Below are 43,180 nucleotides of genomic sequence, written 5' to 3' on the forward strand. Positions count from 1 at the left end.
CGAGCACCCTGCAAATCGTCGACGCTTCAAACGAATTGCGTTCGATGCCAGAACCGAATTACGCCAGGGTGAATATATCTGGCAGGTGAAGCTGATCGATCTGTCACTCAAGGGACTGTTGATCGAGAAGCCTGAGCCATGGCTGGGCATTGCCGAGAACACTTTCCATGTCGACATCCATCTGAGTGAAGACGTCCATATCGAAATGGATGCGCAGCTTAAACACGATGATCACGGACAGCTCGGCTTCGTCTGCCAGCACATTTCTCTTGATTCGATCCAACGCTTGCGGCGGTTGATTGAACTCAATCTGGCTGACGAAGCCGAGCTGGAACGCGAACTTGGCGCCCTGATCGAAATCTAGTGCCAACACAAATCAATGCCCTGAGGCGGGCTCTGTGGCGAGGGGATTTATCCCCGATGGTCGCGTAGCGGCCCCAAAAAATGGGCTGCTGCGCAGCCATCGGGGATAAATCCCCTCGCCACAGAATTCACCAGAAGACAGTTTTTTATTCGAAGAGCGCGTCGAGGGCTTGTTCGAGGCGGGTGACAGCGATGATCTGCAAGCCCGCAGGTGCTTCTTTTGGCGCATTGCCCTTGGGTACGATCGCCCGTTTGAAGCCATGCTTGGCTGCTTCTTTCAAACGCTCCTGACCGCTCGGCACCGGGCGCACCTCGCCGGACAAGCCGACTTCGCCAAACACCAGCAGATCATGGGGCAATGGCCGATTGCGCAGGCTCGACATCACGGCCGCCATCAACGCCAGGTCGGATGCGGTTTCCAGCACCTTCACCCCGCCGACCACATTGAGGAACACGTCCTGATCGTGGGTCGGAATGCCACCATGACGGTGTAAAACCGCGAGCAACATTGCCAGACGATTCTGATCCAGCCCCAGCGTCACCCGACGCGGGTTGGCCAAGTGGCTGTCATCGACCAGTGCCTGCACCTCCACCAGCATCGGTCGCGTGCCCTCCCACGTTGCCATCACCACGCTGCCCGGGACTTCTTCCTGAGCACGGGTAAGGAAAATTGCCGAAGGATTGGAGACCTCCTTCAGGCCTTTGTCCGTCATGCCGAACACACCCAGCTCGTTGACCGCACCGAAACGGTTTTTCACCGCCCGCAGCAAACGCAAACGTCCGTCGGATTCGCCTTCGAAATACAGCACGGTATCGACCATGTGTTCCAGCACGCGCGGGCCCGCCAGCGCGCCTTCCTTGGTGACGTGACCAACAAGGAAAATCGCTGTGCCGCTTTGCTTGGCATAACGCACCAGCAACGCCGCACTTTCGCGCACTTGGGAAACGCCGCCCGGCGCCGATTGCAGTTGTTCAGTGAAGATTGTCTGGATCGAGTCGATCACCATCACCTTGGGCTTTTCCTGACGGGCGGTGGCGATGATGGTTTCGATACAGGTCTCGGTCATCACCCGCAACTGGTCCTGCGGCAAGCCGAGGCGACGGGCGCGCATGGCCACCTGCTGTTGGGATTCCTCGCCGGTGACGTACAGCGCTGGCATGCTCTTGGCGAGATTGCACAGGGTCTGCAACAGGATCGTCGACTTGCCGATCCCCGGATCACCGCCGATCAGCACCACCGAACCATCCACCAGACCACCGCCGAGCACGCGATCGAGTTCACCGGACGCGGTGGAAAAACGTGGAATCTCCTCGATGCTGACTTCGGCCAGGGTCTTGATCTGCGCCTGTTGCCCGGCCCAACCGGTGCGGCCGGTGGCGCCGCCGCTCTCGATCATGGTTTCAGTGAGGGTGTTCCAGGCACCGCACTCGCCACACTGGCCGGCCCACTTGGGAAAGGTTGCGCCGCACTCGGTGCAGCCGTACATGCGCTTGGCCTTGGCCATCAGAACCCCCGACAAAAACCGCGATGATAACGCACGTGCCGCCAATCAGCGCGGCGCAGCAGTACGGATTTCCCCGTTGGCCAGACGCGCGGCGCTGTTGCCCAGCGGATCTTGCGCATCCAGGTCGGCACCTTTGGCCTTGAGGGCGTCGAGCAACTCCAGTCGCTTGAACAGACCGGCATACATAGCGGCCGTCTGACCGGCAGCGTTACGTTGGTCGGGGCTGCAATCGGTGGCCATCAAGCGTCGGGCAATCTGTAACTCACCCTTGAAAATCGCGCCCATCAACGCCGTGTTACCGCGTTGATCCTGAGCACAAGCGTCGGCCCCGGCGGCGAGCAATCGTTCCACCGCTGGTGCCTGCCCGTGATACGCCGCCAGAATCAGCGCGGTGTAACCCTTGTCATCGCGAGTGTCGAGGGAGTAACCCGATTCGATAAAGGTCTCGAGCATCGGCACATCACCACGCCGGGCAGCGTCGAAATAGTAGTTTTGCAACTGAAGTCTGATAGCGTCGGGGCTCTGCGCATCAGGTGCCGCCCACGCGTTGAATGACAAACAACCGGCCAACATTAAAAGACAGATACGCATCAGCGATCTCCTTGAGCGAAACGGGGCCTGAGTCAGGCCCCGCATCGCATGAGCCTCGAATCAGTCGACCAGTTTGGCCGCCAGTGCCTTGACTCGGCTGAGGTCACCCCTGGCCACCTCGGTCACGCCGGTGCCATATTCCGGATCGGCCTTATAAAGGAAGGACAGGATGATGTGCTTGCTCTCGTTATCGGTGCTGGCCAGCGAGCCACCGAAGCTGTCGATCAGATCGCGGCGTTCCTTTTTGCTGAACGAGCGATACAGATCACCGGCCTGCTTGAAGTTCTGTTCACGCTGGATCTTCGCTTGCTGAGTGCTGCCCGACAGCGCCGACTGGCTGTAACGAGCGGTTTGCGTTTCTTCACGCGGTTGTACACGGCTCGGCTGATAGTTCACCCCGGAGCTGCTCGCGCCCACGTTCATCGCACCATCCTGATTGCCATTGTTCACCGCAACTTTCGGCGCATTGATCGGCAATTGCAGGGCGTTGGCGCCCAGGCGATACATTTGCGTATCGGCGTAAGAGAACACCCGACCTTGCAACAGACGGTCTTCCGAAGGCTCGATGCCTGGCACAACATTGGAAGGTGCCATCGCAACTTGCTCCGTCTCCTGAAAGACGTTTGCCGGATTACGTTTCAACACCATTTGTCCAACTTTTCGCTCTGGAATACCCGGCCAGATCTTTGTCGCATCCAGTGGATCGAAATCAAACTTCGACAAATCTTGTGGCTTCAGCACTTGAACGTACAAGTCCCATTTCGGGAAGTTACCCTTATTGATATTAGTGACCAAATCCGTCGTCATGTGACTGTAATCTTGCCCTTGAACCTTGACGACTTGTTTTGGCGTTAAGTTGTTAATTCCCTGCAAACTCTTCCAGTGAAACTTCACATAGTGAATTTCGCCTTTGGCATTCACCAACTTGTAAGCATGTACACCATTGCCATCCATCTCTCGATAACTGGCTGGAGTTCCCGAATTGGAATACAACTCGGTCAGCGTACGCGTGGCTTCCGGTACGTGAGAGAAGAAGTCGAAGCGGCGCGAGTCGTCATCCAGGTTAGTGCGCGGGTCGGGTTTGAACGCATGCACCATGTCCGGGAACTTGATTGCATCACGAATAAAGAAGGTCGGAAAATTGTTGCCGACCAGGTCCCAGTTGCCATCGGCGGTGTAGAACTTGGTGGCGAAACCACGCGGGTCCCGCAGGGTTTCCGGAGAGTGGTTGCCATGCACCACGGCGGAAAACCGCACGAATACAGGCGTGCTCTGGCCGGCGGCAAAGACCTTGGCCTTGCTCAGGTCGCCAAGGTCATTGGTCGCGGTGAAAGTGCCATGGGCGCCGGTGCCACGGGCGTGAACCACGCGCTCCGGGATGCGCTCGCGGTCGAAACGCTGCAGTTTCTGGATCAGTTGCACATCCTGCAGCAGCACCGGGCCATTGGCACCTGCGGTTTGCGAGTTCTGGTTGTCGCCAACTGCTGCACCGTTATCGCGGGTCAGGGGAGCGGCCTGCACGGAGAAGGTCAGCAGGCTGGCGGTGAGTAAGCCAATCGTACGGCGATGGGGAAAAGCCCCCAGTCCAAGAGCGGAATTCATATCAGGATCCTCTGGTTTTTTTGGGCGCATCCAGGTGCGCCACACCAAGGCTAGAGGCCTGTGCCGTCGAACATAAATAGAAAGAACGTAACCCCATGATTGAAAAATTTGGCTTTCCGATCAGCAGGTTACGGCGTATTTCGCGCGCGATTAGTGGCACTTTGCAAACTAATCGTCGATTAGTGTGTCGATAAAAACGGGCATTGTAAGAAGGTGTTTCGCGCAGGACGCGTTTTGCTGATTTACACTGCGTACACCAAAACTCATCTGTAACAAGGAAATAACCTATGGGCGTGCTTAGCGAGTTCAAGGCCTTCGCGGTCAAAGGCAATGTGGTCGACATGGCCGTCGGTATCATCATCGGTGCCGCGTTCGGCAAAATCGTTTCGTCCTTTGTCGGTGATGTGATCATGCCGCCAATCGGTCTGCTGATCGGCGGCGTCGACTTCAGCGATCTGGCCATTACGCTGAAAGCCGCCGAAGGCAATGCCCCTGCGGTGATGCTGGCTTACGGCAAGTTCATCCAGAGCATCCTTGATTTTGTGATCGTCGCTTTCGCGATCTTCATGGGCGTCAAAGCCATCAACCGCCTGAAACGCGAAGAAGCCGTGGCGCCTACCCTGCCACCGGTGCCAACCAAAGAAGAAGAATTGCTGGGCGAGATCCGCGATCTGCTCAAGGCCCAGAACACCCGGCCCTGAACCCATCGCACGATAAAAAACGGCGCCTGTGGGCGCCGTTTGTTTACCAGTAGTTTTCTACCGCGACCTGGCCAGGCCTGCGGGTCAGGCTGAGGCTCATGTGGCGCTTTTTCAACAGCGCGCGAGTGTCGTCGATCATTTGCGGGTTACCGCACAACATGACCCGCGAGTGTTCGGCAGTCAGCTCAACGCCAGCAGCACGCTCCAATTCACCGTTCTCGATCAGCGTGGTGATTCGGCCATGCAGCGCATCCGGGTGTTGCTCGCGGGTGACAGTGGCAATGAACTGCAGTTTGTGAATGTGCTCGGCGAGGTAATCACGCTGCGCCAGTTCGGCGATCAGTGTCTGGTAGGCAAGTTCGCGCGCCTCTCTGACGCTGTACACAAGGATGATGCGCTGGAATTTCTCCCACACCTCGAAGTCCTGCAGGATCGACAGGAAAGGCGCCACCCCTGTGCCTGTGGACAATAGCCATAAATCGCGACCGTCGACGAAACGATCAAGGGTCAGATAGCCGAACGCCTGGCGATCGACCAGCAGCGAGTCGCCAACCTCAAGCCGACTCAGCTCACTGGTGAACTCGCCCCCGGGCACCACAATGGAAAAGAACTCAAGAAATTCATCGAAGGGAGATGACACCATGGAGTAGGCACGCCACACGGTGCTGCCATCGGCCCTGGTCACGCCGAGTCGAGCGAACTGACCCGCCCGAAAACGAAATCCCGCGTCGCGGGTTGTACGCAAGGTGAACAGGCTGGGGGTCAAGGGTTGTATGGCCACGAGGGTCTGCCGGGTGAATTTCTCTGTACTGGCTGTCATAGGGCACTCCATTCAACGGTTGCCACCAGTTTCCCGCAAAGCCACGCGCTTAAATACCACCGATTTGTAATGGCATTCAGCACGTATTTCGTGCTTGTAAATCCTGTACAAAACTATGACATTCATGACTAATAAGTAAAACTTTGTAAAAGATGTCACACCCCATATAAAAACAATATGTACTTAAGAACTAGTTATTCAGTTTTTACTCCATTCAAGTGCAAAAAAATCAAAACAATACGTAGGAAAGGTCCTACACTCGTTGGCGTGCGGATCCGGTTGGATCCAAAAAAGCACCCCAGTTATCGCATGGAGCTTTGGTAATGGAAACGTGGAAGGAGTCGCAGTTAAAGCAACTGACTTTCGCCAAAGGTATAGATTCGGCATATCCGATATTGCTCAGATTTGCCGAAAATCTGGGTTTTAACTTTTGTGCGATATCGGTTACTTCGCCCGGGCAGGTCACGCAATTAAACGCCTTGCAAATCAACAACTACCCTCAAGACTGGAATCAAAAATATGAAAAAGACAACTTCAATCAAATTGATCCCGTAATAGCACACTGCAATCATTCAATGATCCCCATCGTCTGGAATGAAAAGGCATTCTCAAATGCCCCACAACTATGGCAAGGCTTGAAGCAACAGGGTCTGCAACATGGCTGGTCGCAATCTTTCCATCACGAGGAAAGCGGCTTGTGCTGCATTCTCAGCCTCGCACGCAGGCATTGCCCGATCAGCCCCCTGGAGTTGTATGAGCATTTTGGCTACATCTTTTACGCCGCCAGCCACCTCAGCGAACTGTTCGCCCGGACCTTACCCAAGCAACCTGCCAAACCCCGGCAGCCAAAACTTTCGTCACGAGAACTGGAAATCATGCAATTGTCCGCCGGCGGAAAGACGGCCTATGAGATCTCCAAGATCCTCAGCCTGAGCGAACGCACCGTGAACTACCACGTGCAAAACGTGATCGAGAAGCTCAACGTCTGCAACAAGATTTCCGCCGTCATCGCGGCTGCCAGAGCCGGAATTATCTGACCGATGTCTTGGTTGACGCCTGAAAACCTGCGGGTATTTCGCTGAAAAAAAACGTACCATTTGTGGCCTTCCTGAGTGATGGCGTGATTTCCCCACGCCGCAGTCCACTCGGTCGGTTCCGCCGCACGACACCAAGGCTGCGGGACACCCGTCGATTACCCTGAGTCCCCGCCCCATGCCTTTGCTCGATACGCCCTTTGCCCAACTCGACCTGATCCGCCAGCCCGAACAGCAGAACGAACCGCTGCAAGCTTTCGATGCCGCCGACGAATACCTGCTCAATCATCTGGCTGCGCAGCAACCGACGACCGACACGCGGGTATTGGTGCTCAACGACAGCTTCGGTGCGCTGGCCGCCAGTTTGCTGGGCAAGGTTGACGTCACCAGCAGCGGCGATTCGTTTCTGGGCTTTCAGGGGCTGGAAAAAAACCTGCTGCGCAATGGCCAGGCATTCGACGCCATTCGCGGGATCCCGGCCAGCGAGCCGTTGCTCGGGCCGTTCGACCGCGTACTGATCCGCGTTCCGAAAACCCTCGCTTTGCTGGAAGAACAACTGATTCGGCTGCAAGGGCAGTTGGCGCCCGGCGCTGAAGTGATTGCGGCGGCGATGATCAAGCATTTACCGCGCGCCGCTGGCGATTTGCTGGAGCGCTATATCGGTCCGGTTCAGGCCTCACTGGCGGTGAAAAAAGCCCGCTTGCTGATTGCCACCCCAGAGGCGAAAGCCGCGGCGGTGTCGCCCTACCCGACCCGCTATCGCCTCGACACGCCAGCCATCGAACTGCTCAACCACGCCAATGTGTTCTGCCGCGAGGGACTGGACATCGGCACCCGCGCCTTTCTCCCGCATTTACCGAAGAATCTTGGCGGCGCACGAGTCGCCGACCTGGGCTGCGGCAATGGTGTACTGGCGATTGCCAGCGCCCTGCAAAATCCGGATGCGCAGTACACGCTGGTCGACGAATCATTCATGGCCGTGCAATCGGCTGCTGAAAACTGGCGTGCCGCGCTCGGTGATCGCGAAGTGATTGTGCGTGCCGGGGATGGTCTGGCCGGTCAGGAGCCACAATCGCTGGACGTGGTGCTGTGCAATCCGCCGTTCCATCAACAGCAAGTGGTCGGCGATTTCCTGGCCTGGCGCATGTTCCAGCAGGCGCGCGAAGCGCTGGTGGTAGGCGGTGCGTTGTATATCGTCGGCAACCGTCATCTGGGTTATCACAGCAAACTGGCTCGGCTGTTCCGAGGCGTCGAGCAAGTGGCGGCCACCCCGAAATTCGTGGTCCTCAAAGCGCGCAAGTAACCTGCGGGCAAAAAAAACCCTCCATGCGGAGGGTTTCAAATCCGTACCCGAAGGCGCCGGGGACGGGGTGATTCAATGAGTGGTCAAGCCTGCCGCATTCATGAACATGCGCATCAGGCTGGCGGCGATAAACAGCACGCCGACACTGCCTGCCCAGATCAACGCCAACCAGCCGAGCCGCTGCCACAGCGGTTTTTTTTCGGCTTCTTCAATGTCGTGCAGGGAATGTTTGCCGGTCATTGTTTCGATCCTCATTCAGAGCGGGCGTCGCAGCCGACGCCATCGTCGGAACGCCGCCCGGAGCAAGCCCGCTGCCACAGGTTCAGTGATAACCGTCTTCATGGGTGACCTTGCCGCGGAACACGTAGTAGCTCCAGAAGGTGTAACCCAGGATGAACGGAATGATGAATAACGTGCCCACCAGCATGAAGCCCTGGCTTTGCGGCGGCGCGGCAGCGTCCCAGATCGAGATCGACGGCGGCACGATGTTCGGCCACAGACTGATGCCCAGACCGCTGTAGCCGAGGAAAATCAGCACCAGGGTCAACAGGAACGGCATGTAGTTGGCATTGCGCGCGACGGCGCGAATCAGACCATACATCGTCACCAATACCAGAATCGGCACCGGCATGAACCAGAACAGATTCGGCATGCTGAACCAGCGTGTGGCGATTTCCGGGTGCGCCAGCGGGGTCCACAGGCTGACCACACCGATCACCGCCAGCAGCACAAAGGCCAAGGGCCGCGCCAGATTGTGCATCTGCTCTTGCAGCTTGCCTTCGGTCTTCATGATCAGCCAGGTACAGCCGAGCAAGGCATACGCCACCACTAGCGCAGCGCCGCAGAACAGGGTGAACGGAGTCAGCCAGTCCAGCGAGCCACCGGCGTATTGCCGATTGACCACCGGCAAACCGTCGATGAACGCACCGAGGGCCACGCCCTGGAAGAACGTTGCGGCCACCGAACCGCCGATAAACGCCTTGTCCCACAGGTGACGCTTGTCGTCCTTGGCCTTGAAGCGGAACTCGAACGCCACGCCACGGAAAATCAAACCGATCAGCATGAAGATCAGCGGCAGGTACAACGCCGACAGCACCACCGAATACGCCAGTGGGAACGCACCGAACAAGGCCGCGCCGCCGAGTACCAGCCAGGTTTCATTGCCGTCCCAGACCGGGGCGACGGTGTTCATCATTACGTCACGGTCAACCTTGCCCGGGATGAACGGGAAGAGAATCCCGATCCCCAGGTCGAAGCCGTCCATGACCACGTACATCATGATGCCGAAGATGATGATCACGGCCCAGATCAGCGGAAGATCAATACCCATGAGTCAAATCTCCTTGGTCAGGGTGACGTCGTCGCCGTGGTCGGCATCGGCCGAATCGTCGGCAGCGGACAACGGACGGGCCGGCGTGCGTTTTTTGCCCGGGCCACCTTCCGGCGTTTCTGCGCCTTCGCTGATCTTCGGCCCTTTGCGCACCAGACGCATCATGTAACCGAGGCCCGCACCGAACAGGGCGAAATACACCACCACAAACATGATCAGGGTGATGCTCATCTGCATGAAGCTATGGTTGGAGGAGGCATCCGCTGTACGCATCAACCCGTAGACCACCCACGGCTGACGACCGATTTCCGTGGTGAACCAGCCGGCAAGAATCGCGATCAGGCCGGACGGCCCCATCCACAGCGCCAGGTACAGGAACGGACGCGAGGTGTAGAGGGTGTCGCGTTTACGCAGCCACAAACTCCAAAGACCGGTGAAGATCATCAGGAAACCGAGGCCGACCATGATCCGGAACGACCAGAACACGATGGTCGAATTCGGCCGGTCTTCTGGCGGAAACTCCTTGAGCGCCGGTACCTGCTTGTCCAGTGAGTGGGTCAGGATCAGGCTGCCGAGATACGGAATTTCCACGGCGAATTTGGTTCTTTCCTCTTTCATGTCCGGCCAGCCGAACAGGATCAGCGGCGTCGCCTCATCGCCCTTGTTTTCCCAGTGGCCTTCGATCGCGGCGATTTTCGCCGGTTGATGCTCGAGGGTATTGAGGCCGTGGAAGTCACCGATGACGGCTTGAATCGGCGCGACAATCAACGCCATCCACATCGCCATCGACAGCATGGTGCGGATCGCCGGGTTGTCCTTGCCACGCAGCAGGTGCCAGGCCGCTGACGACCCGACAAAGAACGCCGTGGCGACAAACGCTGCAGTCGCCATGTGCATCAGGCGATAAGGGAACGACGGGTTGAAGATGATCGCCAGCCAGTCGGTCGGAATCACTTGGCCGTTGATGATCTCGAAGCCCTGCGGGGTTTGCATCCAGCTGTTGGAGGCGAGAATCCAGAAGGTCGAAATCAGCGTGCCGATGGCCACCATCACCGTGGAGAAAAAGTGCAGGCCGCGCCCGACCTTGTTCCAGCCAAACAGCATGACCCCAAGGAAACCGGCCTCGAGGAAGAACGCCGTGAGCACTTCATAAGTCAGCAAAGGCCCGGTGACAGAACCGGCGAAGTCCGAGAATCGGCTCCAGTTGGTGCCGAACTGATAGGCCATGACCAACCCGGACACCACGCCCATGCCGAAGTTGACGGCGAAGATCTTCGACCAGAAGTGGTAGAGGTCACGGTAGGTGTCGTTACGGGTTTTCAGCCACAGGCCTTCGAGTACCGCAAGGTAACTCGCCAGACCGATGGTGATGGCCGGGAACAGGATGTGGAACGAGATGGTGAACGCGAACTGAATTCGGGCGAGATCGAGTGCCTCTAAACCGAACATATGGCTTCCTCTGTCAGGTAATACCGGTTGCGGGCCCGGAGGCCTGCACCCACTGCCCCCACGGATATGGAGTGCGGCGAATTCTGATTCGTTCTTTTTAAACAACCATCGCAACGCAGGGAGTCTGGCCAACGGGCCACCGGATCAATTCCTTCTGGGGTCTTGATCTGGATCAAGCAACGTTGAAAGAGTAGTCCCATTTGCGACGAAGAACCGCGTGGTCGTTTGCCGCGTGACAAGTTGCCTCATTGCAGCTGCAAGGCTCTGAAATACATTTGTCAGATGAATGAAGTCCCCTGTGGCAAGGGAATTCATCCCCGATCGGCTGCGCAGCAGTCGCAAATCCGACCCCGTTATTCATCTGAAAGAGCTGAGTTGAATGCTATCGGGGCCGCTTCGCGGCCCATCGGGGATAAATCCCCTCACCACAAGGGAAATCTCACAGGCAGGAAAAATCGATGTCTGGCTAACTAAATTTTTTGTCATAGCAACTTCCTGTTACAGACTGGTGATAACCTCGCGATTCTCCCCCGAGCCAGACCTGCCTTCAGATGCCCAGCCAAGAGCCTTTGCTGTTACGTCACCATCGCCCCTTCCTTGCGTTCTGGTTCGCCCGGATCTTCACCGCCAGCGGTTTTCAGATGCTCACCGTGGCGATTGGCTGGAACCTCTACCAACTGACCGGCAACGTGCTCGACCTGGGTCTGGTCGGCTTGGTGGAATTCGCCCCGCGTGTGCTGTTCATGCTGCACACCGGGCATGTCGCCGACCGCTACGACCGACGCAAAGTCGCAGCAATCTGTCAGTCATTGCAGGCATTGATCGCCCTGGCACTGGCCATTGGCAGTGCCACCGATCACGTCACCCGGGAAATGATCTTCATCCTCGCCTTCCTGCTCGGCGCGGCGCGGTCGTTTGAAATGCCCACCACTCAAGCGCTGCTGCCAAGCATTGTGCCCACTGCGCTATTCCCGCGAGCCGTCGCGGCAGCGCAATCGGCACAACAATCGGCGACCATCGTGGCGCCAGCCCTGGGCGGGTTGCTCTACGCATTCGGCAGCGTCTGGGTCTATGGCCCGACGGTGCTTCTCTATGTGATTGCCTGCTCGCTGATGCTCAACCTGCCGGCGCGGCAGACACCTTTGAACAAAGGCAAAGCCACGCTGGATTCGCTGCTGGCAGGGATCCGCTTCATTCGCAGCCGCCCGGACATCCTCGGGGCGATTTCGCTGGACCTGTTCGCGGTGCTGCTCGGTGGCGCCACCGCGCTGTTGCCGGTATTCGCCAAAGACATTCTGCTGACGGGCCCCTGGGGCCTGGGCCTGCTGCGCTCGGCACCGGCAGTCGGTGCATTGGGAATGTCACTGTTTCTGGCGCGGTTTGCTGTAGAGCGCAACGTCGGCCGGGTAATGTTCACTGCGGTCGGCATCTTTGGCGTCGCAACCATTGCATTCGGCCTGTCGACCTCGTTCTGGTTCTCGTTGGCGGTGCTGGTGGTGCTCGGCGCGGCGGACATGATCAGCATGGTGATCCGCGCCTCCTTCGTACAACTGGAAACCCCGGACGAAATGCGCGGCCGGGTCAGCGCGGTCAACGGCTTGTTCATCGGCGCCTCGAACCAGTTGGGCGAATTCGAATCCGGCCTCACCGCTCACTGGTTCGGCACCGTACCGGCGGTGGTAATGGGCGGCATCGGTACGCTGGTGGTGACGGGAACGTGGATCAAGTTGTTCCCGACGCTGGCAAGACGAGACCGAATGACAGAGTTGGTCGAAGAGGCGAAGGCTTAGTTTTCGTTTACCGATACAGCACACCAACACAAATTAATCGAAAAGGTGCGGTACATAGATACCGCATCGAGTGTAATGTATCGCCTTACACTCGCTGGCATGATCAAATCCTTTCAGCACAAAGGCCTTCGTGGCTTCTATGAAACAGGTTCGACTCGCGGAATTCGCGCCGATCACGCAAAACGGTTAGCGCGCATGCTGCAATTCATGGATCGCGCAGCGCTCCCCGCAGATCTTGATCTTCCAGGCTGGCGTTTGCATCCACTGAAGGGAGAGCTGTCGACATACTGGTCGCTCAGTGTTTCAGGCAACTGGCGGGTTATCTTTCGTTTTGTCGGTTCGGACATCGAACTGGTCGATTATCTGGACTACCACTGACAGGAGGCAGGCTCATGCCCATGCACAACCCGCCACACCCCGGTGAAACACTGCTGCTGGATGTCTTGCCCGAGCTTGGCATCAGCGTGACCGAACTGGCACGGCACCTCGGCTTCGCTCGCCCGCATCTTTCCCGTGTATTGCATGGGCATGCGCCGATCAGCCCGGATCTGGCCGTGCGGCTGGAGCGAGCAGGCATAGGCAAGGCACGCGTTTGGTTAGGTGTTCAAACCGACTACGATCTGTGGCAAGCGGAACATCGGGAGCAACCGGCGATTGAACCTATCGCCGCGCACGCCTGAACCCTTCAAACCAGCAACTCCCCCGCCACTTTCGCCCGCAAGGCCTTGCCGCCAAGTTGCTCCACCAGCGCCAGCGCAAACGCCAGTGCGGCGCCTGAGCCTTGGGCGGTGATGCAGTTGCCGTCGACCACCACCGGTTGATCAACAAACGTACAACCGGAGAGTTGATGGCTGGCACTCGGCAGGCAGGTCATGCGCCGCTGGCGCAATACGCCGAAGGCTTGCAGGGCGAGCGCGGGGGCTTCGGCGATGGCGGCGAACAGGCGTCCGGCGCTGGCCTGGTCCTTGAGCAGTTGCTGCAGAGGTTGATGCGCCGCCAGGTGTTGTGAACCGACAGCCCCGCCGGGCAGGACGATCAGGTCGAAGGTTTGCGCCAGCACATCGACCAGCATGCCGTCGGCGGTCAAGCGAGTACCGCGTGCGCAGGTCAGCATGCGGCGTCCTTCAATACTCGCCGCCACCACTTCGATGCCGGCGCGGCGCAACACATCGATCAGGGTCACGCTTTGCAGATCATCGATGCCCTCGGCGAGGGTAATCAGGGCTCTAAAGGTCATGGGCGATTTCCGCTGGTTGATCTTTAAAGCGTAGTCAGCTTTGCCCGCGACCGTTCGGGTGCAGCCGTTACTTGATGTAAAGCTGCGTCGACAGGGTGTTGCGCGGGGCGTTGATCGAGGTGTTGCTGAAGCTGAAAGTCCCTTCCTGCTTGCCTGCCATATCGAAGGTATAGAGGGAGCCAACGGTTTTGCTGCCGGGTGTGCATTCGGTCAGGTTGCCGTTATCGAAGGCGCACACCGGGGAGCGCGTGCCATTCACTTCGAAGCCGTCCAGCGTGGCGTGCGGCTGGCTCTGGCCATAGCCGACTTCCAGCACGTAGACCTTGATGCTCGGTCCGCTGTGATTGCACTGGGTTTGCGCCTGGTTATCAGCAATGTCTTCCAGGCCACAGGCCGACGATTGCACCTTGATCACCTTCACCTCGGTCAATGGTGGCGCCGATGCCGCGAACGCAGCAGAGGCTCCCGTCATCAGCCCTGCGATCAATCCGAAAGCCGTCATCCAGCGCTTGCTCATGCGTTGCCCATCCTGAAAAAAACTGCGCGCAGTATGGCGCAGTTGGCCGCAGTGCAAAACTTCGACGACGATCGACACCAACAACCGCCATATTCCTCACGCTGCTGGTATGATGCGCGGCTTTTTCCGGCCCACCACAATTTTCCAGGCGCTTGCGACGGTCTGTGCTTTGCTGTTGAGGTCGATACATTCACGGCGCCACGCGCGCCACGGGGAGCAGACATGCTGGAAAGGCTGTTTCAACTCAAGGCACATAACACCAACGTGCGCACCGAGATTCTCGCGGGCATCACGACTTTCCTGGCCATGGCCTACATTCTGTTCGTCAACCCGAGCATTCTCGGCGAGACCGGCATGGACAAGGGCGCGGTGTTCGTCGCCACCTGTCTGGCAGCCGCCATCGGCTCCACGGTCATGGGCCTGATCGCCAACTACCCGATCGCCCTCGCTCCGGGCATGGGCCTGAACGCCTTCTTCACTTACACCGTCGTGCTGCACATGGGCCACACCTGGCAAGTGGCGCTGGGCGCGGTGTTCATCTCGGCCGTATGCTTCTTCCTGCTGTCGATCTTCCGCATCCGCGAATGGATCATCAACAGCATCCCGTTGCCGCTGCGCTCGGCGATTGCCGCCGGTATCGGCCTGTTCCTGGCGCTGATCGCCCTGCACAACGCCGACATCGTGGTGAGCAACCCGGCGACCATGGTCGGCCTCGGTGACCTGAAAGCGCCGGCACCGATCCTCGCCACCCTCGGTTTCGCCCTGATCGTCGCCCTCGAAGCGCTGAAAGTGCGCGGTGCAGTGCTGATCGGCATTCTGGCGGTGACCATCACGTCCATCGCCTTCGGCTTTACGCCGTTCAATGGCGTGACCTCGATGCCACCTTCGCTGGCCCCGACATTCCTGCAACTGGACATCAAAGGCGCGCTGGACATCGGTCTGGTCAGCGTGATCTTCGCTTTCCTGTTCGTCGACCTGTTCGACAACTCCGGCACCCTGATCGGCGTTGCCAAGCGCGCCGGCCTGATGGGCAAAGATGGCCACATGCCGAAAATGGGGCGCGCCCTGATCGCCGACAGCACGGCCGCCATGGCCGGTTCGCTGCTGGGCACCTCGACCACCACCAGCTACATCGAATCCGCTGCCGGCGTGAGTGCTGGCGGCCGTACCGGGCTGACCGCTGTTGTCGTGGCGATTCTGTTCCTGCTGGCGTTGTTCTTCTCGCCACTGGCGGCCAGCGTTCCGGCTTTCGCCACCGCACCGGCGTTGCTGTTCGTCGCTGTATTGATGATGTCGGGCCTGGCAGAAATAGAATGGGACGACATCACCGTCGCCGCACCGGTCGTTGTCACCGCGCTGGCCATGCCGTTCACGTATTCGATCGCCAACGGCATCGCGTTCGGTTTCATCTCCTGGACCGTGATCAAGCTGCTGTCGGGCCGCGCCCGTGAGCTGAACCCGGCGCTGGTGATCCTGTCGATTCTGTTTGTGATCAAGTTGGGTTGGTTCAACGCATGACTTTCGATTCCCAGGCCTACGCCGCACAGCTAGAAGACAAGGTCACGCGTTTGCGTGACCTGCTGGCCCCGTTCGATGCGCCAGAGCCGACCGTGTTCGACTCGCCGCTGCAGAACTTCCGCCTGCGTGCCGAATTCCGCCTGTGGCGCGAGGCCGGCGAGCGGCATTACGCGATGTTCTCGCAGGACGACAAACGCACGCCGATCCTCATCGAAGAATTTCCGATTGCCAGCCTGCGCATCAATCAACTGATGCCGCAGCTCAAGGCAGCGTGGCAAGCCAGTTCGGCGTTGAGCCACAAGCTGTTTCAGGTCGAGTTTCTGACCACGCTGGCCGGCGATGCGATGATCACCCTGTGCTATCACCGCCCGCTGGACGAGCACTGGCATGCAGCGGCGACGAAGCTTGCGGCGGATCTCGGCGTCAGCATCATCGGACGCTCGAAGGGCAAACGCGAAGTGCTCGGCCTTGATTACGTGGTCGAGAAACTCGAAGTCGGCGGTCGCACCTTCAGCTACCGCCAGCCGGAAGGCGCGTTCACCCAGCCCAACGGCACCGTGAACCAGAAGATGTTGAACTGGGCTTACGAAGCACTGGGCGATCGCCCTGACGATCTGCTGGAGCTGTACTGCGGCAACGGCAACTTCACCCTGCCGCTCGCCACCCGCGTGCGCAAAGTGCTGGCCACCGAGATCAGCAAGACCTCGGTTAATGCCGCATTGAGCAACCTCAGCGAAAACGCTGTGGATAACGTCACGCTGGTGCGTTTGTCCGCCGAAGAGCTGACCGAAGCGCTCAACGAAGTGCGTCCGTTCCGTCGCCTGCACGGCATCGACCTGAAGAGCTACGAGTTCGGCAGCGTCTTCGTCGACCCGCCGCGCGCCGGCATGGACCCGGACACCTGCGAACTGACCCGGCGTTTCGACAACATCCTGTACATCTCCTGCAACCCGGAAACCCTGGCGGCCAACATCGCCCAATTGCACGATACGCACCGCATCACCCGCTGCGCATTGTTCGATCAGTTCCCGTGGACGCATCACATGGAATCGGGTGTGTTGCTGACCCGACGCTGAGTGCAGAGGCCAGATACGAAAAAGCCGTCGTGATTGACGGCTTTTTTGTGCGCGGTCATTTAAGGCTGTGCGATCACCGAACAGAAAACTCCCGGCTGAATCCGCTTCAATTGACCAATGTAACCATCTAGTACATTTTACCTCCACAGGCTGAAACCCTCGGCCCAAGCCAAAAACAATAAGTGGAGTTACCCCTCATGCCCCCTATCGTTCTGGTGCTCAACGGCCCGAACCTGAATTTGCTCGGCACCCGTGAACCGGCGACTTACGGTCACGAAACCCTGGCTGACATCTCGGCTTTGTGCGGCCGCGCTGCCGAAGAATTCGGTCTGGCCGTGGAGTTTCGCCAAACCAATCACGAAGGCGAATTGCTCGACTGGATTCACGCCGCACGCGGGCGTTGTGCAGGGATCGTGATCAACCCGGCGGCGTGGACGCACACCTCGGTGGCGATCCGCGACGCGTTGGTTGCCAGTGAGTTGCCGGTGATCGAAGTGCACCTGTCCAACGTCCATGCGCGTGAGCCGTTCCGGCATCATTCGTTCGTCTCGGCCATCGCCATTGCAGTGATGTGCGGCTTCGGCAGTCATGGCTATCGCCTGGCCCTGGAACATTTCAGCCAACGGCTGAAGGGGCGCGCAGCATGAGCCGCAAACCGGTAATACTGGCCGGACTGATCGGCGCCGGCATTCAAGCCTCGCGCACACCCTCGTTGCATGAACATGAGGGCGATGCGCAGGGCATGCGTTACCTGTATCGCCTGATCGACCTCGATCAACTGCGCATGGACATCACCGCCCTGCCCGACTTGCTGTTGGCGGCCGAGCGAATGAACTACACCGGCCTGAACATCACCTTCCCATGCAAACAGGCGATCATCCCGCTGCTCGACGAACTGTCGCCCGAAGCCCGTGGCATCGGTGCGGTCAATACCGTGGTGCTGAAAGATGGAAAACGTGTCGGCCACAACACCGATTGCCTGGGTTTTGCCGAGGGCTTTCGCCGTGGCTTGAATGACGTTGCCCGTGAGCGCGTGGTCCAGATGGGCGCTGGCGGTGCCGGTGCGGCTGTGGCCCACGCGCTGTTGAGCGAGGGCGTACAGCAACTGAGTATTTTCGACGTCGACACGGATCGCGCCGAAAGCCTGGCGAACAATCTCAATCAACATTTCGGTTTTGGTCGCGCAGTGGCCGGGCATGATTTGCCGAGTGCAATGAATCAGGCCGACGGCCTGGTGAACACTACGCCGATGGGCATGGCCAAACTGCCGGGCATGCCGGTGCCGGTCGAGTTGCTGCGCAAGCAATTGTGGGTGGCGGAGATCGTGTATTTCCCGTTGGAAACCGAACTGCTGCGCAATGCCCGCGCATTGGGTTGCCGCACATTGGATGGTGGCAACATGGCGGTGTTTCAGGCGGTGAAGGCGTTTGAATTGTTCAGCGGCGTGGTGCCGGATGCGCAGCGGATGCTGGCGCATTTTCAAAGCATGAAGGGCTGAACTCATTCCCTTGTGGCAGCGGGCTTGCTCGCTCCCACAAGGGGTGGCGTCAGGCTTGCAGATACCGCAACACCGACTCGCAAATCATCTCGCGGTGGCGCTGCTTGATGCCTTCGTCCGGCAGATCAATCTGAAAAATCTCACTGAACGTGTGGCGGTTCGACACACGATAGAAGCAGAAGGAGCTGATCAGCAGATGCACATCCAGCGCGTCGAGCCCACTGCGGAAAACGCCCTCCTCGGCGCCCCGACGGAGGATCTCGCCGAGTGAATCGAGGATGGTGTTGTTCATCGCCTTGATCGCATCGGAACGCTTCACGAATTCGGCATTGTGGATGTTCTCGATGCAGACGATCCGCACGAAATCGACGTTGCGGTCGTGATGATCGAAGGTGAACTCCACCAGCCGCCGAATCGCCACCACCGGCGGCAGCTCAGCCAGGTGCAGACGGTTTTCCGTGGTGCGAATGTCGCCGTAAAGCTTCTCCAGCACTTCGACGTACAACTGCTCCTTGCTGCCGAAGTAGTAATAGATCATGCGCTTGGAGGTGTGGATGCGTTCGGCGATCGCGTCGACGCGGGCGCCCGACAATCCTTGCTGGACGAACTCGACGATCGCCTCCTGCAGGATGTTCTCGCGGGTCTTTTCCGGATTGTTCTTGCGACTCTTGCGCGGCTCTACGGCGGGTACGACGGGGGCTGCGGGGAGTTCTGATGTCATTGTCATTGCGGGCTCACGGCCATCACTGCACAGGCTGGCGATTATGGGCCGCGCAGCACAGTGAAGGAAGCTGCGCGGCCCGTGTTTAATCCCGCGTTTACGAATTTCCTACAACTTCGCCTGGCGTACCGCGCCACTGCGAGATTTAGCCATCGCCGCCAGACGTACCGCGACGTTCGCCGCGCCGTAACCGGCATAACCGTTTTTGCGCTGGATGATCTCGAAGAAGAAGCGTCCTTCGAACGGCTCGGTGTACACATGAAACAGCTCGCCGCCCTGGGCATCACGGTCATAGAGCACGTTGTAATACGCCAGTTCGCTGAGGAATTCGTCATCGAAATCGAAGCGTGCCGCCAAATCGTCGTAATAGTTCAGCGGGATATCCAGCAGCGGCACGCCAGCCTCTTTGGCGCGCCTGACTTCGGCGAAGATGTCGTCACAATCGAAGGCGATGTGATGCACTCCGGAGCCGCGATAACTCGACAGTGCGTGAGAAATCGCAGTATTGCGGTTCTCGGAGATGTTCAGCGGCAAGCGGATCGAGCTGTCGCGGCTGCGCAAAGCTCGGCTTTTCACTAGACCGTACGGGTCGGGCAGCACCACTTCGTCGTCGGCCTCGAAATCGAGCAGGCTCTTGTAGAACAGCACCCAACTGTCGAGGCTGTCCGCCGGCAGGGCCATGGCCATGTGATCGATGCGCTTGAGACCACCACGGGCTACCGCGCCTGGGAGCAGATTGAAATCGGTGCCGTAGACATCGGCCTCTTCATCCACCAGATAAATCAGGCTGCCATCCGGCGCACGTACGGCCGCCAGCTCCAGTTCGTTGGGGCCGACCAGTCCGCGATAGGGTTGGCCTTTATAAGCCACGGCACGCGCCAGTGCGCTGGCGCTATCGTTGACCCGTACGGCAGTCGCGCACAGCGATGGGCCATGGGCTTCAAAAAAGCTATGCGCAAACGAATACGGCTCGGAGTTGAGGATCAGGTTGATATCGCCCTGGCGCAGCAGGCTCACACTCTTGGAGCGGTGCTGCCCGGCCTTGACGAATCCGAGGCGCTCCAGCCAATTCGACAGTTTGGCGCCGAGGCTTTCATCGACGGCGAACTCGAGAAACTCGATGCCGTTGTATTCGCTGGCCTTCGGTGTTTCAAAGAGGATTTCGCGGTTGGCGACAGGCGTTGCTTCCTGCTCCAGGCGTTGCCGGGTTTTCTCCTCCAGGTACAACAGCGAGCGCAAGCCGTCGGCAGCGTTGGCCCGTGGCGGTGCGGCGCGGAAACCGTCGTTGAAGATTTCCAGCGACAGCGGCCCGGTGTAACCACTCTGGATGATCGGCGCGAGAAACCCCGGCAGATCGAATTCGCCCTGCCCCGGGAAACAGCGGAAATGCCGGCTCCACTCCAGCACGTCCATGGCCAGAATCGGCGCGTCGGCCATTTGCACGAAGAAAATCTTGTCACCGGGAATGTCGGCAATCGCACGCGGATCGCCCTTCAACGACAGGGTATGAAAGCTGTCGAGCAGCACACCTAGGCTTGGGTGATCGGCTTGGCGCACGATGTCCCAGACCTGTTGATAAGTATTCACGTGCCGACCCCAGGCCAGCGCTTCGTAACCAATACGCAAGCCACGGGCGCCTGCGTGTTCGGCCAGCAAACGCAGATCATCGACGAGTATCTGCTGATCGCCAACGCTGTCGGCCGACGCATTACTGCACACCAGCACGAGGTCGGTGCCCAGTTCCTGCATCAGATCGAACTTGCGTTCGGCCCGTTCAAGGTTGCGCGCCAGACGATCACGGCGGCAGCCTTCGAAATCGCGGAATGGCTGAAACAGAGTGATGGCGATCCCGAGGTCGGCGCACATCTGTTTAATTTCACGCGGACTGCCGTCGTAGTACAGGAGGTCGTTTTCGAAAATCTCCACCCCGTCGAACCCGGCGGCGGCAATGGCTTCGAGCTTTTCCGGCAGGGTGCCGCTCAAGGAAACGGTGGCAATGGAACGCTGCATGTTTCAACTCCCGGTCTACGCCGCTGTGTGGCGGGGGATCGTTTTTGTCGTGGGGGAAATTATTGGCTGCATCCCTTCGTGCAGCAATTTAAAGTGTACTACCCGGTTAGTTTTGCGTGCGATTATCGAACACAATGGCGGTTTGGCGAATTGACGATTTTTTGTCCACTGCCCAACATCGACCGCACATTGATTCCGGATCTGAACCACCGGTCGCAGCGTGCAAGAAAAAAGCACACCAAATAAAAAATCCAAAAACGGGTGGAACACATGATTCCTTCACAGACTTCCCGCATGGCTCCGGCCATGAGCACTGCCACGGGTGGCATCGGCGACAAGATCCGCGGCGCCATGGCGGTCGGCAAAACCCGATGGGGGATGCTGGCGCTGGTGTTTTTCGCCACCACTCTGAACTACATCGACCGCGCCGCGCTCGGCGTCATGCAGCCCATCCTCGCCAAGGAAATGAGCTGGACGGCGATGGATTACGCCAACATCAATTTCTGGTTTCAGGTCGGTTACGCCATCGGTTTCGTGCTGCAAGGGCGGTTGATCGACCGGGTCGGCGTCAAACGCGTGTTCTTCTGCGCAGTCTTGTTGTGGAGCCTGGCGACCGGCGCTCACGGTCTGGCGACCTCGGCGGTCGGCTTCATGGTCTGCCGCTTTATCCTCGGCCTGACTGAAGCCGCGAACTACCCGGCCTGCGTGAAAACCACGCGCCTGTGGTTCCCGGCGGGCGAACGTGCGGTCGCCACCGGCATCTTCAACGCCGGGACCAACGTCGGCGCGATGTTCACGCCGATGCTGTTGCCTCTGGTACTGCATGTGTGGGGCTGGCAGGCCGCGTTCCTGTGCATGTCGGCGCTGGGCGGAATCTGGCTGTTGTTCTGGGGACTGAAGTACTTCAACCCGGAAGATCATCCGAGCGTCAAACAATCGGAACTGGATTACATCCAGCAAGAGGTCGAACCGGAGCAAGCCCGCGTACCCTTCTCGAAAATCCTCCGTATGCGCGGCACCTGGGCTTTTGCCCTCGCCTACTCACTGACCGCGCCGGTGTTCTGGTTCTACCTGTACTGGCTGCCGCCGTTCCTTAATCAGCAATACAATCTGGGCATCAACGTGACCCAGATGGGCATCCCGCTGATCATCATCTACGTCACCGCCGATTTCGGCAGCGTGGGCGGCGGCATTCTGTCGTCGTTCCTGATCGGTCGCGGGATGAACTCGATCAAGGCACGCCTGCTGTCGATGTTCCTGTTTGCCTGCTGCATCATCGGCGTGGTCATGGCCGCAGGTTCCGCCAATCTGTGGGTCGCAGTGGCTGCCATCTCACTGGCGATCGGTGCGCATCAGGCATGGACGGCGAACATCTGGAGCCTGGTGATGGACTACACGCCCAAGCACATGATGAGCACGGTGTTCGGTTTTGGCGGCATGTGCGCAGCGATCGGCGGGATGTTCATGACTCAGATCGTCGGCCATATCCTGACGGTCACCAACAACAACTACACGGTGTTGTTCACGCTGATTCCGGCGATGTACTTCCTCGCACTGACCTGGATGTACTTCATGGCGCCGCGCAAGATTCCTAACGTCACCGAGTAACCTGCCTACACCAGCCTCTCCTGTAGGAGTGAACCTGTTCGCGATGGCTTTTTATCAGTCAACATTGTCTCGACTGACCGACTGCCATCGCGAGCAAGCTCACTCCTACAGGGGTTGCGGTGCTTCAGCGGCGGCTCTGCTGCCACGCCGCCGCCAGGCCGCTGCAACAGATCACCGCAATGCCGATCACCGTCAACAGACTCGGCGTGTGATTGAACAGCAGCCAGCCCAACAATCCCGCAAACACAATCTGGCAATAACCGAATGGCGCCAACAATGCCGGTGCGGCGTGGCGGAACGCCTGAGTCAGAAACAAATGCGCGGTCATCCCGCAAGTGCCCAGCGCCAGCATCAGCCCGGCGTGAGTCAAGGTCGGCACCTGCCAGAAGAACGGCACCAGCGCGCTCATCACCAACGTGTTGCACAACCCGGCAAAGAAGTTGCTGGTGGTCGGGCTGTCGATGGCTGCGAGCTTGCGTGTCAGCAATTGGTAGAAGCAGAAAAACAACGCCGAGCAGAACGGCAGCAACACGGCCGGCGTGAACAGTTCACCGCCGGGGTGGACAATAATCAGCACGCCGACAAAGCCGCAAATCACCGCAACCCATTGTCCACGCGTTACCCGCTCCTTGAGCAACGGTACCGACAGCGCCGTCACCAAGACCGGCGCCAGGAAGTTCACCGCCGTGGCCTCTGCCAGCGGGATGTACAACAGCGCCGTGGTGAAAAACAGGCTGGTGCCCAGCAGGCAAAGTGCTCGGAGCAACTGCCACAAAGGCTTTTTTGTACGCAGGACGCGCAGACCGGACTGCGGCAGAAAAATCCCCGCCATCAACAACGTGTGCACCACATACCGCGCCCACACCACCATCACGATCGGATAGAAGCCCGAGAGGTACTTCGACAGCGCGTCATGGCTGGAAAACAGGAAGGTTGCCACGACAATCAGCAAAATCCCCTTGAAGGGTTGATTGACTCCGGAGAGTGGGGTGCTGACGGTCATCGATTATCTCTGAAGAAAAGTGAACCGAGGAAAGCCCTCAAGCAACAATCTAGAACCAGGTTCCAGATTCTTACAGCTCGTAATCATAAAAGCGTGCGATCAACGCACTATTTTTTTCTTTCGTAGAGCCCACGCCCACCGAATCTTCAACGAACAGGTTAGACGAACAACTCGGAGGCCAGACTCGCCGCAGACAACTCCTCAGTAAACTTCAGCAGCAACGGCGCCAGTTCGTGCAGCCTCGCCCCCGGCATTCGCGCACTGGGCCCGGCAATGCTCAACACACCAATTACCCGTCCCTCGGCAGGATGACGCACCACCGCTGCAATCGCCGATGTCCCGACGGCCGAACTCTCTTCGACACAGGCATAGCCCTGTTCGCGTGCCAGCCGCAGTCGCTCGAGCAATTCGATATTGGAACGCGGTGCATTCGGCCCGAGATCGGCTGGCACTGCGGCGGCCTGACGCTCAACCAGCGACAACGCTTCGGCGTCGCTCATGCTCGCCAGCCACGCATGCCCGGACGCCGTATAGAACAGCGGCGCATCGCGCCCCATATCCGGGTCATAGCGCAGCCCGGTGCGCGCCCCCTGGGACTTGGCAATCCAGGTCTGGCGATCACTTTCGATGACGCCCAGACGCACCAACTCCCCGGTTTCCTGAGCCAGGCGATCAAGCACCGGTTGCACGATGTCGGCACCACTGCTCGACAGGTAACGAAAGCCCATCGCCACCAGTTTGGTCGACAAGTGATAACGCAGCGTGTCCGGGTTTTGTCGGACATAACCCAGCCGGGCCAGCTCGGCGAGCAAGCGGTGTGTTGCACTTTTCGGGATGTCGATCTGCTCGGCCAGGGTCTGCAACGCTAACCCGCGCGGATCACTGGTGAGGTGTTCCAGCACGCTGAAAACCCGTTCGATTTGACTGCCGGCCATGGTGTGATCCCAGTGAAATTTCGTGGATTCTAAAATATTCGCAGCACAAATCGAAATCTGGAACCGCTTGACCCTTCACAAAAAACTTCTGTTGTATGGAATTCACCGAGCACTACAGGTTCTTACCGGTCGACCAGTCGAGTGTACGAATAGACGGACGACCGGACTGGCGCCACACTCACACACCAGCAACACTCATCACCACAACAAATAGAGGATTCCCACATGCTATGGAAAAAAGGCCGACGCAGTGACAACGTCGTCGATGCCCGTGGCGATGATAGCGGTGGTGGCGGCGGCGGGATGCGGTTTGGCGGCGGCAAGGGACTGAGCCTTGGAGCGATCCTATTGATCGTCGGCATCGGCTGGATCACCGGCCAGGATCCTCTGCAAATTCTCGGTCAGCTCACGGGGCAAATGTCCGAGCAACCGGCGCCTTCTTCGCAAACCCGTCAGGCCCCTCCCGCCAACGATGAGCAAGCCGAGTTTGTGCGCTCGATCCTCGGAGACACCGAGGACACCTGGGGCTCGATTTTCCAGCAGGCCGGCCGGCAATATAAGGATCCGACCCTGGTGCTGTTCAGCAACCGGGTCAATTCCGCCTGTGGTCTGGCCACCTCCGCCACCGGGCCGTTCTACTGCCCGGCGGATCAGAAGGTCTATCTGGACATGGCGTTCTTTCAGGAAATGTCGCAACGCTTCAAGGCCGCAGGCGATTTCGCTCAGGCCTACGTGATTGCTCACGAAGTCGGACACCATGTGCAGACGCTTCTCGGTGTCTCGGCGAAAATTCAGACAGCCCGCCAGCAAGGTCGGCAGATGGAAGGTGACGGTGGCTTACTGGTGCGCCAGGAACTGCAAGCCGATTGCCTGGCCGGTGTCTGGGCCTACAACGCGCAGAAGCGCCTGAACTGGCTGGAACCCGGCGATATCGAAGAAGCCTTGAACGCCGCCAACGCCATCGGTGATGATCGTTTGCAGCAACAGGGTCAGGGCCGTGTGGTACCGGACTCGTTCACCCACGGTACGTCGGCGCAAAGGGTGCGCTGGTTCAAAACCGGCTTCGCGCAGGGCCAGGTCGGCCAGTGCGATACCTTCGCGGCGAAAAACCTGTAAATGCATAAATGGCTTTTGGCTTTACTGATCATTGGCAGCACCGCACAAGCGGCCGGCGTCGACGCGATCAGTCCCGGCCGCTTGCAACTGCAGGCCGGGGAAATGGCGGTAGGCATCGGCCCGGCGCCAGAGAAAATCGAACGTGTGCTGATCGTCATTCATGGCCGTTTGCGCAACGCCGAGACCTATCGCAAGAGCGCCGAGAGCGCCGCCGAGCTGGCTGGGCAAACCGCGCACACGCTGGTGATCGCGCCGCAGTTTCTCAATGAAAGTGATGTCGCCCTGTACTCGCTCCCCGCGACATTGTTGCGCTGGAAAGGCAACGAATGGATGGGCGGTGGGTTATCCACAGGGCCGAATCCGTTGAGTTCTTACGCGGCCCTCGACGCGATCGTCGCCCGAGTCAGTGATCGCAAACAGTTTCCGGACGTGAAGCAGATCGTGATTTTCGGCCACTCCGGCGGCGGCCAGGTGGTGCAGCGTTATGCCCTGCTCGCCAAGGACCAGCCTGCGCTGAAAGCCAACAACATTCGCCTGCGTTACATCGTGGCCAATCCTTCCTCCTACGCTTATTTCAACGAGCAGCGGCCGGTGGCGTTCGATCACGCCAAGTGCGTGGGTTTCAATCGCTGGAAGTACGGGCTGTCAGACATGCCGGTGTATGCCGGTGGGCAAACGCCGTTGCAGCTTGAAAGCAGTTACATCAAGCGCGAGGTGATTTATCTGCTTGGGCAGCAGGACATCGACCCGCAACATCCGGCGCTGGACAAAGGCTGTGAGGCCGAGGCCCAAGGCGCTTACCGCTTGATACGCGGCAAACTGTACTTTGGGTATTTGCTGCGTCGCCATCCGGAAGGGGTGAATCAGCGGTTGGTGGAAGTGCCCGGAGTCGGGCATAACGGTGATGGGATGTTGACGTCGGCGGAGGGGCAAAAGGCTCTGTTTGAACAGTAAGTCTTGTGGGGGCTGAACCGGCCTCATCGCTGGCAAGCCAGCTCCCACAGGTTCTCAGGCGAGTACAGAATTGCATCCGACGCAGATACTGTGGGAGCTGGCTCGCCAGCGATGGGGCAATTACAGGCGACACAGGTTTTCAGGCCAGAAGCATCCGCCGCAACTCGACACAATCCTGGGCATGCCAATCCGTCAGCTCCGGCCACGGATTATCCGGCAGGTTCACCAGCACCGTCCGCGCCCCCGCCGCTCGCCCGCAATCCAGGTCAAAGCGGTAATCGCCAACCATCACCATCTCACTGGCCGGCACTTTCCAGGCCTCGGCCAGTTTCAACAAGCCACCTGGATGCGGTTTCGGCGGCGCTTCATCACGCCCAAGCACATCGTCTACCGCAAAGCAGTCAGCGAGGCCGATGGCCTCAAGAGTGACGTGCGCCAACTCCCGGGCATTGCGCGTCAGAATGCCGAGACGATACCCGCGCGAGTGCAGGTCACGCACCAGTTCCACCGCACCGGCGGCCGGTTTCGATCCCAGCGCCAGATCGCGCTCATGCTCCAGCAACCAGGCATGTTTCGCTGCGGACTCATCCGCCGGTAAGGCGGCAAGATGCGTGAGGATGTCGTCCTCGGGCGGGATCGCCAGCGCCACGCGAATCGCCGCAAAATCATGCACGGCGACGGTCAGCGTGCCGTCCATGTCGAACACCCAATGACGAACTTCGGCCAGGCTCATGCCCAATCCTTGCGATGCCGGATCAAACCTTCCTGAGTCACCGAGGCCACCAGTTGACCGGCACGGTTGTACACGCTGCCACGGGAGAAACCGCGAGAGTTGCCGGCCCATGGACTGTCCATCGCGTAGAGCAACCAGTCATCGGCGCGCAAATCGTTGTGGAACCACAACGCGTGATCGAGGCTGGCGACCTGCATGTCTTTCTGCCAGACCGATTTGCCGTGGGGCAGCATCGAGGTGGTCAGCAGACCGAAGTCCGAAGCGTAGGCCAGCAGGTATTTGTGCAGTGCCGGAATGTCGGCCAGCGCGCCGTCGGCACGGAACCACACGTACTTCACCGGATCGGCCGGTTGCGGGTTGTACGGATCCTTTTCGGTGACCGGGCGTACTTCGATCGGTTTCGGACACAGCAGTTTTTCGCGCATGTGTTCGGGGATCAGGTGTGCGCGTTGCTGGGTCAGTTCCAGCTCCGACGGCAGGTTTTCCGGGCCGACCACCACCGGCATCTGGCTCTGATGTTCGAAGCCTTCTTCGTCGTATTGAAACGAAGCGCTGCAGGTGAAGATCGGATGGCCCTTCTGGATCGCCGTCACACGACGGGTGCTGAAACTGCCGCCGTCACGCACGCGGTCAACCGAATACACCACCGGCAACTTCGCGTCGCCGGGACGCAGGAAATAGCCGTGCATGGAATGCACGTGGCGGGCTTCCTCAACTGTCTGACTGGCCGCCGATAGCGACTGACCGAGCACCTGACCACCGAACAACTGACGGAACCCCAGGTCCTGGCTGCGGCCACGGAACAGGTTTTCTTCGATCGGTTCCAGGGTCAGCAAATCGACCAGATCTTCCAACACTTGGCTCATTCAGACTCTCCTCACACAAAGCAATGCCGCGCAGTCTTGGCTGCGGCGGCCGATTCTGGTTCTGGCGCGGGCCAATGATTTGGCGGCCATTGTAAACGTCCGTGTCGGCTTATCCATGCAAGGTTTGCAGCCACTGCTCCCGGGTGATGCGGTACAGCACATGTCTTCGTAACGGGTGATCGACGGCGAGTTTCGGATGATCAAAATCCTCATCAGGATCGTGATGCATGCCGATCGCCTGCATGACTTTTTCCGACGGCATATTGCTTTGCGCGGTGAAGGCCACGATCTCCTTCAGCGCCAACCGATCAAAACCGCAACGCAGAGCGGTCCAGGCTGCTTCACTGGCGTAACCGAGGCCCCAATGTTCCTTGGCCAGACGCCAGCCGATTTCCACCGCCGGGGTGAACGGCGCATCGAAACCGACCACGCCCAGGCCGGTGAAACCGATGAACTCGCCGCTGTCCTTGCGCTCCAGCGCCCAGAGGCCATAACCGTGCTCGGCAAAATGCCCACGCACACGGCCGATCAACGCGGCGCTTTCCAGTCGACTCAACGGGGCGGGAAAGTAGCGCATCACCTGCGGATCGGCACACATCGCCGCAAATGCCGGCAAATCTTCGTCCTGCCACTGACGCATCTGCAGGCGTGCGCTTTCAAGTTCCAGTATCGGCTCCATCGTGCCCCTCCGTTTCCATGCCGCAAGTCTACATCGCTGGTAGGATCCTTCACTCTTTCCTACGTTTCCTACATGAAATCACCATGCCACTGCCGCTGATCTACCACGAAGACTACAGCCCGGAATTCCCGGCGGATCACCGCTTTCCCATGGACAAGTTCCGCTTGCTGCGCGATCACCTGGTCGACAGCGGCCTGACAAGCGACGCCGAGCTACTGCGCCCGGAAATCTGCCCCAACGACATCCTCGCCCTCGCCCATGACCGTCGTTATATCGAGCGCTACATGAGCGGCGAGTTGTCCCGCGAAGACCAGCGGCGCCTCGGCCTGCCGTGGAACGAAGCATTGGCCCGGCGTACCGTCCGCGCGGTTGGCGGCTCGATACTGGCGGCGGAAAAAGCCCTGGAGCACGGTTTGGCCTGTCACTTGGCGGGCGGCACGCATCACGCCCATTACGACTACCCGGCCGGGTTTTGCATCTTCAATGACCTGGCGATCATCAGCCACTATCTGCTGCAAAGCGGCCGGGTGAACCGGGTGCTGATCTTCGATTGCGATGTGCATCAGGGCGACGGCACTGCGCGGATCCTCCACGACACCCCGGAGGCGATCACCGTTTCCCTGCACTGCGAGAAGAACTTTCCTGCACGCAAAGCCGAAAGCGACTGGGACATTCCGCTGCCCAAAGGCATGGGCGACGCCGATTACTTGAACGTGGTGGACGACGCGCTCAACTATTTACTGCCGCTGTATCAACCGGATCTCGTGCTATATGACGCTGGCGTCGATGTGCACAAGGACGACGCCCTCGGTTATCTGCAACTGACCGATGAAGGCGTCGCCGCCCGCGATGAAAGCGTGATGCGCCACTGCCTGGGTCGCGATATCCCGGTGGTCGGCGTCATTGGCGGCGGTTACAGCAAGGACCGCCACGCCCTCGCCCGCCGCCACGGCATTCTTCATCACAGCGCGCAGCGGGTCTGGCAGTCACACGGCTGTCATTGAGTTGTGCTGCGTTACCCACAATCGCTGTGGAACGGCCTGTGGATAACCTGAGCGAAAGGGACTACAGGCCATGCTGGCTATGGCCTGCAGCACGCTGATCAATTTTCAACCAGTTATTGAAACGCACGAAAATTCCCCGGTGGGAGCGAGCCTGCTCGCGAAGGCGTCCGGACATTCAGGATTTAACTGACTGACCTGGCGCTTTCGCGAGCAGGCTCGCTCCCACAAGGATCTCCCATCTCTCACATTGGTTTGCGCTGTTAGAATGCGCGCCTTATCCCGCCAGACCGCAGCGCACGCCATGACCCAGACTCCCGCCGCCCTCCCCGCTCACATCGCCATTATCGGGGGTGGCCCCGCCGGCCTGATGGCCGCCGAAGTGCTGAGCCAGGTCGGAGTGCGCGTCGACCTCTACGACGGCATGCCCTCGGTGGGCCGCAAGTTCCTGCTGGCTGGCGTCGGCGGCATGAACATCACCCACTCCGAACCCTATCCGGCATTTCTCTCACGCTACGCCGAACGCGCCCCGCACATTGCTCCGCTGCTGCGCGGCTTCGATGCCGACGCGCTGTGCCGCTGGATTCACGACCTGGGCATCGAGACGTTTATCGGCAGCTCCGGCCGTGTATTCCCCACCGACATGAAAGCCGCCCCGCTGCTGCGCGCCTGGCTCAAACGCCTGCGCGAAAGTGGCGTGGTTATCCACACCCGCCATCGCTGGCTCGGCTGGGATGAAACCGGCGCACTGCGCATCGCCAGCCCCGACGGCGAAATAACCCTCAAACCGGACGCCACCCTGCTCGCCCTTGGCGGCGGCAGTTGGTCGCGGCTGGGTTCGGACGGCGCATGGATGCTGCCCCTGGAGCAGCGCGGCGTAGGACTGGCGCCGTTACAGCCGAGCAATTGTGGCTTCGAGGTGCAAGCCTGGAGCGAATTGCTCGTGAGCAAATTCGCCGGGGCGCCGCTGAAAAATATCGCCATCGGTTTGAACGATGACATTCCGCGCTTGGGCGAATGCGTGATCACCGCGACCGGCATTGAAGGGAGTTTGATCTACGCGCTGTCGGCACCGATTCGCGAAGCGATCAATGTGCATGGCTCAGCCACTGTTCACATTGATCTGCTGCCGGGCCGACCTGTGGATAAATTGCAGGCTGCGTTGAGCAAACCGCGTGGCTCGCGCTCGATGGCCAAGCATCTGCACAGTCAGGTCGGGATTGACGGGGTGAAAGCCGCGCTGTTGCGTGAACTCACTGACGCTGCGACCTTTGCCGATCCAGCGTTGTTGGCTCGGGCAATCAAGGCGTTGCCGCTGACGTTGATCAAAACCCGGCCGCTGGACGAGGCGATCAGCAGCGCCGGTGGCGTGACGTTCGAAGCGATGGATGAGCGATTGATGCTCAAGGCGTTGCCGGGGGTGTTCTGTGCGGGTGAGATGCTGGATTGGGAAGCGCCGACGGGCGGGTATCTGCTGACGGGGTGTTTTGCCAGCGGGCGGGCTGCGGGTTTTGGGATGCTGGAGTGGTTGCGCAAGGACTGAAGACCGCGTTGCGCCCTTCGCGAGCAGGCTCACTCCTACAGGGGAATGCGTTCCAATGTAGGAGTGAGCCTGCTCGCGATAGCGGCCTTACAGGTGCAGCGAATATTAAGGTTTACGCTTGCGCGGCCCGGTGTTGAATACCGGCACCTTGCGCACAGGCTTGATCGAAGGCTCCGGCGCCTGCGTCTCGCCGCTATCGACCCACTTGCCCAAATTGCGCTTGCCACCACCGCCAGACGTCTTCGGCTTTTTCGGTTTCTTCGGCTTCTTGATCACCTGACCGCTGGCGTCGGTATCCGGCACGCGGTGTTCAGGTTCGAAGTCCGGTTCGTTCTGACGCTTCAGCGTCTGACGCGTGAGCATCTCGATCGCCGAGAGCATGTTCACTTCATCGGCACACACCAGCGAGATCGCCTCGCCCGTCGCACCGGCACGGCCAGTACGGCCGATACGGTGGATGTAATCCTCAGCCACGATCGGCAGGTCGAAGTTGACCACCAGCGGCAAATCTTCGATGTCCAGACCACGGGCCGCCACGTCGGTAGCCACCAGAATCTGCACTTCACTGAGTTTGAAACGATCCAGCGCACGCTGACGAGTTGCCTGCGGTTTGTCGCCGTGGATGCCATCGGCGTTCACGCCCAGGCCCTGAAGTTTTTCCACCAACGCATCCACACCATTGCGGGTCTTGGCGAACACCAGCACTTGCTTCCACTTGTTCTTGCGCATCAGGTGCACGAACAGTTCGGCCTTGCGCTTCTTGTCCACCGTCACGATCCACTGTTTGACGGTGTTGGCGGCGACGTTGCGCGGGCTGACTTCGATGCTCAGCGGATCGTTGAGCATCTGCCCGGCCAGCAGGCGGATGTCGTCGGAGAAGGTCGCCGAGAACAGCAGGGTCTGGCGCTTCTTCGGCAGCATGCGGTAAATGTTCGCCAGTTCTTCGGAGAAACCGAGGTCGAGCATACGATCGGCTTCATCCAGCACCAGAGTTTGCAACTGATCGAGTTTCAGCGCGTTCTGGCGGAACAGGTCGATCAGGCGACCGGGCGTTGCGACCAGCACATCAACGCCACCGCGCAGTTTCATCATCTGTGGGTTGATGCTGACGCCGCCGTACACCGCATAAGTGCGCAACGGCAGGTTTTCGGCGTACTGGCGCACAGACTCATGAACCTGCTCGGCCAACTCTCGGGTCGGCACCAGAATCAGCGCACGCGCCGAATTCGCTGTGACTTTCGGCCCTTCCATGGTCAGCAACTGCAACAGCGGCAAAGCGAAACCGGCGGTCTTGCCAGTGCCGGTCTGGGCCGCAGCCATCAGGTCACGGCCGGCCAGAACGGCCGGAATGGCTTGCGCCTGCACCGGCGTCGGGGTCTGGTAGCCGAGCGTCTCGAGGGAGCGCAGCAAGGGTTCGATCAGGCCAAGGGAGGCGAAAGTCATGGGAGTACCGTAGGAAAAATCAGCGCGGTTGCGCAAAACAAGGATGCAATTGCGCGCAGTTTACCCTAATTCACACGCTGCTCAGTCGGAATGGCTGTCTTCGGCGGCTCCACGACGAGCGGCTGCGCCGGGCGCCGCCACTGTGGCAGACCGATCAGTACCACGGCACTGATGATCACCAGCATCGCCAGTGCTTCTTCGATCCCGATGGTCTCGCCGACAAACACAATCCCCAGCAACACCGCCACCGCCGGGTTGACGTAGGCATAACTGGTCGCCGCCGCCGGACGCACGTGCTTGAGCAAGTACATGTAGGAATTGAAGGCGATGATCGAACCGAAAAAGATCAGGTACGCCAGCGCCAGCCAGCCTTCCACGGGGGGCACGGCTTGCAGATGTTCGCCACTCACCGCACTGCCGATCAGCAGAGCCACGCCGCCGACCAGCATTTCCACGGCACTGGCCATCGCCCCTTGCGGCAACGGCAAGTGCTTGCTCCACACCGAACCGAACGCCCAGGTCGCCGCCGCAAAAATCAGCAACGCCGCGCCCATCGGACTCGATTGCAGGTTGGAGCCCATGTTGAGCATGGCGATGCCGATGATCCCCAGCGCCACCCCGGCCCATTCAAGGCGGGTATTGCGCGCCCCCCAGAAATAGCCACAGAGCAACGTGAACAGCGGCACCGTCGCCACCGCCAATGCCGCAACGCCGGACGCCACCCCGGTGTGCTCGGCAACACTGACCGCGCCGTTACCGAAACTGAGCAGCAAAATCCCGATGATCCCCGCCGCTTTCCACTGCGCCCAAGTCGGCGCCGGTGCCCCGCGCCAGCGCAGGAAGGCGTACATCAACGTCCCCGCGATCACGAAACGCACACCGCCGAGCATCAGCGGCGGCCAGTACTCAACGCCGATGCGGATCACCAGATAGGTTGACCCCCAAATCACATACAACGCAAAAAACGCGGCGATCAGAGGTAAGGAAAAACGGCGCAAGGCAGGCATGGGCAGCTCGAATGTCAGAGGTAGCGGATGAATTATTCTAGAAAGGCCGGTGAGCAAAAATAAGTTACAAAACCTGTTTATCGCGCCGGTACACTTTTGAAAGCACGGAGATCAACGGGATAAACCACGATTTCGAAAGTCTGGCATTTTCAGGAGTTCAGCCTTGGACAAATACGACCGCATGCTGCTCAGCGCTCTGCTCGAAAACGGACGCGCGTCCTACGCCGATCTGGCGCGCAAAGTGAACCTCTCCGCCCCCGCCGTCGCCGAACGCGTGGCCAAGCTTGAGGCAGCCGGGGTGATTACCGGGTATGAGGCGAAAATCGACCTGTCGAAAATCGGCTTGCCGATCCAGTGCATGATCGAATTGCGTCTGCACCAGAACGGCAGTCAAAAGGTCTACGACGAACTGGTGAAAATCCCGCAACTCACCGAGTGCTTTCGAGTCACGGGCGATCCCTGCGTGATGATGAAGGGCGCGGTGGGCTCGATGCCGGAGCTGGAGGAGTTGATCAACCGGGTGGCGAAGTTCGGCTTCAGCAAGACCTCGATTGTGTTGTCGAGCGCCATCGAAAAACGCGTGCCGCTGGGGCAGATCGAAGGCAACGGCAAATCCTGAGGACGATGATGCCCCCTGTGGGAGCGGGCTTGCCCGCGATGAGGCCATCACATCCAACAATTTGGGTGGCAGACGGTAAGCCATCGCGGGCAAGCCCGCTCCCACAGGTAATTTATTTGCCTGAAAATCAGCGAAAGCGCTGCAAGTGTTCCGTGACTTTGGCGGCAGGGACTTTCTGCAATTTGCACAGCAGGTCGTGCGACAGCTCGCGCACGCCGTGCTTGCTGCGCAACTCTTCAGCCAGATGCGCAATCAGGTTGGCCGCCATCTCGGCATCGGCCATGGCCCGGTGAGCCTGGCCGGTATGCGGCAATCGCGCGAACGTGGTGAGGGTGCCGAGTTTGTGGTTTGGCGCGGCCGGCATCAAGCGGCGGGCCAGCAGTAGCGAACAGGCAAAGTTCTGCAACCGCGTGCGCTTGATCCGCCCCAGTTCGAAATCCCAGAACTTCTGGTCGAACGAAGCGTTGTGCGCAACCAGTGGCGTGCAGCCGACGAATTCGTTGACCTCTTCCATCACCCGCTCGGCCGGGGGCGCGGTGCGCAGCATGGCGTTGCTGATGCCGGTCAGTTGCTCGATAAATGCGGGGACTCGCACGCCAGCGTTCATCAGGCTTTGGTAACGCTCGACGATGCGGCCGTTTTCCAGCATGACCACGGCGATTTCCGTGGCGCGACAGCTGCTGTTCGGCGAGAGGCCGGTGGTTTCAAAGTCGATGACTGCAATGCGTTCCAAACCGGGTTTAACTCCGTTCAATTCTTGAGTAGTCGCTTAGTTCTTCAGCAGCAGCGCGCCTTCGATCGGCACATAACGGCTGGCGGCGCGGATCAGCGAGTTGGCGGTCAGGCCCGGCACGCCATAGGCTACGGCTTGCACGCCGTGCTTGCTGATGATGCGTTCGAGCAGCATGTCGAAGTCACCGTCACCGGAGGCCAGGACGATTTCGTCAACGTGATCGGCGGCGTCCATGATGTCGAGGGTGATGCCCACGTCCCAGTCGCCCTTGGCCGAGCCGTCGCTGCGCTGGATGTACGGCTTGAGCTTCACGGTGAAACCGAGGTTGCGCAGAATCTGCTGAAACTGCTGCTGCTTGCTGTCACCACGGTCGATCGCGTAGGCGTAGGCCTCGACGATCTGCCCGTCCTTGCTGATGTCGGCCCACAGCGCGGCGTAGTTGAAATGGCAACCATAGGCCTGACGCACGGTGTAATAGAGGTTCTGTACGTCGGCGAACACTGCGATTTTTTTCACCGGAGTTCCTGTGAGCGCGCAAGCGCCCGAAGCGGGATCAGGCGCCTGGCCCGAAAAAGGCGCCCAGTATGCCAGCCATGAGGAAGTTTCAGCGAATAAACACCGGCAGGCGCCGAAGTGCTACTGACGAATGGTGAATGTGGTGAGGGGATTTATCCCCGACGGACTGCGCAGCAGTCCCATTTCTGGGGTCGTTGCGCTGCCCATCGGGGATGAATCCCCTCACCACAGGTCTGGTATCAAAGCTGAGAAATGTGGGGGTCAGACAAAGGAATCGTCGTCATCGAAGAACGATGAGTTGTCATCGCTGTAGTCGGTATCGGTAAATCCGCCTTGGTCATTGCCTGCCATGCGCTGATCGTTGCCCCAGTCGTTGTTGCTCTGGTCAGCCACCTGCGCCGGCTCTTCCTTGATTACCTCAACAATTTCTTCCGGCTGCTGGTTGTGGTGGAACAGGCTGCTGATACCTTGCGCCAGCATCACGCCGCCCGCCACACCCGCAGCGGTTTTCAATGCGCCACCGAGGAAGCTGCTGCCCGCTGCCGGGGCCGCTTGCTGCGCGTAGTTCGGTGGCGGTGCGCCGAAATTCTGTTGCGGGGCCGGATTACCAAAATTCTGCTGCGGCGCTGGTTCGCGCCAGCCGCCAGTGGACGCCGGGGCGCTCTGGGTCGGCGCCGGGCGTGGGCTGCCACCGAAGATGCTCGACAGGAAACCACCGCCGCCGCTTGGTGCCGGTGCCGCACTTTGCGCCTTGGCCGATTGCAGTTCGGCCTGCAGACGCTGAACCTGCTGGGTCAGTTGCTTGTTCTGCTCGTCGAGGCTTTTGAGCGCCGCCTCTTGCACCAGAATCGCCTGGGTCATGAAATAACCTGCGGCCGGCTGGCGTGTCAGGTGTTCCTTGATCCGCGCCTCGGCCTGGGCGTCACGCGGGGCTGCCTCCGTTTCGGCTTGTTGCAGCCGGGAAAACAGTCCATCGATCAGGGTTTGCTCTTCGCTGTTCATGGCGACCTCGTAGATTGCCGGGATAACGTTGCCCTCGCCCACTGTGGACAAGGTGCTCTCCTGTAATGGAGACAGTGACAGGATGTTTCAACGACCTTTACCGAATGTTTACGTTTGTGTCGCCCCGCGCATCATCGGTTAAAGTGAGCCACTGTTTTCGACCTGCGATACCGACTGATGAATGCCTTAGAAGTGCTGCGCGACTCTCTGTATTTTTTCAAACGCCATTTGGCCAGCATCGTGCAGTTGTGCCTGCCGCTGGTGATCGTCGAAGCATTGCTGCAACAAGTGGTCGACCGCGCCAGCGATCCGGACAGTTTCTCGGCTTACAGCATCATTGTCGGGCTGCTGGTCTATCCGTTGTACACCGCCGCGCTGATCCTGTTTCTCGACGCCCGCACCCGTGGCGAAGCCCCGCGCACCCTCGACCTGCTGGCGATGTCTGCCCGGTTGTGGCCGCGTTTCGCCCTGCTCACGGCGCTCAACACGTTGCTGATTCTGCTGGGGCTTTCGCTTTACTTCCTGCCGGGGCTGATCCTGATGGTGATGCTGGCGTTCGGCGAATACCTGCTGGTGCTGCGCGGCCTCAATCCATTGCACGCGATGAAGGAAAGCCTGCGCCTGACCCGTGGGCATTTCTGGCGGATCCTGCTGTGCATTCTCTGTGTGATGGGACCGCTGTGGCTGCTCAAGGGCTTGACCCTGCAGGTCTATCCAGACCCGCAGAACCCGGCACTTGCCGTACTGATCGACAGTGCCCACAGTTTCCTGCAACTGTTCACCAGCGTGGTGCTGTTCCGTCTGTTCATGCTGATCAGTGAACTGCCCGACAAGCGCGACAGATCGGTCTGACGGTTTTGGCCTTGGGCGACGGCGGCGCACTCGGGTATGCTCGGGGCCACTTTCTGTAACGCTATAAGCCGAGCCATGACCCGCCTGCTGCGCTACACCCTGCTCCTTGTTGTGCTCGCCATCGCGCTTATTGGCGGGCTGATCTTTGGCCTGACCTGGCGCCCCGACGCCCGGGAAACCCTGCCGGTCAGCTGTACCGGAACGCCGCCGACGCTGGTGCCCGGGCAAGCGCTGAAAGTCATGACCTGGAACGTGCAGTACCTGGCGGGCAAGCGTTACGTGTTCTGGAACGACCAGGCCCAAGGCGACGACGAAGCACCAACGCTGGAAGACATGGCCTTCAGCCTTGATGAAGTGGCACGGGTGATCCGCGACGAACAGCCCGATGTGGTGTTGTTGCAGGAACTGGATGACGGTGCCAAGGCCAGCGACTATCAGGACCAGCTCAAATTGTTGCAGGAACGCGTGGCCGATCTGTATCCGTGCAGCGCCAGTGCGTTTGACTGGAAAGCCGATTTCGTCCCTGAACCACACATCTTCGGCAGCGTTGGCCGACAACTGGCGACGCTCAGCCGCTACCGCATCGAGCATGCCGAACGCCTGCAATTGCCAGTGGCATCAAGCAATTTCATCAGTCGCCAGTTCCAGCCGAAAGATGCGCTGCTGGCGACCAAACTGCCGCTCAGCGACGGCGGGCAACTCACCGTATTCAACACCCATCTGGAGCGCGCCAGCCAACCGGACGACACCTTGCAGGCGCAAGTGGCCGCCGTGGCCAAGGTGCTCGACAAGTATGAAAGCCAGGGCTTGCCGTGGCTGATCGGTGGCGATTTCAATCTGTTGCCGCTTGGCCAATATCGTCGCTTGCCTGCCGAACAGCGCAGGCCGTACTCCGCCGACAGCGAGCTGCACCTGCTGTGGGACAAATACCCGATGATCCCGACCAACAACGAAGCGAGCGGCATCGACCGTGCACAGTGGTTGACCCACTACCCCAACGACCCCGGCCTCAATGGCCCGGATCGTACGGTCGACTATCTGTTCTACAGCCCGAAGATCAAACGGATCCAGGCAACGGTCCGTCAGGACGATACGCTGCGTATCTCCGATCATTTGCCGGTGATTGCCCGCTTCCTGCTCCCCGTCGCGCCCTAGCAACCGGCGTGAGCAAACTGCCAGCCAGCCCCACCGAACATGGCGTCAGCCCCGAATTGAAGAAATGGAACTCGCATGAAAATCTTACTGGTGTGCAAGGACATCGGCGGTTACGCCGGCAAACTGGCTGACTACCTGAAACGTGACAACGATGTGTGCTTCATCGATACATCGTCGCTGTCCAACCGTTTTGATCGAGCCCCGAAGATCCTCCGCCGCCCTCTGAAGCGCTGGGCGCAGTTGCGCCAGTTCAAGAAGAGCCTCGGTGCATCGGCGCGCTTTGACGTCGGGTTGATCATCAATCCGGCGCAAATCGAACCCAGGCAACTGACCGCTGCCCTCAATGCCTGCGACCGCAAGATCGCTTACCTCTACGACAGTTTCAGTCGCTGGCCGATGACCCGCGAAGCGCTTGCCGGTTATGACGAGGTGTTTTCCTTCGACCCGGAGAATGCCGAAAGCTACGGCCTGAAAAAACTCTACAACTTCATCTACGACGACTACATCGCCGACGGCGAGCCCGGTGAATACTCGGCGTTTGTGGTGATGGCGGGCAAGGATCGGGTGCCGGCACTTGAAGGGCTGGCGCAGGAGTTCGATCGCCTCGGAGTCACCGATTACAAGTTTCTGGTCCAGTGCAAACCGGTCTCGGGCGCGCATCCGGGCATCACATTTTTCGAGCAGAGAATGTCGCTGGAGTCGGTGGGTGAATTGGTCAAGCGCTCGCGGATCATTCTCGACATTGCCAAGCCCGGTCAGGCCGGGTTGAGCTTCCGTTTCTTCGAGGCCATGGCCTCACGGAAGAAAGTCATCACCACCAACAAGAGCGTGGTCGACTACGACTTTTACAACCCGACGAACATTCTGGTCATCGATGAGGCCAACCCGGTGATTCCGGAGCGGTTCATTACGGATCCGTATGTCGACGTGCCTGAACACGTCTACCAGAAATACACCCTGCAGGGATGGGTCAAAACCGTGTTTGCCGTGCCGTGAACTGACCTCGCCAACAGCCCGCACACATCCCCCTGTGGGAGCGAGCTTGCTCGCGAAGGCGTAGTGTCAGTCGATGAATGTGTGACCTGATCCAGCGCATTCTCGAGCAAGCTCGCTCCCACAGAGCTGGTGTATCAGCGCATCAGTGCACTTCTTCCAGATCATCATGCAGCAGCCCGAAGATCTGCCGTTTCATGTCGATGAACGAGCGCTCCATAACCATGTCCAGTGAGCGTGGCCGCTCGATCGGTACATCGAGAATCTGTTTGATCCGCCCCGGTTTCGCGCCCATCACATAGACCCGGTCGCCGAGCAGAATCGCTTCGTCGATGTCATGGGTGACAAACAGCACGGTTTTCTTGCTGTTGCCCCACACCCGCAGCAACAGTTGCTGCATCTGCAAACGCGTCTGGCTATCCAGCGCACCGAACGGTTCGTCCATCAGCAAAATCTGCGGATCATTGGCCAGCGCCCGAGCAATGGCGACACGCTGCATCATCCCGCCCGAGAGCTGTTTGGCGTAATTGTCGGCGAACCCGGTGAGGCCGACTTCGTTGACGTAATAATCGACAATCTCCTTGCGCCGCGCCGCCGGCAGGCCACGACGCTTGAGGCCGAACTCGACGTTCTGCCGCACCGTCAGCCACGGGAACAACGTATAGCTCTGAAAGACCATGCCGCGATCCGCGCCGGGACCTTGCACTTGCTGGCCGCCAACGTAGATCTCGCCGGAAGTCGGTTCAGCCAGGCCGGCGGTCAGGTACAACAGGCTCGACTTGCCGCAACCCGACGGCCCGACCAGCACGGCGAATTGCTGATCCGGCACCTCGAACGACACCTCTTCCAGCGCGGTAAACGTTCCGCCATCGGGCCTCTTGTAACGCAGGCTGACCTTGTCCACCTGCAAGCGTGGCGCGGCTTGCGCCGGTGCCGCGAGCGGCTCGATAAAGCGATGATTGGCAGCAGTCACTGAGCCCATGCGGCAACCCTCAAGCGGAGAAAGCGGAACAGTTGATCGGTGACCAGACCGAGCAGGCCGATGATCGCGATGGCGAGGAAAATCACGTCAACCTGAAAGCCGCGCATGGCTTTCAGGCTCAAATAACCGAGGCCGCTGGAGGCCGCGACCAGCTCGGCCACCACCAGATAGGTCCACGCCCAGCCCATGGTCACCCGCAAGGTATCGAGCACGCCCGGCACCGACGCTGGGGCGATCACGTGCAACACCGCATCGCGGCGGTTGGAACCTAACGTATAGGAGGCGTTGATCAAATCCTTGGAAATGCCTTTCGACACATCGGCAATCATCACCAGTTGCTGGAAGAACACGCCGAAGATAATCACTGATACGCGCTGCTCCAGACCGATGCCGATCCACAGGATGAACAGCGGCACGAACGAGGTCACCGGCAGATAGCGAATGAAGTTCACCAGCGGTTCCAGAAACGCCTGGACGATGCGGAAGCTGCCCATCAGCAATCCCAGCGGCACCGCCACCAGCGACGACACAATGAAACCGACCATGACCACTTCGACGCTGGCCCACACATGCGTGCCGAGGGTGCCGTCGCGGCTCAACCGCACGGCCGCTTCGACCACCGCACCCGGGGTAGGCAAGAACATGCCCGGCACGATGCCGCCATAGGACAACCCGGCCCACAGGCCGACCAACAGCACCCAGGCCAGACCGCTGGCGCTCCACACCACGGGTACCGGCAAAGCGGTTTTCGGCGTGAGGCTGCGGCTCAGCCACGAATTGCGCTTGAACATTGCAAACCTCCTAGAGCGGGCTGACGAAACGGTTGTCGACCAGATCGTCATGGCTGACGTTGTAGGGTTTGCCCTGCAACTCGCTGGCGGTTTCGTTGGCCAGTTTGATCAACGCGGCGCTGTCACCCGGCTGGCCCGGCGAGCCGAGGAGTTTTTCGCTCATGGCCTGATCGTAGAAGCGCACGCCCTGCGCCGCAGCCGCCAGCTCCTTCGGATCGGACAGATAACCGCCAACGCCTTTGGCCATGATCTTGTAAGCATCTTCCGGATGATCCTTGGTGTACTGCACGGCTTTGTACAAACCGGCGACCAGGGCCTTGACGTCTTCCGGCTGTTTTTCGATGACGCTGCAGTTGAGCGCTACCACATCGACGATCACCCCGGGCGTGGTGCTGCTGTCGATCAACACCTTGCCTTGCTGCTTGTCGCGCACCATCGACAGATGCGGTTCCCAGGTCACCGCCGCCGGCACGCGACCGGCGATGAACGCGGTGGCGGCATCGTCAGCGGTCATGTTCTGCACGGTGATGTCGCTCATTTTCATGCCGTTCTTTTTCAGCAGATACGAGAGCCAGAACTGCGAAGTCGAGCCTTCGTTCACCGCCACGGATTTGCCCTTGAGTTCCTGCAGGCTCTTCACCTCCTTGCCGACCAGCACGCCGTCGCCACCATGGCTGTCATCCAGCGCCGCGACAGCCTTGAAGCAGAATTGCGGGCGATACTTGAGCACTTCATCGATGGTCGACGCCGAGCCGGACAGTTGCCCGGAGGCCTGCGCGGCCATGTACATCGAGGCCTCTTCGACCACGGGTAATTCGACGGTCAGGCCGTTTTCCTTGAAATAGCCCAGGTCCTGAGCCAGATAAAGCGTGCCGTAGCCGACCCACGTGGTGTGGCCGATGGACAGGGTGCCGGCCTCGGCGCTGGTGGCGACTGTGGCGGCCAGAGCGGTGATTGCCAGAGGATGAGCGAGACGAATACACAAGGACTTGATCATGGAGCACTCCCGACGCTGTTGATTTAGTTTTGTCATGGGCAGTACGGCCAGCGCCAAATGCTGTGAATGCACACTGCGGTCTCTGCTGGACTCTGGCGTGAACCACTTGGGCTGGCGAGATCGATGGTGGCCCATGTGCGCGGTGAGGAAAATCAGGAAATTGTTGGCTGCGAACAATGAAAAAACTGCTTAGTGCGCACTGCTGAAGGGCAGGGTTGGCGGGGATGCGCAAGGTGGGTGCAGATCGGGGATTTTCGGTAACCGGAAGAACGCCATCGCTGGCAAGCCAGCTCCCACAGGGGATCTCGGTTGTACCCGGAATATGTGCACACCACTGAAACCTGTGGGAGCTGGCTTGCCAGCGATGGCGTCAGGTCAGCAGACTTCTTCGCTGCTGACACTCCGTCTTCGCGAGCAGGCTCGCTCCCACGGGGATCTCGGGCGGGCCCGAATTTTGTGAACACCACTGAATACTGTAGGAGTGAGCCTGCTCGCGATGGCATCCGGTCAGCCGATATCCTTGCTGCCTGACCCCCCGCTATCGCGAGCAGGCTCGCTCCTACAGGGATCTCGGTTGTACCCGGAAT

Annotated in this window: 44 protein-coding genes (1 of these 44 running past the window's edge); 20 read left to right on the forward strand and 24 right to left on the reverse strand. The window is 59.5% G+C overall.

Features of this window, described 5'->3' with window-relative positions:
* A protein-coding gene (locus AC3WMT_RS08785) for a PilZ domain-containing protein (RefSeq protein ID WP_103303620.1) crosses the window boundary here: on the forward strand, positions 1-364 show its 3' portion. Its footprint begins 5 nt before the window's first position; only the last 364 of its 369 coding nucleotides appear in the window; its start codon lies beyond the left edge, outside the window; the stop codon is at positions 362-364.
* Between the two features lie 145 nt (positions 365-509).
* On the opposite strand, the gene radA is transcribed toward AC3WMT_RS08785, so the two are convergent.
* The 3 genes from radA to katB are packed head-to-tail and all read right to left on the reverse strand — an operon-like array spanning position 510 to position 4,061.
* Positions 510-1,868, reverse strand: coding sequence for a DNA repair protein RadA (gene radA / locus AC3WMT_RS08790; RefSeq protein WP_103303621.1), 1,359 nt, complete (start codon positions 1,866-1,868; stop codon positions 510-512).
* 45 nt (positions 1,869-1,913) lie between these two features.
* Positions 1,914-2,459, reverse strand: coding sequence for an ankyrin repeat domain-containing protein (locus AC3WMT_RS08795; protein ID WP_103303622.1), 546 nt, complete (start codon positions 2,457-2,459; stop codon positions 1,914-1,916).
* Positions 2,460-2,519: 60 nt separating this feature from the next.
* A complete protein-coding gene (gene katB / locus AC3WMT_RS08800; RefSeq protein ID WP_103303623.1) occupies positions 2,520-4,061 on the reverse strand; it encodes a catalase KatB in 1,542 nt (513 codons plus the stop codon).
* Positions 4,062-4,348: 287 nt separating this feature from the next.
* On the opposite strand from katB, the gene mscL reads away from it, so the two are divergent.
* Positions 4,349-4,762 (forward strand): large-conductance mechanosensitive channel protein MscL, encoded by a 414-nt coding sequence (gene mscL / locus AC3WMT_RS08805; RefSeq protein WP_103303624.1) that lies wholly within the window; start codon positions 4,349-4,351, stop codon positions 4,760-4,762.
* Positions 4,763-4,805: 43 nt separating this feature from the next.
* On the opposite strand, the gene AC3WMT_RS08810 is transcribed toward mscL, so the two are convergent.
* Positions 4,806-5,582: a ferredoxin--NADP reductase gene (locus AC3WMT_RS08810; protein ID WP_103303625.1), complete on the reverse strand. Its 777-nt coding sequence runs from the start codon at positions 5,580-5,582 to the stop codon at positions 4,806-4,808.
* A 323-nt stretch (positions 5,583-5,905) separates the two neighbouring features.
* Here AC3WMT_RS08810 and AC3WMT_RS08815 point away from each other — a divergent pair, with 323 nt between their 5' ends.
* Both AC3WMT_RS08815 and AC3WMT_RS08820 read left to right on the forward strand, forming a co-directional pair.
* A complete protein-coding gene (locus AC3WMT_RS08815; protein ID WP_103303626.1) occupies positions 5,906-6,619 on the forward strand; it encodes an autoinducer binding domain-containing protein in 714 nt (237 codons plus the stop codon).
* A 175-nt stretch (positions 6,620-6,794) separates the two neighbouring features.
* On the forward strand, positions 6,795-7,919 hold the full coding sequence (locus AC3WMT_RS08820; protein ID WP_103303627.1) for a methyltransferase: 1,125 nt from the start codon (positions 6,795-6,797) through the stop codon (positions 7,917-7,919).
* Positions 7,920-7,991: 72 nt separating this feature from the next.
* Here the strand turns inward: AC3WMT_RS08820 and AC3WMT_RS08825 are convergent, their stop codons facing one another.
* The 3 genes from AC3WMT_RS08825 to AC3WMT_RS08835 form a co-directional block, all read right to left on the reverse strand.
* On the reverse strand, positions 7,992-8,159 hold the full coding sequence (locus tag AC3WMT_RS08825) for a DUF2474 domain-containing protein (protein ID WP_103303628.1): 168 nt from the start codon (positions 8,157-8,159) through the stop codon (positions 7,992-7,994).
* An 82-nt stretch (positions 8,160-8,241) separates the two neighbouring features.
* Positions 8,242-9,249, reverse strand: coding sequence for a cytochrome d ubiquinol oxidase subunit II (gene cydB / locus AC3WMT_RS08830; RefSeq protein ID WP_103303629.1), 1,008 nt, complete (start codon positions 9,247-9,249; stop codon positions 8,242-8,244).
* 3 nt (positions 9,250-9,252) lie between these two features.
* Positions 9,253-10,698, reverse strand: a complete 1,446-nt coding sequence (locus AC3WMT_RS08835; protein WP_103303630.1) for a cytochrome ubiquinol oxidase subunit I — start codon at positions 10,696-10,698, stop codon at positions 9,253-9,255.
* A 551-nt stretch (positions 10,699-11,249) separates the two neighbouring features.
* Between AC3WMT_RS08835 and AC3WMT_RS08840 the strand changes: the two genes are divergently transcribed.
* The 3 genes from AC3WMT_RS08840 to AC3WMT_RS08850 all read left to right on the forward strand — a co-directional run bounded on the left by AC3WMT_RS08840 (position 11,250) and on the right by AC3WMT_RS08850 (position 13,168).
* Entirely contained in the window at positions 11,250-12,488 is a 1,239-nt protein-coding gene (locus tag AC3WMT_RS08840) for an MFS transporter (protein ID WP_103303631.1), read from the forward strand.
* Between the two features lie 99 nt (positions 12,489-12,587).
* Entirely contained in the window at positions 12,588-12,866 is a 279-nt protein-coding gene (locus AC3WMT_RS08845; RefSeq protein ID WP_103303632.1) for a type II toxin-antitoxin system RelE/ParE family toxin, read from the forward strand.
* Between the two features lie 14 nt (positions 12,867-12,880).
* Positions 12,881-13,168: a HigA family addiction module antitoxin gene (locus AC3WMT_RS08850; protein ID WP_103303633.1), complete on the forward strand. Its 288-nt coding sequence runs from the start codon at positions 12,881-12,883 to the stop codon at positions 13,166-13,168.
* 5 nt (positions 13,169-13,173) lie between these two features.
* On the opposite strand, the gene AC3WMT_RS08855 is transcribed toward AC3WMT_RS08850, so the two are convergent.
* Positions 13,174-13,725, reverse strand: coding sequence for a DJ-1 family glyoxalase III (locus AC3WMT_RS08855; RefSeq protein WP_103303634.1), 552 nt, complete (start codon positions 13,723-13,725; stop codon positions 13,174-13,176).
* A gap of 67 nt (positions 13,726-13,792) precedes the next feature.
* Complete coding sequence (locus AC3WMT_RS08860) at positions 13,793-14,242, reverse strand: DUF4879 domain-containing protein (protein WP_103303771.1); 450 nt, start codon at positions 14,240-14,242, stop codon at positions 13,793-13,795.
* A 222-nt stretch (positions 14,243-14,464) separates the two neighbouring features.
* Here AC3WMT_RS08860 and AC3WMT_RS08865 point away from each other — a divergent pair, with 222 nt between their 5' ends.
* The 4 genes from AC3WMT_RS08865 (at position 14,465) to AC3WMT_RS08880 (ending at position 18,334) form a co-directional block, all read left to right on the forward strand.
* Complete coding sequence (locus tag AC3WMT_RS08865; RefSeq protein ID WP_103303635.1) at positions 14,465-15,760, forward strand: NCS2 family permease; 1,296 nt, start codon at positions 14,465-14,467, stop codon at positions 15,758-15,760.
* Entirely contained in the window at positions 15,757-16,836 is a 1,080-nt protein-coding gene (trmA, locus tag AC3WMT_RS08870) for a tRNA (uridine(54)-C5)-methyltransferase TrmA (RefSeq protein WP_103303636.1), read from the forward strand. Before AC3WMT_RS08865 ends, trmA begins: the two co-directional genes overlap by 4 nt.
* Positions 16,837-17,033: 197 nt before the next feature.
* Positions 17,034-17,483, forward strand: a complete 450-nt coding sequence (gene aroQ, locus AC3WMT_RS08875; protein ID WP_103303637.1) for a type II 3-dehydroquinate dehydratase — start codon at positions 17,034-17,036, stop codon at positions 17,481-17,483.
* Positions 17,480-18,334 carry a shikimate dehydrogenase gene (locus AC3WMT_RS08880; RefSeq protein WP_103303638.1) on the forward strand — a complete coding sequence of 285 codons (855 nt, stop codon included), beginning with the start codon at positions 17,480-17,482 and terminating at the stop codon, positions 18,332-18,334. Before aroQ ends, AC3WMT_RS08880 begins: the two co-directional genes overlap by 4 nt.
* 49 nt (positions 18,335-18,383) lie before the next feature.
* Here the strand turns inward: AC3WMT_RS08880 and AC3WMT_RS08885 are convergent, their stop codons facing one another.
* Together AC3WMT_RS08885 and quiC are read right to left on the reverse strand one after the other, a co-directional pair.
* Complete coding sequence (locus AC3WMT_RS08885) at positions 18,384-19,061, reverse strand: TetR/AcrR family transcriptional regulator (RefSeq protein WP_103303639.1); 678 nt, start codon at positions 19,059-19,061, stop codon at positions 18,384-18,386.
* Positions 19,062-19,163: 102 nt separating this feature from the next.
* Positions 19,164-21,065: a 3-dehydroshikimate dehydratase QuiC gene (gene quiC, locus AC3WMT_RS08890; RefSeq protein ID WP_103303640.1), complete on the reverse strand. Its 1,902-nt coding sequence runs from the start codon at positions 21,063-21,065 to the stop codon at positions 19,164-19,166.
* Positions 21,066-21,335: 270 nt separating this feature from the next.
* Here quiC and AC3WMT_RS08895 point away from each other — a divergent pair, with 270 nt between their 5' ends.
* The gene (locus AC3WMT_RS08895) at positions 21,336-22,673 is read left to right on the forward strand and encodes an MFS transporter (RefSeq protein ID WP_103303641.1); all 1,338 of its coding nucleotides are present in this window, start codon (positions 21,336-21,338) and stop codon (positions 22,671-22,673) included.
* 124 nt (positions 22,674-22,797) lie between these two features.
* Here the strand turns inward: AC3WMT_RS08895 and AC3WMT_RS08900 are convergent, their stop codons facing one another.
* Together AC3WMT_RS08900 and AC3WMT_RS08905 are read right to left on the reverse strand one after the other, a co-directional pair.
* Complete coding sequence (locus AC3WMT_RS08900) at positions 22,798-23,676, reverse strand: DMT family transporter (RefSeq protein WP_103303642.1); 879 nt, start codon at positions 23,674-23,676, stop codon at positions 22,798-22,800.
* Positions 23,677-23,834: 158 nt separating this feature from the next.
* A complete protein-coding gene (locus AC3WMT_RS08905) occupies positions 23,835-24,611 on the reverse strand; it encodes an IclR family transcriptional regulator (RefSeq protein WP_103303643.1) in 777 nt (258 codons plus the stop codon).
* Positions 24,612-24,836: 225 nt separating this feature from the next.
* On the opposite strand from AC3WMT_RS08905, the gene ypfJ reads away from it, so the two are divergent.
* Together ypfJ and AC3WMT_RS08915 are read left to right on the forward strand one after the other, a co-directional pair.
* Positions 24,837-25,727, forward strand: a complete 891-nt coding sequence (ypfJ, locus tag AC3WMT_RS08910; RefSeq protein ID WP_103303644.1) for a KPN_02809 family neutral zinc metallopeptidase — start codon at positions 24,837-24,839, stop codon at positions 25,725-25,727.
* Positions 25,728-26,681, forward strand: coding sequence for an alpha/beta hydrolase (locus tag AC3WMT_RS08915; protein WP_103303645.1), 954 nt, complete (start codon positions 25,728-25,730; stop codon positions 26,679-26,681).
* 139 nt (positions 26,682-26,820) lie between these two features.
* On the opposite strand, the gene AC3WMT_RS08920 is transcribed toward AC3WMT_RS08915, so the two are convergent.
* The 3 genes from AC3WMT_RS08920 to AC3WMT_RS08930 form a co-directional block, all read right to left on the reverse strand.
* A complete protein-coding gene (locus AC3WMT_RS08920; RefSeq protein WP_103303646.1) occupies positions 26,821-27,414 on the reverse strand; it encodes an HAD family hydrolase in 594 nt (197 codons plus the stop codon).
* Complete coding sequence (gene tesB / locus AC3WMT_RS08925; RefSeq protein ID WP_064589320.1) at positions 27,411-28,280, reverse strand: acyl-CoA thioesterase II; 870 nt, start codon at positions 28,278-28,280, stop codon at positions 27,411-27,413. The genes AC3WMT_RS08920 and tesB overlap by 4 nt, the downstream gene beginning before the upstream one ends.
* A gap of 109 nt (positions 28,281-28,389) precedes the next feature.
* Positions 28,390-28,959 carry a GNAT family N-acetyltransferase gene (locus tag AC3WMT_RS08930; RefSeq protein WP_103303647.1) on the reverse strand — a complete coding sequence of 190 codons (570 nt, stop codon included), beginning with the start codon at positions 28,957-28,959 and terminating at the stop codon, positions 28,390-28,392.
* 83 nt (positions 28,960-29,042) lie between these two features.
* Here AC3WMT_RS08930 and AC3WMT_RS08935 point away from each other — a divergent pair, with 83 nt between their 5' ends.
* Positions 29,043-29,963 (forward strand): histone deacetylase family protein, encoded by a 921-nt coding sequence (locus tag AC3WMT_RS08935; RefSeq protein WP_103303648.1) that lies wholly within the window; start codon positions 29,043-29,045, stop codon positions 29,961-29,963.
* A 301-nt stretch (positions 29,964-30,264) separates the two neighbouring features.
* Positions 30,265-31,503, forward strand: a complete 1,239-nt coding sequence (locus AC3WMT_RS08940) for a TIGR03862 family flavoprotein (protein ID WP_103303772.1) — start codon at positions 30,265-30,267, stop codon at positions 31,501-31,503.
* Positions 31,504-31,608: 105 nt separating this feature from the next.
* Here the strand turns inward: AC3WMT_RS08940 and rhlE1 are convergent, their stop codons facing one another.
* Together rhlE1 and yedA are read right to left on the reverse strand one after the other, a co-directional pair.
* On the reverse strand, positions 31,609-32,946 hold the full coding sequence (rhlE1, locus tag AC3WMT_RS08945) for an RNA helicase RhlE1 (protein ID WP_103303649.1): 1,338 nt from the start codon (positions 32,944-32,946) through the stop codon (positions 31,609-31,611).
* A gap of 65 nt (positions 32,947-33,011) precedes the next feature.
* On the reverse strand, positions 33,012-33,953 hold the full coding sequence (gene yedA / locus AC3WMT_RS08950) for a drug/metabolite exporter YedA (protein WP_103303650.1): 942 nt from the start codon (positions 33,951-33,953) through the stop codon (positions 33,012-33,014).
* A gap of 163 nt (positions 33,954-34,116) precedes the next feature.
* Here yedA and AC3WMT_RS08955 point away from each other — a divergent pair, with 163 nt between their 5' ends.
* Positions 34,117-34,572 (forward strand): Lrp/AsnC family transcriptional regulator, encoded by a 456-nt coding sequence (locus AC3WMT_RS08955; protein WP_103303651.1) that lies wholly within the window; start codon positions 34,117-34,119, stop codon positions 34,570-34,572.
* Positions 34,573-34,699: 127 nt separating this feature from the next.
* Here AC3WMT_RS08955 and AC3WMT_RS08960 read toward each other — a convergent pair whose 3' ends face one another.
* From AC3WMT_RS08960 to AC3WMT_RS08970, 3 genes are all read right to left on the reverse strand, one after another.
* The gene (locus AC3WMT_RS08960) at positions 34,700-35,305 is read right to left on the reverse strand and encodes a 3'-5' exonuclease (RefSeq protein WP_103303652.1); all 606 of its coding nucleotides are present in this window, start codon (positions 35,303-35,305) and stop codon (positions 34,700-34,702) included.
* Positions 35,306-35,341: 36 nt separating this feature from the next.
* Positions 35,342-35,821 carry a LabA-like NYN domain-containing protein gene (locus tag AC3WMT_RS08965; RefSeq protein WP_007949802.1) on the reverse strand — a complete coding sequence of 160 codons (480 nt, stop codon included), beginning with the start codon at positions 35,819-35,821 and terminating at the stop codon, positions 35,342-35,344.
* A gap of 261 nt (positions 35,822-36,082) precedes the next feature.
* Positions 36,083-36,823 (reverse strand): DUF2076 domain-containing protein, encoded by a 741-nt coding sequence (locus AC3WMT_RS08970; RefSeq protein WP_103303773.1) that lies wholly within the window; start codon positions 36,821-36,823, stop codon positions 36,083-36,085.
* 177 nt (positions 36,824-37,000) lie between these two features.
* On the opposite strand from AC3WMT_RS08970, the gene AC3WMT_RS08975 reads away from it, so the two are divergent.
* The 3 genes from AC3WMT_RS08975 (at position 37,001) to AC3WMT_RS08985 (ending at position 39,826) form a co-directional block, all read left to right on the forward strand.
* A complete protein-coding gene (locus AC3WMT_RS08975) occupies positions 37,001-37,675 on the forward strand; it encodes a YciC family protein (protein ID WP_103303653.1) in 675 nt (224 codons plus the stop codon).
* 75 nt (positions 37,676-37,750) lie between these two features.
* Complete coding sequence (locus tag AC3WMT_RS08980; protein ID WP_103303654.1) at positions 37,751-38,830, forward strand: endonuclease/exonuclease/phosphatase family protein; 1,080 nt, start codon at positions 37,751-37,753, stop codon at positions 38,828-38,830.
* A 75-nt stretch (positions 38,831-38,905) separates the two neighbouring features.
* A complete protein-coding gene (locus AC3WMT_RS08985) occupies positions 38,906-39,826 on the forward strand; it encodes a WaaS/CpsH family glycosyltransferase (RefSeq protein WP_103303655.1) in 921 nt (306 codons plus the stop codon).
* A gap of 142 nt (positions 39,827-39,968) precedes the next feature.
* On the opposite strand, the gene AC3WMT_RS08990 is transcribed toward AC3WMT_RS08985, so the two are convergent.
* From AC3WMT_RS08990 to AC3WMT_RS09000, 3 genes are read right to left on the reverse strand one after another with little or no spacing between them, the layout of a single operon-like run.
* A complete protein-coding gene (locus AC3WMT_RS08990) occupies positions 39,969-40,805 on the reverse strand; it encodes an ABC transporter ATP-binding protein (RefSeq protein ID WP_103303656.1) in 837 nt (278 codons plus the stop codon).
* Positions 40,793-41,596 (reverse strand): ABC transporter permease, encoded by an 804-nt coding sequence (locus tag AC3WMT_RS08995; RefSeq protein ID WP_103303657.1) that lies wholly within the window; start codon positions 41,594-41,596, stop codon positions 40,793-40,795. Before AC3WMT_RS08995 ends, AC3WMT_RS08990 begins: the two co-directional genes overlap by 13 nt.
* 10 nt (positions 41,597-41,606) lie before the next feature.
* Positions 41,607-42,593, reverse strand: a complete 987-nt coding sequence (locus AC3WMT_RS09000) for an ABC transporter substrate-binding protein (protein ID WP_103303658.1) — start codon at positions 42,591-42,593, stop codon at positions 41,607-41,609.
* Positions 42,594-43,180 lie beyond the last annotated feature (587 nt).

Source organism: Pseudomonas sp. FW305-7 (assembly GCF_058786735.1).

Coding starts and splice junctions, on each gene's coding strand:
- AC3WMT_RS08985 (WP_103303655.1), top strand. CDS start 38,906: ATGAAAATCTTACTGGTGTGCAAGGACATCGGCGGTTACGCCGGCAAA.
- AC3WMT_RS08810 (WP_103303625.1), bottom strand. CDS start 5,582: ATGACAGCCAGTACAGAGAAATTCACCCGGCAGACCCTCGTGGCCATA.
- rhlE1 (WP_103303649.1), bottom strand. CDS start 32,946: ATGACTTTCGCCTCCCTTGGCCTGATCGAACCCTTGCTGCGCTCCCTC.
- AC3WMT_RS08930 (WP_103303647.1), bottom strand. CDS start 28,959: ATGGAGCCGATACTGGAACTTGAAAGCGCACGCCTGCAGATGCGTCAG.
- AC3WMT_RS08940 (WP_103303772.1), top strand. CDS start 30,265: ATGACCCAGACTCCCGCCGCCCTCCCCGCTCACATCGCCATTATCGGG.
- AC3WMT_RS08990 (WP_103303656.1), bottom strand. CDS start 40,805: ATGGGCTCAGTGACTGCTGCCAATCATCGCTTTATCGAGCCGCTCGCG.
- AC3WMT_RS08900 (WP_103303642.1), bottom strand. CDS start 23,676: ATGACCGTCAGCACCCCACTCTCCGGAGTCAATCAACCCTTCAAGGGG.
- AC3WMT_RS08885 (WP_103303639.1), bottom strand. CDS start 19,061: ATGACAATGACATCAGAACTCCCCGCAGCCCCCGTCGTACCCGCCGTA.
- AC3WMT_RS08880 (WP_103303638.1), top strand. CDS start 17,480: ATGAGCCGCAAACCGGTAATACTGGCCGGACTGATCGGCGCCGGCATT.
- AC3WMT_RS08970 (WP_103303773.1), bottom strand. CDS start 36,823: ATGAACAGCGAAGAGCAAACCCTGATCGATGGACTGTTTTCCCGGCTG.
- AC3WMT_RS08995 (WP_103303657.1), bottom strand. CDS start 41,596: ATGTTCAAGCGCAATTCGTGGCTGAGCCGCAGCCTCACGCCGAAAACC.
- quiC (WP_103303640.1), bottom strand. CDS start 21,065: ATGCAGCGTTCCATTGCCACCGTTTCCTTGAGCGGCACCCTGCCGGAA.
- cydB (WP_103303629.1), bottom strand. CDS start 9,249: ATGGGTATTGATCTTCCGCTGATCTGGGCCGTGATCATCATCTTCGGC.
- AC3WMT_RS08860 (WP_103303771.1), bottom strand. CDS start 14,242: ATGAGCAAGCGCTGGATGACGGCTTTCGGATTGATCGCAGGGCTGATG.
- AC3WMT_RS08795 (WP_103303622.1), bottom strand. CDS start 2,459: ATGCGTATCTGTCTTTTAATGTTGGCCGGTTGTTTGTCATTCAACGCG.
- AC3WMT_RS08845 (WP_103303632.1), top strand. CDS start 12,588: ATGATCAAATCCTTTCAGCACAAAGGCCTTCGTGGCTTCTATGAAACA.
- AC3WMT_RS08975 (WP_103303653.1), top strand. CDS start 37,001: ATGAATGCCTTAGAAGTGCTGCGCGACTCTCTGTATTTTTTCAAACGC.
- aroQ (WP_103303637.1), top strand. CDS start 17,034: ATGCCCCCTATCGTTCTGGTGCTCAACGGCCCGAACCTGAATTTGCTC.
- AC3WMT_RS09000 (WP_103303658.1), bottom strand. CDS start 42,593: ATGATCAAGTCCTTGTGTATTCGTCTCGCTCATCCTCTGGCAATCACC.
- radA (WP_103303621.1), bottom strand. CDS start 1,868: ATGGCCAAGGCCAAGCGCATGTACGGCTGCACCGAGTGCGGCGCAACC.
- tesB (WP_064589320.1), bottom strand. CDS start 28,280: ATGAGCCAAGTGTTGGAAGATCTGGTCGATTTGCTGACCCTGGAACCG.
- katB (WP_103303623.1), bottom strand. CDS start 4,061: ATGAATTCCGCTCTTGGACTGGGGGCTTTTCCCCATCGCCGTACGATT.
- AC3WMT_RS08980 (WP_103303654.1), top strand. CDS start 37,751: ATGACCCGCCTGCTGCGCTACACCCTGCTCCTTGTTGTGCTCGCCATC.
- AC3WMT_RS08895 (WP_103303641.1), top strand. CDS start 21,336: ATGATTCCTTCACAGACTTCCCGCATGGCTCCGGCCATGAGCACTGCC.
- AC3WMT_RS08905 (WP_103303643.1), bottom strand. CDS start 24,611: ATGGCCGGCAGTCAAATCGAACGGGTTTTCAGCGTGCTGGAACACCTC.
- mscL (WP_103303624.1), top strand. CDS start 4,349: ATGGGCGTGCTTAGCGAGTTCAAGGCCTTCGCGGTCAAAGGCAATGTG.
- AC3WMT_RS08935 (WP_103303648.1), top strand. CDS start 29,043: ATGCCACTGCCGCTGATCTACCACGAAGACTACAGCCCGGAATTCCCG.
- AC3WMT_RS08820 (WP_103303627.1), top strand. CDS start 6,795: ATGCCTTTGCTCGATACGCCCTTTGCCCAACTCGACCTGATCCGCCAG.
- AC3WMT_RS08920 (WP_103303646.1), bottom strand. CDS start 27,414: ATGAGCCTGGCCGAAGTTCGTCATTGGGTGTTCGACATGGACGGCACG.
- AC3WMT_RS08850 (WP_103303633.1), top strand. CDS start 12,881: ATGCCCATGCACAACCCGCCACACCCCGGTGAAACACTGCTGCTGGAT.
- trmA (WP_103303636.1), top strand. CDS start 15,757: ATGACTTTCGATTCCCAGGCCTACGCCGCACAGCTAGAAGACAAGGTC.
- AC3WMT_RS08915 (WP_103303645.1), top strand. CDS start 25,728: ATGCATAAATGGCTTTTGGCTTTACTGATCATTGGCAGCACCGCACAA.
- AC3WMT_RS08825 (WP_103303628.1), bottom strand. CDS start 8,159: ATGACCGGCAAACATTCCCTGCACGACATTGAAGAAGCCGAAAAAAAA.
- yedA (WP_103303650.1), bottom strand. CDS start 33,953: ATGCCTGCCTTGCGCCGTTTTTCCTTACCTCTGATCGCCGCGTTTTTT.
- AC3WMT_RS08840 (WP_103303631.1), top strand. CDS start 11,250: ATGCCCAGCCAAGAGCCTTTGCTGTTACGTCACCATCGCCCCTTCCTT.
- AC3WMT_RS08865 (WP_103303635.1), top strand. CDS start 14,465: ATGCTGGAAAGGCTGTTTCAACTCAAGGCACATAACACCAACGTGCGC.
- ypfJ (WP_103303644.1), top strand. CDS start 24,837: ATGCTATGGAAAAAAGGCCGACGCAGTGACAACGTCGTCGATGCCCGT.
- AC3WMT_RS08855 (WP_103303634.1), bottom strand. CDS start 13,725: ATGACCTTTAGAGCCCTGATTACCCTCGCCGAGGGCATCGATGATCTG.
- AC3WMT_RS08835 (WP_103303630.1), bottom strand. CDS start 10,698: ATGTTCGGTTTAGAGGCACTCGATCTCGCCCGAATTCAGTTCGCGTTC.
- AC3WMT_RS08815 (WP_103303626.1), top strand. CDS start 5,906: ATGGAAACGTGGAAGGAGTCGCAGTTAAAGCAACTGACTTTCGCCAAA.